Source organism: Curtobacterium sp. MCPF17_031 (genome assembly GCF_003234035.1).
GTDB lineage: Bacteria > Actinomycetota > Actinomycetes > Actinomycetales > Microbacteriaceae > Curtobacterium.
The window spans coordinates 1-55707 of the sequence record NZ_QKSG01000002.1 but is presented as its reverse complement, the minus strand read 5'-3'; the positions used below and the strand labels follow the sequence as shown (position 1 = coordinate 55707).

General features: G+C 71.1%; 56 protein-coding genes, 1 tRNA gene and 2 pseudogenes (1 of these 59 only partly in view). 31 read left to right on the top strand and 28 right to left on the bottom strand.

Annotation, left to right across the window (positions count from 1 at the left end):
• Both DEJ31_RS03320 and DEJ31_RS03315 read right to left on the bottom strand, forming a co-directional pair.
• Positions 1-771, bottom strand: partial view of an MFS transporter gene (locus DEJ31_RS03320; RefSeq protein ID WP_111121359.1) — the 5' portion only. The gene continues 435 nt to the left of window position 1, outside the view; 771 of the gene's 1206 nt are visible here — the first part of the coding sequence; it begins with the start codon at positions 769-771; the stop codon falls past the left edge of the window.
• Between the two features lie 68 nt (positions 772-839).
• Positions 840-1274, bottom strand: coding sequence for a MarR family winged helix-turn-helix transcriptional regulator (locus DEJ31_RS03315; RefSeq protein WP_110905055.1), 435 nt, complete (start codon positions 1272-1274; stop codon positions 840-842).
• 129 nt (positions 1275-1403) lie between these two features.
• Between DEJ31_RS03315 and DEJ31_RS03310 the strand changes: the two genes are divergently transcribed.
• Positions 1404-1694: a hypothetical protein gene (locus tag DEJ31_RS03310; RefSeq protein WP_110905054.1), complete on the top strand. Its 291-nt coding sequence runs from the start codon at positions 1404-1406 to the stop codon at positions 1692-1694.
• A 95-nt stretch (positions 1695-1789) separates the two neighbouring features.
• Complete coding sequence (locus DEJ31_RS03305) at positions 1790-2053, top strand: thioredoxin family protein (RefSeq protein ID WP_110905066.1); 264 nt, start codon at positions 1790-1792, stop codon at positions 2051-2053.
• Here DEJ31_RS03305 and DEJ31_RS03300 read toward each other — a convergent pair.
• From DEJ31_RS03300 to DEJ31_RS03290, 3 genes are read right to left on the bottom strand one after another with little or no spacing between them, the layout of a single operon-like run.
• Positions 1994-3424 carry a DUF6716 putative glycosyltransferase gene (locus tag DEJ31_RS03300; RefSeq protein WP_111121215.1) on the bottom strand — a complete coding sequence of 477 codons (1431 nt, stop codon included), beginning with the start codon at positions 3422-3424 and terminating at the stop codon, positions 1994-1996. The genes DEJ31_RS03305 and DEJ31_RS03300 overlap by 60 nt on opposite strands.
• Positions 3421-4299 carry an N-acetylneuraminate synthase family protein gene (locus DEJ31_RS03295; protein WP_111121214.1) on the bottom strand — a complete coding sequence of 293 codons (879 nt, stop codon included), beginning with the start codon at positions 4297-4299 and terminating at the stop codon, positions 3421-3423. The genes DEJ31_RS03300 and DEJ31_RS03295 overlap by 4 nt, the downstream gene beginning before the upstream one ends.
• Positions 4296-5261 (bottom strand): cytidylyltransferase domain-containing protein, encoded by a 966-nt coding sequence (locus DEJ31_RS03290; protein WP_258366116.1) that lies wholly within the window; start codon positions 5259-5261, stop codon positions 4296-4298. The genes DEJ31_RS03295 and DEJ31_RS03290 overlap by 4 nt, the downstream gene beginning before the upstream one ends.
• Before the next feature lie 537 nt (positions 5262-5798).
• Here DEJ31_RS03290 and DEJ31_RS03285 point away from each other — a divergent pair.
• Together DEJ31_RS03285 and DEJ31_RS03280 are read left to right on the top strand one after the other, a co-directional pair.
• A complete protein-coding gene (locus DEJ31_RS03285; RefSeq protein ID WP_110905050.1) occupies positions 5799-6359 on the top strand; it encodes an AAA family ATPase in 561 nt (186 codons plus the stop codon).
• A 14-nt stretch (positions 6360-6373) separates the two neighbouring features.
• Positions 6374-6446: transfer RNA gene (locus DEJ31_RS03280), tRNA-Arg, on the top strand.
• Positions 6447-6505: 59 nt separating this feature from the next.
• On the opposite strand, the gene DEJ31_RS03275 is transcribed toward DEJ31_RS03280, so the two are convergent.
• Positions 6506-7708: a hypothetical protein gene (locus DEJ31_RS03275; protein ID WP_111121213.1), complete on the bottom strand. Its 1203-nt coding sequence runs from the start codon at positions 7706-7708 to the stop codon at positions 6506-6508.
• Positions 7709-7800: 92 nt separating this feature from the next.
• Positions 7801-8067 carry a hypothetical protein gene (locus tag DEJ31_RS03270; protein WP_110905048.1) on the bottom strand — a complete coding sequence of 89 codons (267 nt, stop codon included), beginning with the start codon at positions 8065-8067 and terminating at the stop codon, positions 7801-7803.
• A 159-nt stretch (positions 8068-8226) separates the two neighbouring features.
• On the opposite strand from DEJ31_RS03270, the gene msrA reads away from it, so the two are divergent.
• From msrA to DEJ31_RS03245, 5 genes are all read left to right on the top strand, one after another.
• Complete coding sequence (gene msrA, locus DEJ31_RS03265; RefSeq protein WP_110905047.1) at positions 8227-8754, top strand: peptide-methionine (S)-S-oxide reductase MsrA; 528 nt, start codon at positions 8227-8229, stop codon at positions 8752-8754.
• A 38-nt stretch (positions 8755-8792) separates the two neighbouring features.
• On the top strand, positions 8793-9020 hold the full coding sequence (locus DEJ31_RS03260; protein ID WP_110905046.1) for a methyltransferase: 228 nt from the start codon (positions 8793-8795) through the stop codon (positions 9018-9020).
• 113 nt (positions 9021-9133) lie between these two features.
• On the top strand, positions 9134-9712 hold the full coding sequence (locus DEJ31_RS03255; protein WP_111045270.1) for a single-stranded DNA-binding protein: 579 nt from the start codon (positions 9134-9136) through the stop codon (positions 9710-9712).
• A gap of 53 nt (positions 9713-9765) precedes the next feature.
• Entirely contained in the window at positions 9766-11451 is a 1686-nt protein-coding gene (ettA, locus tag DEJ31_RS03250; protein ID WP_110905044.1) for an energy-dependent translational throttle protein EttA, read from the top strand.
• Positions 11452-11456: 5 nt separating this feature from the next.
• Complete coding sequence (locus DEJ31_RS03245) at positions 11457-11939, top strand: thioesterase family protein (protein WP_110905043.1); 483 nt, start codon at positions 11457-11459, stop codon at positions 11937-11939.
• Between the two features lie 159 nt (positions 11940-12098).
• On the opposite strand, the gene DEJ31_RS03240 is transcribed toward DEJ31_RS03245, so the two are convergent.
• The 3 genes from DEJ31_RS03240 to DEJ31_RS03230 form a co-directional block, all read right to left on the bottom strand.
• Entirely contained in the window at positions 12099-12956 is an 858-nt protein-coding gene (locus tag DEJ31_RS03240; protein WP_375537610.1) for an acyl-CoA thioesterase, read from the bottom strand.
• A gap of 71 nt (positions 12957-13027) precedes the next feature.
• Entirely contained in the window at positions 13028-13309 is a 282-nt protein-coding gene (locus DEJ31_RS03235) for a hypothetical protein (protein ID WP_110905041.1), read from the bottom strand.
• Positions 13310-13414: 105 nt separating this feature from the next.
• Complete coding sequence (locus DEJ31_RS03230) at positions 13415-13861, bottom strand: Hsp20/alpha crystallin family protein (protein WP_110905040.1); 447 nt, start codon at positions 13859-13861, stop codon at positions 13415-13417.
• 163 nt (positions 13862-14024) lie between these two features.
• On the opposite strand from DEJ31_RS03230, the gene DEJ31_RS03225 reads away from it, so the two are divergent.
• Positions 14025-14726: a hypothetical protein gene (locus DEJ31_RS03225; protein ID WP_110905039.1), complete on the top strand. Its 702-nt coding sequence runs from the start codon at positions 14025-14027 to the stop codon at positions 14724-14726.
• Between the two features lie 152 nt (positions 14727-14878).
• On the opposite strand, the gene DEJ31_RS03220 is transcribed toward DEJ31_RS03225, so the two are convergent.
• From DEJ31_RS03220 to pepN, 3 genes are all read right to left on the bottom strand, one after another.
• Entirely contained in the window at positions 14879-15409 is a 531-nt protein-coding gene (locus DEJ31_RS03220; RefSeq protein WP_111121212.1) for a globin, read from the bottom strand.
• Complete coding sequence (locus tag DEJ31_RS03215; RefSeq protein WP_258366114.1) at positions 15406-16476, bottom strand: mechanosensitive ion channel family protein; 1071 nt, start codon at positions 16474-16476, stop codon at positions 15406-15408. The genes DEJ31_RS03220 and DEJ31_RS03215 overlap by 4 nt, the downstream gene beginning before the upstream one ends.
• Before the next feature lie 77 nt (positions 16477-16553).
• The gene (pepN, locus tag DEJ31_RS03210; RefSeq protein WP_111045273.1) at positions 16554-19133 is read right to left on the bottom strand and encodes an aminopeptidase N; all 2580 of its coding nucleotides are present in this window, start codon (positions 19131-19133) and stop codon (positions 16554-16556) included.
• 124 nt (positions 19134-19257) lie between these two features.
• Here pepN and DEJ31_RS03205 point away from each other — a divergent pair, with 124 nt between their 5' ends.
• On the top strand, positions 19258-19908 hold the full coding sequence (locus DEJ31_RS03205) for a DsbA family protein (protein ID WP_258366113.1): 651 nt from the start codon (positions 19258-19260) through the stop codon (positions 19906-19908).
• A 255-nt stretch (positions 19909-20163) separates the two neighbouring features.
• Here the strand turns inward: DEJ31_RS03205 and DEJ31_RS03200 are convergent, their stop codons facing one another.
• Entirely contained in the window at positions 20164-20682 is a 519-nt protein-coding gene (locus DEJ31_RS03200; RefSeq protein ID WP_110905035.1) for a GNAT family N-acetyltransferase, read from the bottom strand.
• Here DEJ31_RS03200 and DEJ31_RS03195 point away from each other — a divergent pair.
• The 3 genes from DEJ31_RS03195 (at position 20681) to DEJ31_RS03185 (ending at position 23056) form a co-directional block, all read left to right on the top strand.
• A complete protein-coding gene (locus DEJ31_RS03195; RefSeq protein ID WP_110905034.1) occupies positions 20681-21430 on the top strand; it encodes an XRE family transcriptional regulator in 750 nt (249 codons plus the stop codon). The genes DEJ31_RS03200 and DEJ31_RS03195 overlap by 2 nt on opposite strands.
• Before the next feature lie 86 nt (positions 21431-21516).
• Entirely contained in the window at positions 21517-22005 is a 489-nt protein-coding gene (locus tag DEJ31_RS03190) for a ribose-5-phosphate isomerase (RefSeq protein WP_111121211.1), read from the top strand.
• Between the two features lie 19 nt (positions 22006-22024).
• Positions 22025-23056 carry an Fpg/Nei family DNA glycosylase gene (locus DEJ31_RS03185; protein WP_110905032.1) on the top strand — a complete coding sequence of 344 codons (1032 nt, stop codon included), beginning with the start codon at positions 22025-22027 and terminating at the stop codon, positions 23054-23056.
• 81 nt (positions 23057-23137) lie between these two features.
• Here DEJ31_RS03185 and DEJ31_RS03180 read toward each other — a convergent pair whose 3' ends face one another.
• Positions 23138-24616 carry an amidohydrolase gene (locus DEJ31_RS03180; protein WP_111121210.1) on the bottom strand — a complete coding sequence of 493 codons (1479 nt, stop codon included), beginning with the start codon at positions 24614-24616 and terminating at the stop codon, positions 23138-23140.
• Positions 24613-25266, bottom strand: a complete 654-nt coding sequence (locus tag DEJ31_RS03175; protein ID WP_111121209.1) for an FMN-binding negative transcriptional regulator — start codon at positions 25264-25266, stop codon at positions 24613-24615. Before DEJ31_RS03175 ends, DEJ31_RS03180 begins: the two co-directional genes overlap by 4 nt.
• A 33-nt stretch (positions 25267-25299) precedes the next feature.
• On the opposite strand from DEJ31_RS03175, the gene DEJ31_RS03170 reads away from it, so the two are divergent.
• On the top strand, positions 25300-26706 hold the full coding sequence (locus DEJ31_RS03170; RefSeq protein WP_110905030.1) for a serine hydrolase: 1407 nt from the start codon (positions 25300-25302) through the stop codon (positions 26704-26706).
• A gap of 54 nt (positions 26707-26760) precedes the next feature.
• Here DEJ31_RS03170 and DEJ31_RS03165 read toward each other — a convergent pair whose 3' ends face one another.
• A complete protein-coding gene (locus DEJ31_RS03165) occupies positions 26761-27402 on the bottom strand; it encodes a hypothetical protein (protein ID WP_111121208.1) in 642 nt (213 codons plus the stop codon).
• Positions 27403-27576: 174 nt separating this feature from the next.
• Between DEJ31_RS03165 and DEJ31_RS03160 the strand changes: the two genes are divergently transcribed.
• From DEJ31_RS03160 to DEJ31_RS03150, 3 genes are read left to right on the top strand one after another with little or no spacing between them, the layout of a single operon-like run.
• Positions 27577-29172, top strand: coding sequence for a sensor histidine kinase (locus DEJ31_RS03160; protein ID WP_111045324.1), 1596 nt, complete (start codon positions 27577-27579; stop codon positions 29170-29172).
• A 30-nt stretch (positions 29173-29202) separates the two neighbouring features.
• Positions 29203-29865 carry a response regulator transcription factor gene (locus tag DEJ31_RS03155; RefSeq protein WP_110904025.1) on the top strand — a complete coding sequence of 221 codons (663 nt, stop codon included), beginning with the start codon at positions 29203-29205 and terminating at the stop codon, positions 29863-29865.
• Positions 29862-30713, top strand: coding sequence for a DMT family transporter (locus DEJ31_RS03150; RefSeq protein WP_110904024.1), 852 nt, complete (start codon positions 29862-29864; stop codon positions 30711-30713). Before DEJ31_RS03155 ends, DEJ31_RS03150 begins: the two co-directional genes overlap by 4 nt.
• A 32-nt stretch (positions 30714-30745) precedes the next feature.
• On the opposite strand, the gene DEJ31_RS17100 is transcribed toward DEJ31_RS03150, so the two are convergent.
• The 3 genes from DEJ31_RS17100 to DEJ31_RS03140 form a co-directional block, all read right to left on the bottom strand.
• A complete protein-coding gene (locus DEJ31_RS17100; protein ID WP_181421596.1) occupies positions 30746-30898 on the bottom strand; it encodes a hypothetical protein in 153 nt (50 codons plus the stop codon).
• Between the two features lie 108 nt (positions 30899-31006).
• The gene (locus DEJ31_RS03145; protein WP_146236751.1) at positions 31007-31330 is read right to left on the bottom strand and encodes a hypothetical protein; all 324 of its coding nucleotides are present in this window, start codon (positions 31328-31330) and stop codon (positions 31007-31009) included.
• A gap of 235 nt (positions 31331-31565) precedes the next feature.
• Positions 31566-32597, bottom strand: coding sequence for a LacI family DNA-binding transcriptional regulator (locus DEJ31_RS03140; RefSeq protein WP_110904022.1), 1032 nt, complete (start codon positions 32595-32597; stop codon positions 31566-31568).
• Positions 32598-32699: 102 nt separating this feature from the next.
• On the opposite strand from DEJ31_RS03140, the gene DEJ31_RS03135 reads away from it, so the two are divergent.
• The 9 genes from DEJ31_RS03135 (at position 32700) to DEJ31_RS03095 (ending at position 46251) form a co-directional block, all read left to right on the top strand.
• On the top strand, positions 32700-33995 hold the full coding sequence (locus tag DEJ31_RS03135) for a sugar ABC transporter substrate-binding protein (protein WP_111121207.1): 1296 nt from the start codon (positions 32700-32702) through the stop codon (positions 33993-33995).
• 36 nt (positions 33996-34031) lie between these two features.
• Entirely contained in the window at positions 34032-34910 is an 879-nt protein-coding gene (locus DEJ31_RS03130) for a carbohydrate ABC transporter permease (protein ID WP_110904020.1), read from the top strand.
• Positions 34907-35917 carry a carbohydrate ABC transporter permease gene (locus tag DEJ31_RS03125; protein ID WP_220034845.1) on the top strand — a complete coding sequence of 337 codons (1011 nt, stop codon included), beginning with the start codon at positions 34907-34909 and terminating at the stop codon, positions 35915-35917. Before DEJ31_RS03130 ends, DEJ31_RS03125 begins: the two co-directional genes overlap by 4 nt.
• Positions 35917-37254, top strand: coding sequence for a cellulase family glycosylhydrolase (locus tag DEJ31_RS03120; RefSeq protein ID WP_110904019.1), 1338 nt, complete (start codon positions 35917-35919; stop codon positions 37252-37254). The genes DEJ31_RS03125 and DEJ31_RS03120 overlap by 1 nt, the downstream gene beginning before the upstream one ends.
• A 93-nt stretch (positions 37255-37347) precedes the next feature.
• Positions 37348-40383 (top strand): glycoside hydrolase family 38 C-terminal domain-containing protein, encoded by a 3036-nt coding sequence (locus DEJ31_RS03115; protein ID WP_111121206.1) that lies wholly within the window; start codon positions 37348-37350, stop codon positions 40381-40383.
• A 124-nt stretch (positions 40384-40507) separates the two neighbouring features.
• A complete protein-coding gene (locus DEJ31_RS03110; protein WP_111121205.1) occupies positions 40508-41479 on the top strand; it encodes an endo-beta-N-acetylglucosaminidase H in 972 nt (323 codons plus the stop codon).
• A 14-nt stretch (positions 41480-41493) separates the two neighbouring features.
• Complete coding sequence (locus tag DEJ31_RS03105) at positions 41494-44727, top strand: GH92 family glycosyl hydrolase (RefSeq protein ID WP_111121204.1); 3234 nt, start codon at positions 41494-41496, stop codon at positions 44725-44727.
• 65 nt (positions 44728-44792) lie between these two features.
• On the top strand, positions 44793-45653 hold the full coding sequence (locus DEJ31_RS03100) for an alpha/beta fold hydrolase (protein WP_110904015.1): 861 nt from the start codon (positions 44793-44795) through the stop codon (positions 45651-45653).
• Complete coding sequence (locus DEJ31_RS03095; RefSeq protein WP_111121358.1) at positions 45646-46251, top strand: TetR/AcrR family transcriptional regulator; 606 nt, start codon at positions 45646-45648, stop codon at positions 46249-46251. The genes DEJ31_RS03100 and DEJ31_RS03095 overlap by 8 nt, the downstream gene beginning before the upstream one ends.
• A 182-nt stretch (positions 46252-46433) precedes the next feature.
• On the opposite strand, the pseudogene DEJ31_RS03090 reads toward DEJ31_RS03095, so the two are convergent.
• A pseudogene (locus DEJ31_RS03090) lies at positions 46434-46853 on the bottom strand (SDR family NAD(P)-dependent oxidoreductase); the annotation flags it as partial.
• Between the two features lie 38 nt (positions 46854-46891).
• Between DEJ31_RS03090 and DEJ31_RS03085 the strand changes: the two are divergent.
• The 4 genes and pseudogenes from DEJ31_RS03085 to DEJ31_RS03070 all read left to right on the top strand — a co-directional run.
• Positions 46892-47170: pseudogene (locus tag DEJ31_RS03085) on the top strand (GNAT family N-acetyltransferase); the annotation flags it as partial.
• On the top strand, positions 47167-47706 hold the full coding sequence (locus DEJ31_RS03080) for a GNAT family N-acetyltransferase (protein ID WP_111121202.1): 540 nt from the start codon (positions 47167-47169) through the stop codon (positions 47704-47706). The pseudogene DEJ31_RS03085 and the gene DEJ31_RS03080, both read left to right, overlap by 4 nt.
• Positions 47707-47739: 33 nt before the next feature.
• A complete protein-coding gene (locus DEJ31_RS03075) occupies positions 47740-48234 on the top strand; it encodes a hypothetical protein (protein ID WP_111121201.1) in 495 nt (164 codons plus the stop codon).
• A gap of 32 nt (positions 48235-48266) precedes the next feature.
• On the top strand, positions 48267-48548 hold the full coding sequence (locus DEJ31_RS03070; RefSeq protein ID WP_110904038.1) for a transcriptional regulator: 282 nt from the start codon (positions 48267-48269) through the stop codon (positions 48546-48548).
• A 63-nt stretch (positions 48549-48611) separates the two neighbouring features.
• On the opposite strand, the gene DEJ31_RS03065 is transcribed toward DEJ31_RS03070, so the two are convergent.
• The 7 genes from DEJ31_RS03065 to DEJ31_RS03035 all read right to left on the bottom strand — a co-directional run bounded on the left by DEJ31_RS03065 (position 48612) and on the right by DEJ31_RS03035 (position 55502).
• Positions 48612-49319, bottom strand: a complete 708-nt coding sequence (locus tag DEJ31_RS03065; protein ID WP_258366110.1) for a hypothetical protein — start codon at positions 49317-49319, stop codon at positions 48612-48614.
• A gap of 154 nt (positions 49320-49473) precedes the next feature.
• On the bottom strand, positions 49474-49857 hold the full coding sequence (gene rbsD / locus DEJ31_RS03060) for a D-ribose pyranase (RefSeq protein ID WP_111121199.1): 384 nt from the start codon (positions 49855-49857) through the stop codon (positions 49474-49476).
• Entirely contained in the window at positions 49854-50852 is a 999-nt protein-coding gene (locus DEJ31_RS03055; protein ID WP_111121198.1) for a ribokinase, read from the bottom strand. Before DEJ31_RS03055 ends, rbsD begins: the two co-directional genes overlap by 4 nt.
• On the bottom strand, positions 50849-51799 hold the full coding sequence (locus tag DEJ31_RS03050) for a substrate-binding domain-containing protein (RefSeq protein ID WP_111121197.1): 951 nt from the start codon (positions 51797-51799) through the stop codon (positions 50849-50851). The genes DEJ31_RS03055 and DEJ31_RS03050 overlap by 4 nt, the downstream gene beginning before the upstream one ends.
• Before the next feature lie 52 nt (positions 51800-51851).
• Positions 51852-52823, bottom strand: coding sequence for an ABC transporter permease (locus tag DEJ31_RS03045; protein ID WP_110904004.1), 972 nt, complete (start codon positions 52821-52823; stop codon positions 51852-51854).
• 80 nt (positions 52824-52903) lie between these two features.
• Positions 52904-54415, bottom strand: a complete 1512-nt coding sequence (locus DEJ31_RS03040; RefSeq protein WP_111045315.1) for a sugar ABC transporter ATP-binding protein — start codon at positions 54413-54415, stop codon at positions 52904-52906.
• Position 54416: 1 nt separating this feature from the next.
• Complete coding sequence (locus tag DEJ31_RS03035; RefSeq protein ID WP_258366107.1) at positions 54417-55502, bottom strand: LacI family DNA-binding transcriptional regulator; 1086 nt, start codon at positions 55500-55502, stop codon at positions 54417-54419.
• Positions 55503-55707 lie beyond the last annotated feature (205 nt).

The window sequence follows — 55707 nt, the reverse complement described above, 5'->3', positions numbered from 1 at the left end:
CATCGGGGCGACCCACACCGAGGTGATGGCGAGTCCGACGCCCCAGCCGAAGAACGTGAACCCGATGCCGAGCGCCCCGAAGCCGAGCGGGAACGGCGTGTAGGCGAGGAGCACGAAGAAGCCGATGTTGTAGAAGAGGGCGGTCGCGGCGAGGGCGGCCAGGGCCGGTCGGCCGAGGGCACGGAACGGCGCGGAGAGCTTCGTCGGGGTGGGCTTCTCGAGTGAGCCGGACTTCAGCAACGCCAGGATCGCGATGAACGCGACGGCCATCAGCGTGGTGACGCCGAAGAACGGTCCGCGCCAGCTGACGGATCCGAGCAGGCCGCCGACGAGGGGGCCGACCGCGATGCCGAGGCCGAGCGCGGCCTCGTACAGGATGATCGCCGACGCGGTCCCGCCCGACGCTGCGCCGACGATCGTGGCCAGCGCGGTCGAGATGAAGAGCGCGTTGCCGAGACCCCAGCCGGCGCGGAAGCCGATGATCGTCCAGACGTCGTTCGACACGGCGGCGAGGACCGAGAACAGCACGATGAGGGCGAGGCCGATCATCAGGGTCTTCTTCGCGCCGATGCGGCTGGACACCCAGCTGGTGAAGAACATCGCGATGCCGGTGACGGCGAGGTAGCTGGTGAAGAGCAGCTCGGTCTGCGCGGGCGTGGCGCGGAGCGACTCGGCGATGGCGGGGAGGATCGGGTCGACGAGGCCGATGCCCATGAAGGCGACGACGCAGGCGAAAGCGATGGCCCACACCGCGGAGGACTGCTTCAGGATCGAACCGGACGAGCCGGCGGTGCCGGACTGGCCGGCGGTGCCGGACTGCCCGGCGGGTGCGTGCGCGTTCACGCGGTGGTCTCCGTTCTGGTCCTCGCTGCGATGAGGGCCGATGCTTCGTGCAGGATGTCCCAGTCGTCGTCGGTGAGGTCCTCGAAGAGGGGGCCGACGGTGCTGGTGAGTGCGGCTCGCCACGCGACGAGTCGCTCGCGGCCGGCGTCGGTGATCTCGATGAGCTGGCCGCGCGAGTCGTCGGGGTCGACGGTCCGCGAGACGAGTCCGTCGGCGGTCATGCCGGCGACCAGGCGGGTCATGGTCGGCTGGGACACCCGCGACGCCTTGGCGAGTTCGCCGAGTCGCAGGGACTCTTCGGTCTCGAGGATCCCGAGGGTCCGCCAGACGGCGGTGGACGTGGTGTGCCCGGTGGCCTGGAGCGCGGACCGGATGAGCCGGTTGACGGAGACGAGGAGGGTCTCGATGGTCTGTTCCCGCGTTCGTTCCATAGCCGGACTATATAGCACGGCTATGGATTCGGCAAGGAGGCCCGACACGCCTCCGCCGAGCTGCTCCTGTCCGCCGGGCGCTCACGATGCGCTGGACGGCGGTGCCCCCTGTCCTGGTAGAAGGGACCCATGACCGACATCACCATCCACGAGGGCGACGAGTTCACCGCCATCTTCCACGAGGGCCCCTTCGACGGGACCACGGACACCCGCACCGCCACGAGCGACGCGCTGGACGACGAGGTGACGGTGTTCGCGGACGTCGAGGGCCTCCAGACCGCCTTCACCTACAAGGCCACCGGCTCCCGTCAGGTCCTCGACCAGATCTCGGTCGACTACACCTTCGCGCCGGACGAGTCCGACCCGGTCGACGACCTGCAGGACCGCGGCGACCGCTCCGGCGAGTTCGACCGCGAGTAGCAGCCGTCGATGGTGCCCCCGGTCGTCCTGGACGGCCGGGGGCACTGTCGTCCCGATCGGGAGTGCCCGGGTCGCGGCTGACGTTGCACGACACCATGCAGGTCGATCTCTGGACGTCCGCGTTCTGCGCGCCGTGTGCCGCTGCCCGGCGCGTCGTCGGTGACGCCGCCCGACTCGTGCCGGGCCTCGTCGTCACCGAACGGGACGTCGCGAGCGACCCCGAGCGCGTCGAGGAGCTCGGGATCCGATCGACCCCGACCGTCCTGGTCAGGAAGGACGACGGGTCCGAGGTCTTCCGCTCAGCGGGCGTCCCGACCCGCGACCAGTTCCTCGTCGCGGTCGCGAAGGCGCTCGACTGACACCGTCGTGACGGGGGCCGGGACCGTCGTCGTCGCCGGACGCAGCGCCGATCGGAGCGCCCGCCACGACCGCTTCACCGCTCGGATCGGTGTCCCCATCAGCGCCGCCGCCCGGCCGGTCACCGACCGGTCGTGGTCGCCGAGTGCGTTCCGCCGCTCCCAGGCCCGCCGCAACGCGCCGCCGCGACTCCGCCGAGCTGCGGGTCGGTCGACGAGCAGTCCGGCGTCGCGGAGGCGCATCGACTCCTCGGCACGGTCCGCCCAGTCGTCGTCCGATGCCGGGTGGAAGTAGTTGTCCGTCATCCAGTCCGGGCGGACCGTCCCGAACCGGCCGTGCACCAGGTCGTCGGCCGTACCCTCGAGCCCGCTGCCGACGAAGACCTCGTTGATGAGGGAGCGGGACGTGCCGAAGTCCGTCAGCGTCAGCGCCGGCACTCCTCGGGCAGCGGCTTCGAGGACCGCGGTCGAGCTGATCGTCACGAGCGCCACCGCCCGGTCGAGGTGTGCGGACATCGGACCGGCCTCGACCACCAGGTTCGACGGGGCGTCGACGGGGACCAGGTCGGCGTAGGGGAAGGTCTCGCGGTGCGTCTGCTGCTCACCGGCCGCTGCGCGGGTCTTCACCACGACACGCCACTCCGGGTGTGCCCGAGCCGTGTCGACGAGCCATCCGATGACGCGGCGACGGTCCTCCTCCGCGACGGGCACGCTCGGCTGCGCGGCGAACACCACGGAGTCGCGGACCACCCCGGTGCGCGTCCGACCGACAGCCCGGGCGAACGGCAGCGTCGCGAGGGCGAACGACGGCTCCACCCCACCGGCGGTCGCCAGGGCCCGGTACTCCCGGACCTCGCGGTGACTGTGCAGCACGAACAGGTCGGCGCGCGCCCGGAGGAACACGCCCTTCCACTTCGCCGGGAACGAGATGCCCGGCAGGCCGCTGAGCAGCACCGGCCGCGGCGGGACCGACCCTCGGGGGAACGACCGCAGCACCTGGTCGACGATGACCTCGGCCACCGGACCGATGCACGACACCAGGACCGCGTCCGGTGGGTCGGCCCGGAGGCGCGCCACCACCTCGTCCACGCCCACCGGCCCGGGAGGAGCCAGGTCGATCGGGCCGAGACGAGCATCGACGCCCCGGAACGCCGCCCGCAGTTGCGCCGGACTCGCCGACCGGGGCGTCGCCACCGTCAGCAGCTCCAGCGACCAGTGCGCCGGCGTCGCCGAGAGCAGGTGCGCGCCCCACTTCGCGAACGAGTCCGTGTCGACCAGGCCGACCACCCGTCGGCGGTGAGGCGGTGCGGTGGAGGGGTGGCGAGCCTCCCGGTCGTCACCGGTCCCGTCGGCGTCGTGCGCCGGAGCGCTCACGCACCCACCCGACGGAGCTTGGCGAGGGGGGCCTGCTCGCCGGGGAAGATGCGCTTGACGCCGTCGCCCATCGCGGTCTCGATGATGCGGATGTCCCGGACCAGCGTGCGGAGGCCGTGCGGCTCGAGCGAAGCCGCGTGGTCCGAGCCCCACATGGTGCGGTCGAGCGTGATGTGGCGTTCGACGGCCGTCGCACCGAGCGCGACGGCCGCGAGGGAGATCTGGAGGCCCGGCTCGTGTCCCGAGTAGCCGACCGACACGCCCGCGTAGGCGTACCGGGTGGTGAGGGTCTCGATCATGCGGAGGTTCGCCTCCTCGGCAGGGAGGGGGTACGTCGACGTCGCGTGCATGAGCACCAGACGCTCGGTGCCGAGCGTCGAGACGGCGCGGTCGATCTGCTCCAGCGTCGACATGCCGGTCGACAGGATCACCGGCTTGCCGGTCGCGGCGACGACGGCGAGCATCCCGAGGTCCGTCACCGACGCCGAAGCGATCTTGTACGCGACGACGTTGAGGTCCTCGAGGAACGCCACCGAGGGCTCGTCCCACGGCGACGCGAACCAGTCGAGGCCGCGGAGTGTCGCGTGGTCGCCGATCTCGATGTACTGGTCACGGTCGAACTCCACGCGGTAGCGGTAGTCCAGGTAGGTCATGTCGCCCCACGGGGTGCTGCGCGGCATCGACTTCATGTGCTCCGGCGTCGAGATCTCCGGCGTCCTCTTCTGGAACTTCACCGCCTGCATGCCGGCGTCTGCGGCGATGTCGATGAGCTGCTTGGCGATCTCGACGTCGCCGTTGTGGTTCAGGCCGATCTCGCCGATGAGGTACGCGGGGTTGCCCGCGCCGATGGTGGAGAGGCCGATGCGGACGCTCATGGTGCTCCGTTCTCCGCGGCGGAGGCCCGCGCGGGGTGGGGGTCGGTGGGTGCGGGTGCGTGGGTTCTGTTGCGCGAGCGGGCGGGAACGTCGGGTGCGGCTGTTTCGGGGCGTGGCATCTCGCCCGCTCGCGCAGCGGCGGCGGGTGTGACCTCGGTCGCAGGCTCGGCACCGGCACCGGCACCGGCACCGGCACCGGCACCGGCATCGGCTTCGGCTCCGGCATCGGCCGCGGCTGTGACCTCTTCGGCTCCGGCATCGGCCGCGGCTGTGACCTCGAGGAGGGGAGCCAAGGCCGACGCGAGGGCCAGGTCATGCGGCTCGTCGATGTCGATCGCGGTCGAGGCCGGGACGACCACCAACTCGACGCGCCCGACGAAGCGGTGGCGGGCCTCCCGGAAGGCGACGACCCGTACGGCGTAGAACGCGCCGGTCTCGCGGTACTCCGGCGCGCGGTCCTGCCGGCGCGGGCGGGTGGCGGCGTCGTGGTTGACGGCGAGGGCCGAGCCGTCCTCGGCGACGCGCCAGAGGAACGCGTGCGAGGGAGCGGCTGCGAGGACCGAGTCGGCGGCGCGGTCGAGGACGCGAGCGACGGCCCGGTCGAGATCGGCGGGGTCGATGAAGGGCGACGTGGCCTGGAGGAAGAGGAGGACCTCCGGCGCGTCGTGCCCGGTCGCGACCGCGTCGAGGGCGTGCAGGAGCGCGGACTCCGACGAGGCCTGGTCTCCCGAGAGACCCTCCGGCCGCCGCACCACCCGCGCTCCGGCTGCGACTGCCTCGGCGGCGATCGCATCGCCGTCGGTGCTCACGATGACCTCGTCCACCGAGGTTGCGGCGAGTGCCGCCCTGACGGCGCGGGCGACGAGGGTGCGACCGGCGACCTGGCGGAGGTTTTTGCCGGGGATGCCCTTCGAGCCCGCTCTCGCCGGGATCACCGCGAGGACGCGGGGCGTGGAGCTCATGAGGGGAAACGTAGGGAGCAGCGATGACGCTGAGCGGAACGGCAGGGAGACGGCTGGCGAACCGTTCCGGAAGGGGGCCGCGCGGGCTGGCGGGGCGGCGATGCGAGCGGCGCTGGCGCGCGGGCGGGCGGAGTGGCGCGCGGGCGGGCGGAGTACCCGGGTCCGCCTGGGTGCGTCTTCCGCCCGCTCGCCTCGGCGAGGGCGAGGGCGAGGGCGAGGGCGAGGGCGAGGGCGAGGGCGACGGGCGGAAGCGCGGGCGCAGGCAATGGACGGGGCGGGGCCGGGAGGCGCGTGGCGCGTGAGCGGGCGGAGTACCCGGGTCTGCCTGGGTGCGTCCAGGGTCTTCCGCCCGCCCGCTCGCCTTGGGCGAGGGCGAGGGCGAGGGCGAGGGTGAGGGCGCGGGACGGGGCGAATGGGACGGTGCCGGGAGGTGCGTGGCGCGTGAGCGGGCGGAGTACCCGGGTCCGCCCGGATGGTCCCTGGTACTCCGCCCGCTCGCGCCGCGGGGCGGGCGGGGGCTTGTCCTATGGTCGAGAGATGCTCGACGCCGAAGACGTCCTCGATCCTCCGCCACGACGGGTCCTCGTGGCGGGGACGGCCGGCGTCGGCAAGACCACGACGGCGCGCCGGATCGCCCGGGCGATCGGCGCACCGCACACGGAGCTCGACGGGATGTACCACGGGCCCGGATGGACGGTGCTGCCGGACTTCGAAGCTCGGGTGGACGAGATGACCGCGACCCCGAGCTGGGTCTGCGAGTGGCAGTACCGAGGCGTGCGGCATCTGCTGGTCGAGCGTGCGGACACCCTGGTCTGGCTCGACCTGCCGAGGTCGGTGGCGTTCCTGCGCCTCCTCCGACGGACAGTCCGACGACGCCTGCACCGCACGGAGTTGTGGAACGGCAACGTCGAACCGCCGCTGTGGACGTTCTTCACCCGGAAGGAGCACATCCTCCGCTGGGGCATCGCGAAGCGGAACGAGATGCGGGAGCGGGTGCCTTCGCTGGCTGACGACGCTCCGCACCTGCGCATCGTGCGCCTGCGCTCGCAGCGGGAGGTCGAGCGGTTCGTCGGGCAGCTCAGCACGCGCACCGAATAAGATCGTCGGCGTCCGCCTCCGTAGCTCAGTGGATAGAGCAGGTGGTTTCTACCCACCGTGCCGCGGGTTCGATTCCTGCCGGGGGCACCGACGACGAAGGCCGCCATCCTCGGGGATGGCGGCCTTCGTCGTCAGGCGGTGTCAGTTCACTCGTCGTCGTCCACAGCGCGTCGACGCAGTTCGCTCGCGCTGACGGGATTCGAGTACGGGGACTCAGACGTCTCGTTCGCGTCAGCGGGCTCGGCGGGGGCATCGGCGATCCGCGTCGGGATCGACGTCGTGCTGGCGGTGCCGGCAGCGCCGACAGGCACGTCGGTCCTGTCGCTCCTGGCACCGCGGCCGTCGTCACGCTCGTTGTCGTCGTGTGAGAAGCCGCGCGCGGTCCACGACGCCGGGAGGTCGTTGCGACCGTTCCGTTCGTCGCGCACCACCGGTGCACGGTCCGCGGAGCCGGGGCGGAGAGAACTCACGGGGACGTCGTCCACGGCGTCCTCGTTGTCAGCGTCGGTTTGGTCGGCGTCGGCGGTGTCGTGCTCTCGGGAGGCTGACCAGCCGCGGTTGGGCGACCCGAAGGCAGGCGAGCCGAGGGTCGGACGGATCGGCGTGGTTTCCCCGTCGGAGTAGGGGCGCGTCGCGTTGTCCGAGATCGGGACCGTCGCGTCGGAGTCGTACGAGCTGTCACCGGTACCGGCGGCCGAACCGGCGCGAGCGCCGGCGTCCGGCGTGACCGGCGGCTGGGCGGGGCGGAGCGAAGTGGTGGTCGGAGTGGGTGCCGGCTCCGGCGTGCGGGCCGAGTCGACCTTGTCGGCGTTCCAGTCCTGCTGGCGCTTGATGAGGTCCGCGTCGGGGTCCGGGGAATCGAACTTCCAGCGCTCGAGGTCGCTCTTGAAGAGCTTGCGCGCGCGACCGGGCCGGGCCTGCCACTCGAGGATTCGGTCACGGAACTCTGTCAGCGACTGCTCTGCCTGGAAGCTGAAGGTCGAGGAGTTCTTCTTGATGTCCGCGATCTCGTGCTGCGCCCAGTTCGCGGCAGTCGGTGCGCCGGTGACGGGGAGCAGACGGAGTCGGATGTCGGCGTCCTCGGCGAGATGGTCCGCGTAGGCGCGCTCATCGTGCCCGAGCGAACCCCAGTTGGCGGCCTTCCGCGCTGCCGAGATGAGTCCGGCGACGGCAGCGTTCTTCGCTTCACGCTCCTGCAGCGAGACGACGCGCTTCGTCGCTCCGCGGCCGATCAGTGCCGCGACGATGCCCGCGACGACGATCGCGATGAAGGGGATGATCGCCCCCGACAACACGCGCCAGCCGTCGTCCGACGAGGTCCAGTCGTTCAGGTCGTTCCACCACTGCATGCGCGCACCCTACGTCGGGATCGGTCAGGGTCTGGGGATGACAGGCGGAGGAACCGCACATCCATCGCATCTGATTCCGATGTGGAACATCATCACCAGCGCAGGGTGTCGACGGCGTCGTCCGCGTCCCAGACGTTGGGGAGTTCGACGAACCGGCGTTCGGCCGCGATGTAGCGACGGGCGCGGTACGCGGTGTCCCCGGCGACGTCGACCCGGTCCACGTACCCGACGATCTCACCGTTCGCCCGCGTGACACGGCTCAGGTCGTCGCGTACGTCCAGGATCCGGAGATCGCCGCGGGAGCGCGCGACCGGTCGAGGCGAGTGGATGCTGAGCCGGGCGTCCGTCGTCGTCTGCATGTGGGCCTCCTGGTCGGCGGGTGTGACTCGAATGTACGTTCGGCCACCGACACCGCGGCCGGCCGCAGCCCGACCTGGGGAACACGCACGGGCCTCCGGGCGTTGTGGAGGAATGTTCCCTCAACGGCTCTCCCGAGCCTCGGAAGGCAGGTCCTGACCATGACCACGTTCGTGCTCGCAGGTGGATGTTTCTGGTGCCTCGACGCGGTGTACCGCACGCTGCAGGGCGTGCAGGACGTCGTGTCCGGCTACATCGGCGGGAGTGACCCGCACCCGACGTACGAGCAGGTGTGCACCGGCACGACCGGCCATGCCGAGGCCGTCGCCGTCACCTTCGACGAGACCGTCCTGCCGGCGCAGGTCGTCCTCGACGTGTTCTTCACCCTCCACGACCCGCGCCAGCTGAACCGTCAGGGTGCCGACGTCGGTACCCAGTACCGGTCGGCCATGTTCCCCGCGGACGGCGAGCAGCGTGCGCTGTTCGAGCAGGCGATCAGGCGGGCCTCGGACATCTGGGACGGCGGGATCGTCACCAGCATCGAGCCGCTCGGCGAGTTCCACCGCGCGGAGGAGTACCACCAGGACTTCTTCGCGAAGAACCCGGGGCAGGGCTACTGCCTCGCCGTCGCACTGCCCAAGGTCAACAAGGTCCGCAAGGCATACAGTCAGTACATCCTGGCGTCCTGAACGACGGGGCGTCGGGGCCACGAGGAGGTGGTCGCACGATGACGAACGACACGCTGCAGAACGCGGACGCGACGACGGGGACCTGGGTCGCCGTCGGACCGGCAGGAGCGGTGGGCACCATCCACCGCGATGCCGACGGGTTCCGTGTGGAGCTGTACGGGCGACGTGGCCCGGGCGGGACGTACCCGTCGCTCCAGTCCGCCAAGGGCGCGGTGCACAAGGCGATGGGTCCGCTCGCGGACCGGCCCGAGTTCCGCGCACACTGATCGGGACGGGAGGCTCCGATCACCTTCCTGCACAGGGAGCGTGATCGGCGCCTCCTCTCCACATCCTCGGCGCCACGAGCGGGCGGGGGCTCGCGCTGTCCGACGATCGAGCCATGAACGACACGATCACGGTCTGCGGCATCGTCGCCACCGAACCCCGCCACCTCGTCACCGAGACGGGCATCGCCATCACGAGCCTCCGGCTCGCCTCACCGTCCCGCCGCTGGGACCGCCAGACCTCGACCTGGGGCAACGGTCCGACCAACTGGTACACCGTCACCGCTTTCCGTTCCCTCGCCGCCAACGTCAACCGATCGCTCAGCAAGGGGGACCGGGTGGTCGTCACCGGACGCGTGCGCATCCGCAACTGGGAGCGCGACGGCCGTGGCGGGACGAGCGTGGAGATCGACGCCGAGGGGATCGGCCACGACCTCGCCTGGGGGATCAGCAACTGGATGCGACTGCCGCGCCACGTCACCGAGGCGACCGCCGCCCCCGGCTCCTCGCCACGCGTCGACCACGACACCGGCGAGGTCCACGAAGACATCCCGGACGCTGCGCACCCACCCGTCGAGGCAGTGCCGGACGACACCCACCCCGACGAGCGCCAGGGCGCCGACGACTCCCTCGCCGCGATGCTGACCCCCGCCGACGAGCCGCCGGACCACCCGGTCGGGCTCGATGCGGCCTGATCTCGGCACCCGAGCCCACGAGTGACCGGTGTCATCACTACACTTGGAGCAATATGGCTGAGTACATCTACCAGATGGTCCGCGCCCGCAAGGCGGTCGGTGACAAGCTGATCCTCGACGACGTCACGATGTCGTTCCTGCCCGGCGCCAAGATCGGCGTCGTCGGGCCGAACGGTGCGGGCAAGTCGACGATCCTGAAGATCATGGCGGGGCTCGACCAGCCCTCGAACGGCGAGGCGAAGCTGACCCCGGGCTTCACCGTCGGCATCCTCATGCAGGAGCCGGAGCTCGACGAGACCAAGACGGTCCTCGAGAACGTCCAGGAAGGCGTCGGCGAGATCCACGGGAAGCTCGCGCGCTTCAACGAGATCTCCGCGCTGATGGCGGAGCCGGATGCCGACTTCGACGCGCTCCTGGCCGAGATGGGCACCCTGCAGGAAGAGATCGACGCGGCTGACGCGTGGGACCTCGACTCGCAGCTCGAGCAGGCCATGGCCGCCCTCCAGTGCCCGCCCGGGGACGAGCTCGTCACGCACCTCTCCGGTGGTGAGAAGCGTCGCGTGGCACTGTGCAAGCTCCTGCTCCAGAAGCCGGACCTGCTGCTCCTCGACGAGCCCACCAACCACCTGGACGCCGAGAGCGTGCAGTGGCTCGAGCAGCACCTGCAGCAGTACCACGGTGCCGTCCTGGCCGTGACCCACGACCGGTACTTCCTCGACCACGTCGCCCAGTGGATCGCCGAGGTCGACCGCGGTCGCCTCTACCCGTACGAGGGCAACTACTCGACCTACCTCGAGAAGAAGCGCGCCCGCCTCGAGGTCCAGGGCAAGAAGGACGCCAAGCTCGCCAAGCGCCTGACGTCCGAGCTCGACTGGGTCCGCAGCAACACGAAGGGGCGCCAGGCCAAGTCAAAGGCGCGTCTGGCGCGCTACGAGGAGATGGTCACGGAGGCCGAGCGCACGCGCAAGCTCGACTTCGAGGAGATCGTCATCCCCGTCGGACCGCGTCTGGGCTCGCAGGTCATCGACGCCGAGAAACTGCACAAGCAGTTCGGCGAGCGCGTCATCATCGGCGACCTGTCGTTCACGCTGCCCCGCAACGGCATCGTCGGCGTCATCGGCCCGAACGGTGTCGGCAAGACCACGCTCTTCAAGACGATCGTCGGCCTCGAGCCGCTCGATGGCGGCACGCTCAAGATCGGCGACACCGTCGACATCTCGTACGTCGACCAGAGCCGTGGTGGCATCGACCCGAACAAGAACCTGTGGGAGGTCGTGTCCGACGGACTCGACTACATCCAGGTCGGCAAGACCGAGATCCCGTCTCGTGCGTACGTGTCGCAGTTCGGGTTCAAGGGCCCGGACCAGCAGAAGCGTGCCGGCATCCTGTCCGGTGGTGAGCGCAACCGTCTGAACCTGGCGCTGACGCTCAAGCAGGGCGGCAACCTGCTGCTCCTCGACGAGCCGACGAACGACCTGGACGTCGAGACGCTGGGCAGCCTCGAGAACGCGCTGCTCGAGTACCCCGGTTGCGCCGTGGTCATCACCCACGACCGGTGGTTCCTCGACCGCATCGCGACGCACATCCTCGCCTGGGAAGGCCTGAACGAGGACGGCACGCCGATCTGGTACTGGTTCGAGGGCAACTTCGAGGCGTACGAAGAGAACAAGATCGAGCGCCTCGGAGCCGACGCTGCGAAGCCCGGCCGCGCGACGTACCGCAAGCTCACCCGGGACTAGTCCCGGTGGCACGCCTGCACGCTCCGATCCGCATCCGGTGGAGTGACATCGACGCCTACGGGCACGTGAACAACTCCGCGATGCTCCGGCTGCTCGAAGAAGCACGCGTGCTGGCGTTCTGGGCGCCGGACCCCGACGAGATCGATGAGTCGGGGTCCGCGCCCGAGCCGGTGATCGACGGCCGCCCGGGTTCGGGGACGATGACGGTGATCGCGGCGCAGCGCCTCGAGTACCTCGCATCGACGCCGTACTTCCGTCGGCCGCTCGACATCCAGCTCTGGATCGGGCGGATGGGTGGGGCCAGCCTCGACATCTCGTACGAGGTGTGGTCGCCGATCGGGCACGATCCCGCCGAGCTCTACACGCGGGCCACGACCACGCTGGTGCTCGTCGACGCGGAGACGAACCGCCCACGACGCCTCACCGACGTCGAGCGGGCCGCTTGCCAGCAGTACGTCGAACCGCCGGTGACGTTCTCGCGACCCTGACGATCGTTCGATCGTGTAGCCGGCGGTAGGCTCTTCGGGCTCTCGAGTTCTCGGCCCGTCGGACACGTCAGCTCGTCAGTGCGTCGGGCCGCCGGACACGCCAGTCCGCGCGCAGGTTGACACTGCGGCACAGCGTCACAGCGTCAGCTCGACACTCCGTCAGGCGGTCGGAACGCGCATCATGCCCTCCTGGGCGACGGTGGCCAGCAGGCGGCCGTCGTGGGAGAACATCCGGCCCAGCGCGAGGCCCCGGCCACCCTGGGCGCTCGGCGACTCCTGCGCGTACAGCACCCACTCGTCGGCGCGACCGTCACGGTGCCACCACATGGCGTGGTCGAGGCTCGCCAGCTTCACGCCGGGCGTGCCCCAGGCCATGCCGTGCCGACGCATGATCGGTTCGAGGAGGGACAGGTCGCTCGCGTAGGCGAGGACGGCACGGTGCAGGGCGGGGTCGTCCGGCATGTCACGCTCGACGCGGAACCAGACCGCCTGGTGTGCGACCTGCGCGCCCTGGACGCCCACGTAGACCGGACCATCGACGTGTCGCATGTCGATCGATCGTTCCGCCCACGCCTGTGCGGTCGGGTGGTCGATGCCCGCCAGCACGGAGGCTGCGGAGGGCAGGGACTCCGGCGTGGGGACGTCGAGGGGCATCGGGTCCTGGTGTTCGGCTCCGGCGTCCGGCGTCTGGAACGACGCGATCATCGAGAAGATCGGTGTGCCGTTCTGGTACGCCTGGACCCGGCGGGTGGCGAACGATCGGCCGTCGTGGATCCGCTCCACGCCGAACGTGATCGGGACGTCGATCGCTCCCGGCCGGAGGAAGTAGCCGTGGACGGAGTGGATGTCGCGGCCCTCGATGGTGGCCTGCGCGGCGACGATGCACTGCGCCAGGACCTGCCCTCCGAAGATCCGGCCGCCCGGCGACCAGTGACTCGCTCCGGTGAGGATCGTCTCCCTGGTGCTCGCTCCGGTGTCCTCGAGACGCAGCGTGGAGAGAAAGTCGGGTTCGCGGATCACGCCATCAGTCTACGAAGACTGCATGCGCGTGCCAGAGGTGCTGTCCAGGGGTCCTGACCGGGGTGTCCTCAGTCGCTTCCGGTCGCAGTCGCGCCGAGCAGGTCGAGGACGCGCGGGGATGTCCTCAGCACGCTCCAGACGATCACGGCGACGAGCGTCCCGCTGGCGCTGGCCAGCCAGGGAGTGACGAGGTGTGACCAGGCTGTCGGCGAGATGATCCACACGAGCTGGTTGGCGATCACCGATCCCGCCAGCGAGAGCAGCAGACCGAGACCTGGGCGGAGGCTCTGGGCGGCGAACAGGCCGGCGACGACGAGGACGGACGACAGGGCGTTGAACAGATGTGGCATGGGCGTGTGGGGGATCGACAGGCGAGCGCGGGGTGAGGGGTGTCGGGGAGTCGACCGTGGGGTTGGTCCTCATGGGACCGACCCCACGGTCGACTGGCTGGTGCGTCAGCTGCTCGACGCGGCGCGTTCGACGGCGAGTGCCCCGGTGCTGTCACCCGTGCTGATGGCGATCTTGCGCGGCTTCGACGACTCCTGGACGGGGATCGTCACGCTGAGCACGCCGTTGTCGTAGTGCGCGGCGATCCGTTCGACGTCCAGGCCGTCGCCGAGCGTGAGCTGCCGGACGAACGAACCGGGCTGCCGCTCCCGCGTGAGCCACTGTGCACCGTCGGGGGCGCCGAGGGTCCGTTCAGCCCGGATGGTCAGCACGGAACCGTCGACGTCGATGTCGACCGAGCCCGGATCGACACCGGGCAGGTCCACGTCCATGACGTAGTGGTCACCGGCGCGGTAGAGGTCCATCGGCATCGAGCGTGGGCCCGCTCCTGCTCCGGCGAGGAGGGACCCGGCGAGACGGTCGAGCTCGCGGAACGGGTCGAAGTTCATGGCCATCTGACATCAACTCCTTCACTGGATGGTTGTCGGTTGAGTCGCTGTGACTCAACTGCATCCGGTTTTAGCACTCGAACCCGGAGAGTGCCAAAAGGACACCGAGAGGACGCCGAGAGGTCAACCAGCGGGTCTCCGGACGGTCGCGGCTAGGATCGGAGGCGACATGAGCAGCTCGTTCACCCTTCCCGACGCCGCCTCGCTCGGTGACCTCCGCACCTACCTCGGGCGGGCCGCTCGCATCGAGGACGGGTCGGTCCGACTCATCGCCGACTCGGGCGTCCTGGCGGTCTACACCGCCATCCTCTACCCGCTCGGTCTGCTCGACGAGCTGCCGACCGTCCTCGGCCTCCGGACCTTCGCGCTGACGCAGCCGGAGCACATCGACGTCGTCGTGCCGCTGCGGTCGTTCCAGGAACGCCTGCGGCTGCTCGCCGAGGCCCAGGACGCCGACCAGGCCGACAGCGCCGACCCGACGCGTGCCACCCCGATCGAGGTCGAGTTGCCCCTCGAGGTCCACACCGTGACGTGGGCAGCGATCTCGCCGCCCCGCGGTGGATGGGCCCCGCTGCCGGACGTCTCCGCGGAGCTCCTGCACCGCGCGGCGCGGCAGGGGATCGACGAGGTCGCGGCCGCCGTGCCGGCGAGCTCGGGGGAGTCGATCGTCCGACGCGTCCGCTCCGAAGTGTGGGGTCGGCCGATCACCGGCGTCGAGCACCTGCCTGCCGGCGCGGGATTCGCTGCCGAGAGCCTCGGGTTCCTCGGCACCGAACCGGTGCGCCTGTTCGAGACCGGTCCGTGGAGTCGGCTCACGACCTCGCGTGGGCACGTGCTCGTCAAGCGGCGCGCCTGGACGCTGAGCTCCTAGCCCGGTCTCGACCGCCGACGGCCGACCTCGACACGCGACGCCTGGCCCCGACCCCGAGCCCGGCCCGACGCCCGACGCCCGACGGTCACCCGACTGACCTGCCTGGGCGGGGGCGACCGGACGGCGGACGATGCCGAACGTCCCCCCCCGACTCAGTCGAACGCGTTCGTCATCGCGTGGGCCGCGCGGTCCAGGTACCCCCAGAGCTCGGCCTCGTCGAGCGGAGCGAGTCCGAGCGACTCCACCGCGTCGTGCATGTGCTGGAGCCAGTGCTCGCGCGCCTCGGGCGTGATGCGGAACGGGTTGTGCCGCATCCGCAGGCGGGGGTGTCCGCGCTGTTCGCTGTACATGGACGGTCCACCCCAGTACTGCTGGAGGAACTGCGACAGCCGCCAGATCGCCCCCTCGAGGTCGTCGGCCGGGTACATCGGCCAGATGACCTCGTCGTGCTGCACTCCCTCGTAGAAGCGTCGTACCAGACGGTCGAACGTCGGGGCGCCGCCGATGCGGTCGAAGAGCGAGCCGCTCGCCGCGGCGCCGCCGAGTCCGACACGGAGCGTGACGGGCTGCGCCGGAACCGCGCCGGCACCGTCGGCGTGGCCGCTGCTGTCTGCGTGGGCGCTGCTGTCGGGCCGACCAGCGGCTCCGGCCGGTGGCACGATCGGCAGGGACGGTCCGGTCATGGCGAGTCCTCGTGGTCGGTGCTGGGTTCTTCCCCGGTGCGGATGGCCCGCCCGAAGACGTTCCGTCGTGCGCTGCGGGACCGGGCGGGTGTCGGGACCGGCGCGGTCCGCACCGGGCGCAGGCCGTTCACGGAGGTGGCGTTCTCCCACCCGGCGGGCATGATCATCGCCATCGCGGGCAGGGTGACGCCGAGTTCGTCGACGCTGTGCTTGAGCCGGATGCGGAGCTCGCGGCCGACGACATCGAGCTCGGAGGCACGGGTCTTCACGACCAGGCGGAACACCATGCCGGTGTCCGTGATCGACTGCAGGCCCCAGATCTCGGGCTTCTCGACGATGCGCTGACGCCACCGGGACTCCTGCGACATGGTGACGGCAGCGTGCAGGAGGGCGTCCTGCACCGCGTCGATGTCGGTGTCGTAGGGGACGGTGATGTCCACCAGGACACGGGACCACCCCTGGGACAGGTTGCCGACGCGCAGGATCTGGCCGTTCGGCACGAACCAGAGGATCCCGTTGACATCGCGGATCTGCATGACGCGTAGGCCGACGCTCTCGACGACGCCGGTCGCCTGCCCGGTGTCGACGACGTCACCCACCCCGGCCTGGTCCTCGAGGATCATGAAGATGCCGGACAGGATGTCGCGGACGATGCTCTGGGCACCGACCGCCAGGCCGGCGGCGACCACCGAGGCGCCACCGACGATGCCGACGGCGGCGGTGGGGAACACCGTCGAGATGATGATGGCGAACGCGATGACCGCGACGACGACGGTCGCCAGGTTCTCGAGCACGCTGCCGAGGGTCCGGGTGCGCTGGACGACCCGGGCCGTCTGCAGCGGTGAGGCGACGAGCGCCTGCGTGTCCGCGGCACCCTGCCGCTTCTTCACGCCGTTGACGATGCGGTCGACGACCTGCTTGATCGTCCGGCGGAGGATGAGCCGGAGGACCACCGCCGCGAGCAGGACGATGACGATGGTGATCGGGACGTGCCAGGTGTCGACGAACTGGGTGAACGTGTTCGACGCCCACTTCGAGACGTCGGTGGTGTCTGCAGCCAAGAGCATGATCCGATCGATGCTAAGCGGCGAGGCCTCGGCCTCCCTGGAGGAACGCCGAGGCCTCGCCGCTCGTCACATCAGGGTCAAACGTCCGCTGCCTGGACCCGGAGGGCCCGCTCGGTGCCCGCGAGGTTCTCGGTGACGATGCGGCGCAGTGCCGGCGTCTCCGGGTGTGCCTCGAGCCACGCCACGGCCGCGTCGCGCAGCTCCGTCGACGCCAGCGGCGCGGGGTAGAGCCCCGTGACGACGGTGTCCGCGATGTGGTAGCTACGCTCGTCCCAGATGCGGGTGATCACGTCGAAGTACCGTGACACGAGGCCCTCGAGCACGACCGGGGAGTTGACGTGCTGGAACCCGATCGTGGTCTGACGGACGATCGCGTTCGGCGCGTCGTCGCTGTCGACGAGCGACGAGAACGCGGCGAGCTTGCCCTCGGCCGTGGGGATCGTCGCCCGGGCACGCGCGGCGGCCTGCTCACCCGAGGCCGTGCGGTCGGCGGCGAGCTCGGTGTCGATCTCGTCGTTGCCCGCAGCGCCGGCGAGCACGAGGCCCTCGAGCAGCTCCCAGCGGAGATCGGTGTCGACCTCGAGCCCCTGCAGCGTCACCGAGCCGTCACGCAGCCCCTGGAGCGTCGCCACGTGCTCGGGCGTCGAGGGGATCTGCGCGAAGAACTTCACGAACTGGAACTGCGCGTCGGAGCCGGACTCGGCCGACGACGCGAGCTGCCAGAGGGTGTCACCGACGGTACGGACGGTGCTGTCGGACTTCGCCGGCGCGACGTAGTTGCGCGCGGTGAGCAACAGCTGCGACAGCGTGGTCCGGATCGTCGTGGACTCGGTCTCGGTCGCGATGTTGCCGAGCACGAGCGACACGTAGTCGCTGGCGGGGGACTCGGCGTCGCGTGTGGCGTCCCAGACGGCACCCCAGACGATGGAACGCGCGAGGGGATTCGCGATCGCGGCGAGGTGCTCGATCGCAGTGCGACGGGACTGCTCGTCGAGACGGATCTTGGCGTAGGCCAGGTCGTCGTCGTTGAGCAACACGAGGTCGCCGCGGTGCACGCCGACGAGTTCGGGCACGTCCGTGCGGGCTCCGTCGACGTCGATCTCGACGCGGTGGGCCCGCTCGAGCTTGCCGCCGGACGACGCGGTGTCGGCGCCGAACGGTGCCGAGGCGTCGTTCGTGAAGGAGTAGACGCCGATCGCCAGTCGGTGCGGTCGCAGCGTCGGGTGGTCGGCCGGGGCTTCCTGCAGCACGGCGAACGAGGTGATCACACCGTCGGCGTCGGTCTGGATCTCCGGGCGGAGGGTGTTCACGCCAGCGGTCTCGAGCCACAGCTTCGACCACTCGGACAGGTCACGGCCGCTGGTGGACTCGAGTTCGACGAGCAGGTCCTTCAGCTCGGTGTTGGAGTGGTGGTGCTTCTTGAAGTAGGCCGAGACGCCCGCGAAGAACGCATCGATACCGACCCACGCGACGAGCTGCTTGAGGACCGAGCCACCCTTCGCGTAGGTGATGCCGTCGAAGTTGACCTGGACGTCTTCGAGGTCGTTGATCGTCGCGACGATCGGGTGCGTCGAGGGCAGCTGGTCCTGGCGGTAGGCCCAGGACTTCTCCATCGCCTGGAACGTGGTCCACGCTTCGGTCCACTCGGTGGCTTCGGCCGTGGCGATGGTCGACGCCCACTCGGCGAACGACTCGTTGAGCCACAGGTCGTTCCACCACTTCATGGTGACGAGGTCGCCGAACCACATGTGGGCGAGTTCGTGCAGGATCGTGACGACCCGGCGCTCCTTGATGGCGTCCGTGACCTTCGAGCGGAACACGTACGTCTCGGTGAAGGTGACGGCACCCGCGTTCTCCATCGCGCCGGCGTTGAACTCCGGCACGAAGAGCTGGTCGTACTTCTCGAACGGGTAGGCGACGTCGAACTTCTCCTCGAAGTACGCGAAGCCCTTGCGGGTGATGTCGAAGACGTACTCGGGGTCGAGGTACTCGGCCAGCGACTTCCGCGCGAACACCCCGAGCGGGATGGTCCGGCCGTCGCGGCTGGTGAGCTCGCTGCGGACGACCTCGTACGGGCCGGCGACGAGCGCGGTGATGTAGCTCGAGATCTTCGCCGTGGGCGGGAAGGTCCACGTGGCGTGGTCGCCGTCGACGTGCGGCTCGGGCGTGGGAGCGTTCGAGACGACCTGCCAGCGTGCCGGTGCGGTCACGGTGAAGCTGAACTCGGCCTTGAGGTCGGGCTGCTCGAACACGGCGAACATGCGCCGGCTGTCCGGGACCTCGAACTGCGAGTACAGGTAGACCTCGTCGTCGACGGGGTCCACGAAGCGGTGCAGGCCTTCCCCGGTGTTCGTGTACAGCGCGTCGGCGACGACGACGAGCTCGTTCTGCGCCTGCAGGTCGGCGAGCTGGATGCGGACGCCGTCGTTCACGGCGGCGACGTCGAGCGCCACGCCGTTCAGGGTGACCGAGTGCACGGTCTTCGTGATGGCGTCGATGAACGTGCTGGCGCCGGGCGTGGCCGTGAAGCGCACACGGGTGGTGCTGCCGAAGCTCTCGGCGCCGCGGGTCAGGTCGAGTTCGACGTCGTACGTCTGGACACTGACGATGCCGGCACGTTCCTGGGCTTCGGTTCTGGTGAGGTTCTCTCCGGGCACGGACGCTCCATCTTCGCTGCGGACGCGGACGATCGATGTCCGCGTGTCGGTGGTCCCGCTCGGCGTCGTGCGCCGGCGGGACGGCTCGTGACCAGCCTAGCGAGCGGGCGTACGCTCACGACCTGTGACTGACACCACTGTGGAGAACACCCCTGCGACCCGGACTGCTGTGGAGTTCTGGTTCGACCCGACCTGCCCCTGGGCGTGGATGACGAGCCGCTGGGTGGGTGAGGTCGAGCAGCACCGCGACCTCGACGTCACCTGGAACGTGATGAGCCTCTTCGTCCTCAACGAGCACAACGAGGGCATGCCCGCGGAGTACCGCGAGGCGATGGAGCGGAACCAGGTGTACTCGCGCCTGGTGACGGCTGCGAAGGCCCGACACGGCCAGGAGGTCGTGAAGCGCCTCTACGACGCGCTCGGCGAGCAGATCCACCACCGCCAGCAGAAGGACCCGCAGCAGGTCGTACCGGCCGTCCTCGAGCAGCTCGGCCTCGAGGCCGACCTCGCCGACGCCGCATGGACCGACGAGACCGATGTCGCGATGCGTGAGAGTCACCGAGACGGCATCGAGCGGGTCGGCCAGGACGTCGGCACGCCCGTCATCGCCGTCGACGGTGTCGCCTTCTTCGGACCGGTCATCTCGCCGGCGCCGAAGGGCCAGCAGGCACTCGACCTCTGGGACGGCGTCGTCGCCGCGGCCCGCTACCCGGGCTTCTTCGAGCTCAAGCGCTCGCGCACGACCGGTCCGGTCTTCGACACGGTCGAGGACTGACCCCGGCGCGACCACGACGGTCGTGCCGGGCCGCGTGCACCGCGCCCCGTCCTGACGGGCGCGGTGTCGGTGCGGGGGCGCAGCACATCCGATGCCGTCGCGGTCCCGCGGGCTCGCGTGGTGCGGGGCGGACGGGAGGCGTGGGTCGGCCCCGCCACGGGCCTCCCGGTCCGCGCACCGCCGCTTGCACTGCGCCCCGTTCTGACGGGCCGCGATGTCCGTGCGGGGGTGCAGCACGGCCGAGACCAGGCCAGATCAGGCCAGCGGCAACCGCATCAGCGTCAGGTCGAGCCATCGGTCGAACTTGCGGCCGACCTCCGGGACGACCGCGACCGTCGCGAACCCGAGTCGCTCGTGGAGCGCGATCGAACCCGTGTTGGTGCTGCAGATGCCGGCGATCATCACGTGCCGTCCCTCCTCGGTGGCGCGGGCGACGAGGGCGCGCATGAGCGTCGAGGCGACACCCCGCCCGCGGAACGACTCGACGACGTAGACGCTGTGCTCGACGGTGAGCCGGTAGCCCTGGTGGGGCCGCCACTGCGAGTAGGTCGCGTACCCGGCGACGACCCCGTCGACCTCGGCGACCAGGACGGGCCAGCCGTCGCCCTGCCGCTCTGCCAGCCACGTGTCGAACCAGGCGCGGGGGTGCGGGACCTCTTGCCAGATCGCCGTCGAGTGCAGGACCGCGTCGACGTGGAGTGCGTGCACGACGTCGAGGTCCGCGGGAGTGCAGTCGCGGACCCGAACCGCATCCGTCGCATATGCTGTCGCCATGTCTCACATCGTAGACGAGCCCGAGGGCACCGATGCAACCCCAGACCGGGAGCGGACGGACCACGAGCGCACAGACCACGAGCGGACAGACCAGGAGCGGACGGACCACGAGCGGAAGGTCAGCGAGCGCGGGGACAGTGAGCGCGGGGACAGCGATCACCCGGACGACGCCGACCAGCGCCGGCTGGGGGAGCGGTTGCAGCGCCTCCGCACCGAGCGCCGCTGGAGCCTCACGGAACTCGCAGAGGAGTCCGGCGTCTCCCGCGCCATGATCAACCGCGTCGAGCGGGGTGTCTCGAGCCCGACCGCGACGATCCTCGGCCGCCTCTCCGGCGCGTTCGGGCTCACCGTCTCGCAGCTCCTCGACGAGGCCCTCGAGCACGAGGTGCCCCGGACCAGCGATCCGGACGAGGCCCGCGGGGTGCAGCGTGCCGCCTCGGCCGACTCGTGGACCGACCCGGAGACCGGGTACCGCCGCCGCCCCCTGTCGAGCGCGGACTTCCCCGCCGACGTGACCGAGGTGCGCCTGCCCGCCGGTCGCGAGGTGGCCTACCCCGCCAGCGCGTACGCCTTCCTGCGGCACTGCATCTGGGTCGTCGACGGGGCCCTCGAACTGCAGGTGGGTGCGACCACGACGCGCCTCGGTGCGGGGGACCGGATCGAACTCGGCGAACCGGCCGACGTCGTCTACCGCAACGCCGGCGCCGAGCCGTGCCGGTACGTCGTCGTGGTGGTCCGCCAGCGCTGACGGGAGGCCCTCCCCGGGTCCGGCACCGCGCCTCCCGGCCGGAGCGGACGGGAGGCCCGCTGCGGGTGCAGGAATAGGATCGGTCCATGCGCATCCACCTCGGAACGGACCACGCCGGCCTCGAGTTCAACAAGACCCTCGCCACGCACCTGACCGAAGCCGGCCACGAGGTCGTGGACCACGGTCCGACCGAGTACGAGCCGCTGGACGACTACCCCTCGTTCTGCATCAACGCGGCGCACGCCGTGGTGCAGGACCAGCGCGCGGGGGTCCAGGCCCTCGGCGTCGTCTTCGGCGGTTCGGGCAACGGCGAGCAGATCGCCGCGAACAAGGTCGAGGGCATCCGGGCGGCGCTGGTGTGGAACGAGTCGACCGCGGTCCTCGCCCGCCAGCACAACGACGCCAACGTCATCTCGATCGGTGCCCGTCAGCACACCGAGGACGAAGCCATCCGTTTCGTCGACCTGTTCATCGCCGAGCCGTTCTCCGGTGAGGAGCGTCACGCCCGTCGGATCGCCCAGCTCGCCGAGTACGAGACCACGGGGCACATCGCCGGCAAGCAGATCGACCAGTAGGGCCGAGTAGACAAGAGCAATGCCCGAGGGTCACTCCGTCCACCGCATCGCCCGCCAGTTCGAGCTGCACTTCGTCGGCCAGGTCTGCGAGGTCTCGAGCCCGCAGGGGCGGTTCGCTGCCGGAGCCGCGCAGCTCGACGGCCGGAGGATGATCGCCGCACGAGCCGTGGCGAAGCAGATGTTCCTCGAGTTCGAGGGCGACCTGTTCCTCCGCGTCCACCTGGGCCTGTACGGCGCTTGGGACTTCGCGGGTGAGATCTCGACCGACGCGACGATGCGGAGCGCGAACGGGCGGATCGGCCAGACGAACCAGCGCGGCACGGTCACCGACGACACGGGTGACGCCGACGAGACCACCACGACCGGCACCGACGCCCATGTCCCGGACGATGCCGGCGAGGACTCGCTCCGGTCCATCGGTGCCCCGCGACGCTCCCGCTACCGGATGGCCGAGCAGGAGAAGGTCGAGGACCCGATCGAGGCGTTCCCGCCGGACCCGGTCGGCCAGGTGCGGGTGCGGATCCTCACCGAGACCGCCGTGGCAGACCTCCGCGGGCCGACGGCGTGCGTGGTCGAGGACCCGGCCGGCGTGCAGCGTGCGCTCGACAAGCTCGGCCCGGACCCGATGAACGACGACGGGCCCGAGGCCGAGAAGGCGTTCGTGGACAACGTCCGGAAGCGCAACGTGGCGATCGGGCAGCTGTTGATGGACCAGTCCGTGGTGAGCGGCATCGGCAACGTGTACCGGGCGGAGCTGCTGTTCCGGCAGCGGATCGACCCGTACAAGCCCGGGAAGAAGATCACCGTCAAGCAGGCGAAGGCGCTGTGGCAGGACTGGTCGAAGCTCCTGCACGACGGCGTCCGTATCGGCCAGATGATGACGATGGACGGCCTGACCGACGCGGAGTACGAGAAGGCGATGCGCTCCCGCGCCGACCGGCACTGGGTGTACCACCGCGCGGGGGAGCCGTGCCGGGTCTGCGGGACGGAGATCCGCGTCGCCGACATGGCCGGTCGGAAGCTCTACTGGTGCCCGAAGGACCAGAAGTAGCCTTCCCGCAACACGCAACGGTGGTGGCGCTCCGCAGGGATACTGCCTTCCGCGACGGCGCGACCGTTGCGTTCCGAGGCCTCACAGAGCCCGGTGGGTCCAGCGGCCGGCGACGGCGGTGGCCAGGACCGGCATGGTGCGGAGTGCGGCCGACGAGGCGGTGAGCGGGTCGGACGGCACGAGGACCAGGTCGGCCACGTCGCCGACGGCCACGCCGACGCGGCCGTCAGTGCTGCCCCGCCACGCGGCGAGTGCCGACATCCGCTGCTCCGGGTGCCACGGATCCCGTCCGTCGCGGTCCCGGCCGACGGCGGCGGCCAGCGCCACCCACGGGTCGAGTGGCGCGACGGGGGCGTCCGATCCGAGTTGCATCCGGGCTCCGGCTCGCTCGAGTGCGGCGAACGGGAAGGCGCGGTCGGTGCGGCCCGCCCAGTGGTGGTCGGCGATGTCGCGGTCGTCCATGGCGTGCTCGGGCTGGACGGAGGCGATGACGCCGAGCCGCGCGAACCGTGGGACGTCGTCGGGCTGCAGCAGTTGGGCGTGCTCGATGGTGCCGCGGGTGCCGACGGTCTCGAACGCGTCGAGTGCCAGCGTGACGGCGCGGTCGCCGATGGCGTGGACGGCGGGGACGAGTCCGGCGGCGACGGCACGGCGGAGGACCGGGACGAGGTCCTCCGGCGTCCAGGTGAGCAGCCCTTCGCCGTCCGAGGTCGCGGCGGTCCGGGTGCCGAGGGACCCGTCGGTGATCACCTTGAACGGCCCCATCGTCAGCAGTCCGCGGGTGCCCGGCACGACGTCGCCGGTGCGGAGGCCGCGGGCGAGCACGCCGTCGAGCTCGCCCGGGTAGACGCCGGACGCCACGCGGATGGCGCCCGTGCCGGCGGCGATCCGGCGCGCCCATCGGTCGAGTCCGAACACCATCTCGAGGTCGACGACGCCTGTCACCCCGCGTCGGGTGGCGGCGTCGACCGCTTCCTCGACGGCGGCGTCGAGCAGTTCGTCGGGCACCCGGGACAGCGCACCGGTGACGTCGAAGGCATCCTGTTCGCGGAGGACGCCGTCCTCGCCCGCCGGCAGGGCACGGCCGAGCGCCGCTGCGAAGTGCGCGAGGGCGCGGGTGTTGCACCAGACGGCGTGCAGGTCCGCGGCGACGACGACGACCGGGAGGCCCGGGGCGGCTCGGTCGAGCAACTCGCGTCGCGCCGGGGCCGGCCAGAGTCCGTCCCGGTAGCCGTGCCCGACCAGGACGCGGTCCGGGAGCGCAGTGCGGGCGGCCTCGGCGAGGCGGTCGGCGGTCTCCTCGGCGGAGGCGCAGTCCTGCACGTCGATGCGCTGCCGCATGAGTGCCCACTGGTCGAAGTGCACGTGGTGGTCACGGAGCCCCGGTCCGAGCCAGGCGCCGTCCGCCTCGACGACCTCGGTGGTGACCTCGGTGCCGGAGGGCACGTCGATCGTCCCCGCCGGTCCGATCGCGGCGACCCGTCCGTTGACGACCAGGACGTCGGAGGGGGCGCCGGACGTGCCCACACGGCGGACGGTGCGGAGCAGGACGGATGTCACAGCGCCTCCCGTCCGGCGTCGCCCAGGTCCTCACGACGCGCGCGCACGCGCTCCATCTCGTCCGCCAGCGCCGGCGCCGCGTAGGGCCCGTCGGCGCGGAGACCCTCGATCACCCGGTCGACGACCTCGGGTGCCTTGTTCTGACTGAGCTTCGCGCGCGCGTCGAACCGGGTGACGCGCAGCCGGATGCCGACGGTGCCACGGGCGATGCGGCGGGCGGTGTCCTGGTCGACGTCGAGCGACACCGGGGACGGCATCTCCCGTTCGAAGTGGTCGACGAGGTCCCCGAGGACGCGGAAGTTCTCGTCGTCGGACAGGATCTCCGGCGTGCCCCACAGATGCGCGGTGGTGTGGTTCCAGGTCGGGACGAACTGCTCCGGCGGGTACCAGGCGGGGGAGACGTAGCCGTGTGGGCCCTGCACGATGACCAGGACCTCGTGCTGGCCGAGCTCGTGCGCGACCTCGTCCGGACGGCCGACGTGCGACACCAGGACGAGTTCGTCGTCAGCGCTCGCTTCGAGCAGGAACGGGTAGTGCGACGCCACCAGCCCGGTGGCCGTGTGCGACACGATCGTCGCCCAGGGGTTCCCGTCGACGAGTCGTCGGACCTCGTTGACCTCGGTCATCAGGAAAGAGGGTGTGTGCCGCATCCGACGAGCGTGGCACATGCCAGGCTGGTCGGCATGGAGAAGCGCGCTGCTTACGAGTCCGTCCTGCCCTACGTCCGGGAGTGGATCGCCTACAAGGTGTGGCAGCTGCGGTTGCCCGGCGTGCAGGTCGCCGTCGGGTTCGAGGGGCAGGAACTGTTCGCGGACGCCTTCGGCTACGCGGACGTCGAGGCCGGGCGTCGCCTGACCACCTCCGACCTGTTCCGGATCGCCTCGCACTCGAAGACGTTCACCGCGACCGCGCTGCTCCAGCTCGCCGACCAGGGCGCCCTGCGCCTCGACGACACCGTCGGCACGTTCGTCCCCGCCCTGGTCGAGGCCGGGTCGCCCATCGCCGACGCCACCGTCCGCGAGCTCATGGAGATGGGTGCCGGAGTCGTCCGCGACGGCGCCGACGGCGACCACTGGGCGCTGGCACACCCGTTCCCGGACGCCGCGGAACTCGTCGCGCTCGTCGTCGCGGGCGGCGCGAAGGTGCCCGTCGGGTCGGCCTTCAACTACTCGAACCTGGGCTACGGCCTGCTCGGCCTCGTCATCGAGGCGGTCACCGGCACCCGCTACGCCGACCACGTCCGCACGGCGATCACCGAGCCGCTCGGGCTCACCGGCACCGGCGCCGAGTTCGACCCGGCGCGGGAGGACGAGTACGTCATCGGCTACACCGGCCTGCACACCGCCCGCACCCGGCAGCGCGTTCCGCACGTGACGACGGGGGCGCTCGCCGCGGCCACCGGGTTCCACGGCACCGCCTCGGACCTGGTCCGGTACTTCTCGGCACACGTGCCCGGCCGCGGCACGCTGCTCTCCGACCATGCCAAGCGGCTGGCCCAGCGGAAGGCGTGGAGCGCGCTCGACAGCGACCCCGCCGCCCGCGGTTACGGCGCCGGGTTCGTCGTCGACCGGATCAACGGCCGGGAGGTCCGTGGCCACTCCGGCGGGTTCCCCGGACAGATCACGCAGTCGGTGTTCGATCCCGCGTCCTCGTTGGTCGTGTCGGTGTTGACGAGCAGCGCCACGGGTCCCGCGACGATGCTGGCCTACGGCATCGTCCACCTGCTCGACGCTGCCGCCGACGAGCACGCCCCCGGGGCGCCGGTGCCGGCCGACGTCGACACCGACCGCTACACCGGGCGCTTCACCACCTTCGAGGGGATCACCGACATCGCCCGCGTCGGGGAGCGGCTGCTGGCGATCGACCCGACGCAGCCGGTGCCGACCGAGTCGCCCGTCCGTCTGGAGGTCGTCGACGCGGACACGCTGCGGATGGCGTCCGGCAACCGGTTCGGGTCGATCGACGAGGACATCGTGTTCACGCGCGACGACTCCGGCGCGATCGTGTCCGTCCGGGGCGACAGCGGGATGACGCAGCGTCCGTGGTCCGTGCCGGAGGAGTCACCCGAGGTCGCGGCCGCGCTCGTCTGATCACCGCGCTCGTCAGCACACGCAGCCCTGCGGCCGGGGCTCGGGCGGTCGACGTCAGCGGACGTCGGCCGTCTCCCACAACCGCCGGGCACCGTCGCCGACCGGGCGGAGGAGCGGCGGCGCGAACACCAGCTCGGCACCGACGCACGCGACGAACAGTCCGGTCAGCGGGACCGCGAACAGGGTGGTCAGCGCGTCCTGCGGCGGCATCCAGAACCCGAACAGGACCGGCTCGACGACCGTCCACGCGAGCCACACCGCGGCGCCGACCAGCACAGCCCAGGCAGCGACGCGGTGCAACGGACCGCTCGCAGCGCCGGCGGTGGTGTCTGCTGTGGTGCTGGGCCTGGTGCGCAGGACGAGCAGCACCCCGAAGACGAACAGCAGCACTCGGGCCGCGATGAACAGCACGGTTCCGACCGCCCACACGGCACTGGGCACGAGTCCGGCGAGCGCGTAGGCCAGCACGGCCAGGGCGAAGGCGAGCAGGACGTCGTCACGACTGCGGAGCGCCCGGACCGTCACCACGATCGCCGCGACGAGGCCGATGCCCATGACGGCGCGGAAGCCGACCGCGTACTGCTCCGGCCAGGCGAGGGCGAGTTGCAGCCAGCTGGCGACGACGGCGAGCGCCGGGACGAGTGCGGCGATGACCGCGGCGAGTGCCGTCAGTCGGTCGCGTGTGGTGTCGTGCATGGTTCCCCCTCGCGCTGTCCTGCATCCGTGCAGTGTCGGCACTCTACACATCACCGGCCGCGGCGGGGAAGGGTCGGGAGGACGGGGTGGGGAGGACGGGGTGGGGACAACCCCACCACGGGTCCGGGAGGCGGCAGGATGGGACCGGGCCCGCTCCTGGGCGAGGCTCGATGCATGACCGACACCGACCGGCTCGACCTGGCCCGCACCGTCCCCCTGGACGACGCGGTGACCTCGCCCGACCATGCCGAGACCGTTCCGCTGAACACCACGACACCGGAAGCGACCGCCCCGATGCCCTCCGCCCCTGCACCCGGCCCGGACGGGCCTCCCGGCGCCTGGGACGCGACCCCGCCGGTGACCACCCCGCAGCCGCCGAAGCCGACGGCGTCGACGGGCGGCGGTCGCGGTCCGGATGCCCCGATCCGCTCCGGCAGCGGTGGCAGCGGTGGGCGACCGAGCGCCGGCGCCTTCTACCGGGAGGCCTGGCGTCGGTCGCCGCGGGACTTCGGCTACATGGCCCTCACCGCGGTGCTCCTCTGCACGCTGTACTTCGCGTTCCCCGCGATCCTGGGCATCGGCGGCCTCGGGTCCCGTGACGTGTTCAACCCGTTCACGCTGCTGCTGTTCTTCGTGGCACTGTTCGTCGCCCGCTGGCTCGGACAGTTCGAGAAGCTGCGGATGAGCTGGGCCGACCCACGGCCGATCCGTCCGGTGGACTGGACGCCGAAGTGGCAGCAGAACTGGTGGACGCGCACCGGGTCGGCGGTCGCGAACCCGCACTACTGGCTGTACCTGCTGCACGCGGTCGTCGTCTACCCGCTGACCGCTGCCGTGACGGTCGGTGCCGGGCTGCTCCTGGCGGTCGGGTTCCTCTGGCCGGTCGTCGTCGTCCTGGTGTACGTCGTCGCCGGCCGGTACGTGCTCGACCCGAACGACATCGGCTCGGGTGCCGGGGTCGTCTTCCTCGGCCTCCTGTCGATGGCGGCGAGCGTGCTCCTGTTCCCGCTCTGGCTGCGCGGCTCCGTGCTCGCGCACTACTGGATCGACCACGGCCTGCTCGGTGGCTTCCGGGCCGAGGTGCTCGAGGAGCGGGTGGCGGGCCTCCAGGCCTCCCGTGCCGGCGCCGTGACCGCGGAGGGGCAGGCACTCCGCCAGATCGAACGCGACCTGCACGACGGCCCGCAGCAGCGACTGGTGCGTCTGCGGATGGACCTGGCCGCGGCCGAGCGGTCGTTCGAGAAGGACCCGGAGCGGGCCAAGCGGCTGATCGGTGAGGCGTCCGGCCACGCGCAGGACGCGCTCGACGAACTGCGGGCGCTGTCCCGCGGGTTCGCGCCGCCGATCCTGCTCGACCGTGGGCTGGTCGCGGCCCTCGAAGCGCTGTGCTCCCGTTCGCCGATCCCGGTCGGACTCGACATCCGCCTTCCCGACGGGCTCGAACTCGCGACCGAGATCCAGCGGAACGTGTACTTCACCGTCAGCGAGCTGCTGACGAACACCGCCAAGCACGCCGGCGCCTCGGCGGCCGGGGTGTACCTCGGGCTGCTGGTCGACACGGCCGGCACCTGGTTCCTCACGGTCAGCGTGACGGACGACGGCCGCGGCGGGGCGAGCCCGCGCGAAGGGCACGGCATCGAGGGGCTGATGGGCCGGATGCGCGCCCTGGACGGTGAACTGACGGTGTCCAGCCCGCTCGGCGGACCGACGGAGGCGACCGCCCGGATCCCGCTCGGTGCGCTCAACGGTGTCCCCACGCCCCGCACGTGAGCAGGTGCGCGTCGCCGCTAGGCTGAGCGCATGACCGACGGCCCGGATGCAGCACGCATCCGGGCCGTCGTCGTCGACGACGCCGTCCTGCTCCGCGAGGGCCTGGCCCGCGTGCTCGACGAGGCCGGCATCGACGTCGTCGGCCAGTTCGGCGATCCGGCGTCGTTCCTCGCCGCACTGCCCGCGCTGACCCCGGACGTCGTCGTGATGGACGTGCGGATGCCGCCGACCTTCACCGACGAGGGTGTCCGCGCAGCTGTCCAGGCGCGGCGGATCGCTCCCCGGACCGGCATCCTGCTGCTGTCCCAGTACGTCGAGGCCGCCTACGCCGAGGACGTCCTGGCCGCCGGCAGCGCCGGCATCGGCTACCTGCTGAAGGACCGCGTCACCCGGCTCGACGAGATCGACGACGCCGTCCGTCGGGTCGCATCGGGAGGCACGGTGCTGGACCCCGAGGTCGTCACGCAGCTGATGAGCCGCCGCCGCGACCCCCTGGCGGCGCTGACACCCCGGGAGCGCGAGGTCCTCGGCCTGATGGCCGAGGGTCGCACCAACGCCGCCATCGCCCGTGCACTCGTGATCGGCACCGGGGCGGTCGAGAAGCACGTGACGAGCATCTTCGGCAAGCTCGCGCTCGAGGACACCGGCGAGGACCACCGCCGCGTCCTGGCCGTCCTGGCCTACCTCGGATGAACCGCGTCCCGGCACCGCTGCTGGCACTCACCGCGATGCTGTCGGTGCAGATCGGCGCAGCGGTCGCGAAGACCCGCTTCGAGGAGGTCGGCTCGGTGGGCGCCGCCACCCTCCGGCTCGTCATCGCCGCGGTCGTCCTGGCGCTCGTCGTCCGCCCCCGGGTTCGGCACTGGACCCGAGCCCAGTGGCTCGCCGCGGTCCTGCTCGGCCTGGCGCTCGGCGGCATGAACCTGTTCATCTACGTGGCGTTCGCGACGATCCCGATCGGCGTCGCCGTGACGATCGAGTTCCTCGGCCCGCTGACGCTCTCGCTCGCGCACACCCGGCGCTGGCGGGATGCCGGCTGGGCGGCGCTGGCGCTCGTGGGCGTGGTGCTGCTCGGCGTCGGACCGTCCGCGGTCGGCGACGTCGGGGGAGTCGTGGCCGCCGTCCTCGCCGCCGGGTGCTGGGCCGCGTACATCGTGATGAACCGCCGGGTCGGTGCGGCGATCCCGGGCATCGACGGGCTGGCCGTGTCCATGCTCGTCGCGATGGTGGTGGCGCTGCCGTTCGGACTCCGGCCCGCGGTCCAGGGTGTCGTGGCCGACCCGCTGTTGCTCGTCGTGTTCGGCGTCGTGGCGCTGCTCTCGAGTGTGCTGCCGTACGCGCTCGAGATGTCCGCGCTCCGCCGGATGCCGACGCGGGTGTTCGGTGTGCTGCAGAGCCTGGGCCCGGCGATCGCGGCGCTCGCCGGTCTGGTCGTCCTCGGTGAGGCGCTGTCGGTACTCGAGGTCGTCGCCCTCGTCTGCGTCACCGCGGCGAGCGCCGGGGTCACCCTGACGTCGCGGCGGGGTGCCGCGGCGGTCTGACGACGTCCGGCTGTCCGCCGGAGGAGGGCCGACTACTCGGCGCGCAGGAAGTCGGCGTAGGTGGGCTCGGACTGGGCGCCCGACAGGAGCGAGGGGTCGTTGACGCGTCGGTCGACGTAGGCCTCGATGACCTCGGCGGGGGTGAGCACGTGGGCGACCCAGGACGGCACGTCGGTCTTCTCCACGGTGCCTCCTCTCGGTCTCCGGCGCAGATGTCTCGATCGTCGAGAATCTTCGTGAGCCGGTGTGTCACGAACGATCCTCGCCAGCGCGCGTGAAGTCAACGCAGTGCGTCATGCGGACTCCGGGGAACGCGATCTCGCCGGTCGAGGATCTGATCGGCTGCCGCTCGTCGGCGCGTTTCCGGTCCGCGGATCGACCGCGCGGAGGGTGCGGTGCTTCACGGCCGATCGCCAGATCCAGGCGTCGGCCTGCTGTCCGAACTGCGCCCACTCGACCAGGACGGCGTCGCGCGTCCAGCTCCGTGCGAAGGCCTTCACCCGGACGTGGAAGGTCGGGAACTGCACCCACGCCCAGACCGGGATCGGGGTGACCGCGTGGCACACGTCGTCACCCCGGGCCTCCTCCGACAGGGAGAAGGCGCTGGGGCGTTCCACCTCCGGGTGCTCCGGGGGCTGCCACCGGTTCTCGCGACGCCGTCCCACCCTCGTATTCGAACGTGTGTTCGAACGCCCCGTCAAGTCCGGCGCGTGCTCCGGCGTGTCCGGCACGGCCCGGACGACCCGACCCAGACGCCAAAGCGACAGATGTGCGCCGGAACTCGGCGCGCATCTGTCGCTTTCGCGTCCAGGACGGCGCGGCCGGGCCACGCCGGGCTCGCGCGGGCCGAAGTCAGGGGGCGGCGCGCGCGGTGGACTCGCGCACGCTCAGCGTCAGCTCGGGCCCCGGGCGCGACGGGAGGGGCACCTCGGACTCGATCTGCTCGCGGAGCAGCACCGCGGCCCGCTGCCCGAGCTCGACGGTGTCCCGGGTGAGCGAGGTGATCGCCGGACGCACGAGCCGGATCATCGCCGAGTCGTCGAACGACACGATCGAGACGTCCTGCGGCACCCGCACGCCCATCTCGCTCGCGACGCCGAGCCCGGCGACGGCGAGCACGTCGTTGTCGAACACGATCGCCGTCGGTCGGGTCGCCCCGGAGAGCAGGCGGCGGGTGGCTGCGGCACCGGCCTCGGCGGAGTAGTCGGTCGGCACGGACTCCATGCGGTCGTCGACATCCGTCCCGGCGAACGCCCGCACCCGGTCGATCCGCAGCGCGGTGTGTTCGAACTCGGGCGGCCCGGAGACGTGCGCGATCCGCCGGTGCCCGAGGGCCCGCAGGTAGCGCAGGACCGTCTCGGTGGCATCCGAGTCGTCGATCCAGACGCTCGGGGCGGCGCCGGCAGGGGAGGGATGTGACCCGACGACGACCGACGGCATGCCCAGGTCGGCGAGCAGGCGCAGGCGTTCGTCGTCCCTCCGCGGGTCGATGACGATCACGCCGTCGACCCGGTGTCCGCGCCACCAGTCGCGGTAGGTCTCGAGCTCTTCGTCGGCGTCGCGGGCGACGAGCAGCGTCATGCCGATGTGGGTGCCGGTCAGGCCGAGCTGGATGCCGGAGATCAGGTCGCCGAAGAAGGACTCGGTGCCCAGGGTGCGGGCGGGGCGGTTCAGCACGAAGCCGATCGACCCGGCCTTCGCGCCGCCCAGGGCCCGCGCTGCGGTGTGCGGCTGCCAGTCCAGGTCACGGGCCACCTGACGGACCCGTTCCCGCGTCGTCTCGGAGACGCCGGGGCGGCCGTTGAGTGCGAACGAGACCGCGCTGATCGACACGCCCGCCCGTGCTGCGATGTCGGCGATCGTCGTTCGGCGTCCCGTGGCCACGGGCTTGACTATAGCGCTTTAGTCAGGCATCGTCGCCGTCACGCAGGGGTTCGGCGCACAAGGCTGAACCGGTTCAGTAGCTCGACGAAGGAGTCAGCAACGATGAGAAGCACCCACCGCACCACGTCGGGCCGAGTGGCCGCGATCCTCGCAGGCGCCGCAGCGACCGCCCTCGTCCTCACCGGTTGCTCGAGCGGCGGCACCGCCAGCACCGGCGGCGGTGACGGCGAGGTCAGCGGGTCGATCACCCTGCAGACCTGGGCCCTCACGCCGACCTACACGGACTACCTCAACGGGGTGGTCAAGGCGTTCGAGAAGAAGTACCCGGATGCGAAGGTCAAGCTCGTCGACCAGCCCGGCGACGGCTACGCGGACAAGGTGCTCAGCCAGGCCTCGTCGAACTCGCTCCCGGACGTCGTCAACCTGCCGCCGGACATCGCCCTGCCCCTCGCCAAGCGCGGCTTCCTGCAGGACGTGTCGAAGGACGACAGCAAGCTCTCGAGCACCTACGTCGAGGGCGCCCTCGCGGCGTACGACTACAAGGGCGTCGACGGCACGTTCGGCTACCCCTGGTACCTCAACACCGACATCGACTACTGGAACAAGACGATGTTCGAGAAGTGCGGTCTCGACCCGGCCAGCCCGCCGAAGACGACCGACGAGCTGTTCACGCAGGCCGAGACGATGCACCAGAAGTGCCCGGACGACTACCTGATGAGCCGCAAGCCCGGTCTGTCCGACTTCTCGCTCGCCGGCGTCAAGATCCTCAACGCCGACGGCACGAAGTTCACGTTCGCGAACTCCTCGAAGGCCGCCGACCTCATCACGAAGTACGCCAATGCCTACAAGGAGGGCCTGATGCCGTCGTCGGTCCTCAACACCGACTACCTCGGCAACTCCACCCTGTTCACGCAGGGCAAGGTCGCCTGGACCACCGGTGGTGCGACCGCGATCAGTGACTTCGAGAAGAACAACCCGTCGCTCAAGGGCAACATCATCGTCTCGCCGGCGCTGGACAACCCGCCGCTCTACGTGCAGGGCCTCAGCGTCTCGGCGAAGAGCAAGCACATCGCCACGGCCGAAGCGCTCGCCGAGTTCATGACCAACGCGAAGAACCAGGAGGCGTTCGCGCACCTGGTGAACATCTTCCCGTCGACGAAGTCGTCGCAGTCCGACCCGTTCTTCTCGAAGGACGACGGCACCGTGCAGGCCAAGGCCCGTGTGCTCGCGAACGAGGCGCTGAAGACCGCGAAGAACCTCAACCCGGTCGAGGCGAACTCGGCGATGACCGACTTCCTCGACCAGCAGATCGCGCTGGCGATGAAGGGCGGCACCACCCCGGAGAAGGCGCTGCAGACCGCGCAGGACAAGATGAACACCCTGCTCGCCAACGGCTGACCCAGCTCGTCACGTCAAGGAAGAGGGAGGATCGTCATGCGTGCGAACCGCTGGTTCACGCCCTGGCTGCTGGTGCTGCCCGCACTGGTCTGGCTGCTCGCGTTCAGTCTCTGGCCGTCGATCAACACCGTGCGGCTGTCGTTCACGAACGCGAGCCCGCTCGGCGGGGTCAGCGCCTGGGTGGGGACGGCGAACTTCCGGACCCTGCTCGCGGATCCGCAGGTGTGGGAGGCGCTGCTCAACAGCGTCATCTACATGGCAGTCTGCCTGCCGCTGCTGACGGTCCTCCCGCTCCTGATGGCGGTGCTCGTCCAGCACAAGATGCCCGGCATCGCGTTCTTCCGGACCGCGTACTACACGCCGGTGATCGCGAGCGCGGTCGTCGTCGGGCTGATCTGGAACTGGATCCTCGACGACCGCGGTGTCGTCAACGAGATGGCGCAGTCGCTCGGCATCGTGCAGGGCGCGATCCCGTTCCTGACGGACCGGTGGCTCCTGCTGTTCAGCGCCATCAGCCTGACCGTGTGGAAGGGCCTCGGCTACTACATGATCATCTTCCTGGCCGCGCTCGGGAACGTCGGCAAGGACCTGCACGAAGCCGCCGCACTCGACGGTGCCGGCTCGGTCCGACGCTTCTGGTCGGTGACCATGCCCGGTGTCCGCGGCACGATGACCCTCGTCGGGATCCTCGTGTGCGTGAGTGCGCTCCGGGTGTTCAGTGAGCTCTACATCCTGACGAACGGGACGGGCGGCCCCGGCGGCCAGGACAACTCCCTCGTCATGCTCATCCAGCAGTACGCCCGCGGCTTCACCGGCAACCTCGGCTACGCGTCCGCCCTGAGCCTCCTGCTCTTCGCCGTGACGCTCATCCCGATGCTCGCCCTCGCCCGGATGAACAGCAAGGCGGACAAGTGACGAACACGACCGACACCAGCGAACCCGTCATCGGCGGCAACGCCGGCCTCGCCGCACCGACGCCCGACGTGGCCGGCGCGACGGGCGCCGGACCAGCCTCCCGAACGGACCGACGGGGCGGAACGGACGGACGGGGCGGGACGGACGGGGCCGGCAAGCGTCGCCGTCGTGCGGTCTGGGGCGTCATGTCCATCCGTGAGAAGGTGATCCGCTACGTCCTGCTCATCGTGGTGCTGTTCATCACGATCGGCCCGTTCCTCTGGCAGCTCTCCACCTCGCTCAAGGGCACCGGTGAGGACATCTACACGGCGAACCCGTCGTTCATCCCGTCGCAGCCGACGATCGGCAACTACCTGCGCGTCGCCGACGCGATCCCGGTCTTCGGCTACATCGGCAACTCGCTCATCGTCGCCGCGATCGACGTGATCGGGAACATCGTCTTCGCGACCCTCGCCGGGTTCGCCCTGGCACGGCTGCAGTGGCGCTTCCGCAAGGTCGTCCTCGGCCTGTTCCTCGCCACCCTGGTGCTGCCGGGCGAAGCGACGATCATCTCCCAGTTCGTCACCGTGAAGGACCTGGGTCTCGCCGACTCCCTGGTCGGCGTCGCCCTGCCCGGCATGATCGCCGCACTCAACGTGCTGCTCATGTTCAACGCGTTCCGGCAGGTACCCGAGGAGATCGACCAGGCCGCGGTGATGGACGGCGCGAACGCCATGCAGCGGCTCCGCTACATCTCGTTCCCGGCCGTGCAGGGGACCATCGCCGTCATCGCGATCTTCTCGTTCATCGGCGCGTGGGACGACTTCCTCTGGCCGCTCATCGTCCTGCAGTCGCCGGACAAGCTCACCCTGACGGTCGGTCTGCAGTACCTGCAGGGCACGTTCGCCACCGACCAGCGGATGATCGCGGCCGGCACGATGATCGCGTTCATCCCGATCGCGGTGATCTTCGCGCTCCTGCAGCGCTTCTTCTTCAAGGGCGTGGAAGAGGGCGGGGTGAAGGGCTGATGCGCTTCGGCGTCAACCACACGCCGTCGAACGGGTGGTTCCACTCGTGGCTCGACTTCTCGCCCTCGGACACCGCGCGGGACCTCGAGGCCATCGCGTCGCTCGGCGCCGACCACGTGCGGATCTTCCCGCTGTGGCCCGTCGTGCAGCCGAACCGGACGCTGATCCGCCCCTCGGCACTCGAGGACGTCGCCACCGTGGTCGACATCGCCGGCTCGTTCGGGCTCGACGTCAACGTCGACGCCCTGCAGGGTCACCTGTCCAGCTTCGACTTCGTGCCGTCCTGGCTGGACAGCTGGCACCGCCGGAACATGTTCACCGACCCGGACGTCGTCGCCTCGACCGCCGCGTACGTCCGGGCGCTCGCCGCCGCGGTCGCAGACCGGCCGAACCTGCTCGGCGTCACCATCGGCAACGAGGTCAACCAGTTCGCGCACGCCCCGCACCCCGCACCGTTCGCGACCACCGCCGAGCAGGGACACGCCTGGGCAGCGGCGATGGTCGACGCGGCGAGGGCCGGGCTCGGTGACGGCCGGGAGGCCCGTGGCGCGTCCGTCCCGTCGGCCCGGCGACCGCTGGTCACCTTGGCCCAGTACGACGCCGCCTGGTACGACGACGCCCAGCCGTTCGGCCCCGAGCACGCCGCCGAGCACGGTGACGCGACCGTCACGCACTCGTGGGTGTTCAACGGCGCAGCGCGCCTGCACGGTGCCCTCGGTGCCGGCTCGGTCCGGCACGGGGAGTACCTGCTCCAACTCGCCGCCGCCTGGAACGGTCGCGCAGACCGGCCGAACTGGTTGCAGGAGGTCGGCGCACCGACGAACGTGGTGGACGTGGCCGACGCCCCGACCTTCACCGAGCAGACCATCCGGCACGCCCTCGACGTGCAGGAGCTGTCCGGGATCACGTGGTGGTGCTCGCACGACGTCTCCCGCTCGCTCGCCGACTTCCCGGAGCTCGAGTACGACCTCGGCCTGCTGACGAACGACGGCCGCGTGAAGCCGACGGGGGAGCGGTTCCGCGAGATGGCGCTGACCTTCGGTGACGGCCGCTACGACGCACCCACCCCGCCGGCCACCGCGCTCGTCCTCGACGACGTCGCTCCCGACGGGGCGCCGCTGCACGGCACCCGCGCCGACTCGGCCCCCGGCGGCCGGTTCGCCGTCGCCTGGCTCGCGATCGCCGAGCAGGACGGACGCGGGCCCCAGGTGGTGCTGCGCTCCCGGCTCGCCGACACCGCGCTGCTCGCAGCCCGCGGCATCCGTACCTGCGTCGACGTGCCCGCGGGCACCACGGCGACCGCGCTCTCGGTCGCGCACCCGGCGACCATGCCCTGACCGACCGCACGACCGACCGCACGACCGACCGCCTGACCGACTGCACGACGAACACCACCGACCCGACGACCACCGCCGTCCCCGGAAGGACCCATGCACGACGACATCCCGCTCACCATCGGCCGCGCACGCCGCGTGCTCGACGAGCGCATCCTGCCCGAGGTGCACGCCACCGCCGTCCCGCTCGACACCGCCTGGCACGAACTGCCCGGCGAGCCGATCGCCCCCGCCGAGGGACTCGCGCTCACCTTCGAGCCGTACGAGGTCGGCACCCCCTGGGGAGCAGCCTGGGGCACCACCTGGTTCCGCCTCTCCGGGACCGTCCCCGCCGGGTGGGCCGGGCAGCGCGTCGAGGCGCTCATCGACCTCGGGTTCGACAAGAACATGCCGGGCTTCCAGTGCGAGGGACTCGTCTACCTGTCCGACGGAACACCGGTGAAGTCGATCAACCCGCGCAACCAGTGGGTCCTCATCGCCGAGCAGGCCGTCGGTGGCGAGACCGTCGAGTTCTTCGTCGAGGCGGCGTCGAACCCGGTGCTGCTCGACTACCACCCCTTCCTGGTCACGCAGGAGGGCGACGTCCGGACCTCGTCCCCGAAGCGGCTGTACACGTCGCGCCGGATGGACCTCGCCGTGTTCGCGGCCGAGGTGCACGAGCTTGCACTCGACATCGACGTCCTGCTCGAACTGCAGGAGGAGCTGCCGCAGGGCCCGCGCCGGATGCGGATCCTGCAGGCGCTCGACGACGCCCTCGACGCGCTCGACCTGCAGCACATCCCAGGGACCGCCCCCGCCGCCCGTGCGGCGCTCGCCGAGGTGCTCGCCGCACCCGCCGAGGCCTCCGCGCACCGGATCTCCGCCGTCGGCCACGCCCACATCGACTCCGCCTGGCTCTGGCCGGTGCGCGAGACGATCCGGAAGGTCGCCCGCACCACGTCGAGCATGACCGAGCTGATCGGGCAGACGGACGACTTCCTCTACGGCATGTCCAGCGCCCAGCAGTACGCCTGGATCAAGGAGCACCGCCCCGAGGTCTACGCGAAGGTCAAGGACGCCGTCGCCGCCGGCCGGTTCCTGCCCCTCGGCGGCATGTGGGTCGAGTCCGACACCGTGATGCCGACGGGGGAGTCGATCGTCCGGCAGTTCTCGCAGGGACAGCGGTTCTTCGAGCGCGAGTTCGGCATCCGACCGAAGGGCGTGTGGCTGCCGGACAGCTTCGGCTACTCGCCGGCGCTGCCGCAGCTGATGCGTCGCGCCGGGTTCGAGTGGTTCTTCACGCAGAAGATCTCCTGGAACCAGGTAAACAAGTTCCCGCACCACACGTTCCTGTGGGAGGGCATCGACGGGTCGCGGGTCTTCTCGCACTTCCCGTCGATGGACACGTACAACTCGCGGCTCTCCGGGTCCGAAGTGGCGAAGGCCGCCCGGCAGTTCCGCGAGAACCGTCTGGCCACCGGCTCGATCGCCCCGGTCGGCTGGGGCGACGGCGGCGGCGGCACGACCCGTGAGATGACCGGCACGGCCGCACGCCTGGCCGACCTGGAGGGCAGCGCCCGCGTCACGTGGGAGCACCCCGACGCGTTCTTCGACCGGGCCAAGAGCGAGCTGGAGAACCCGCCCGTGTGGGTCGGCGAGCTCTACCTCGAGCTGCACCGCGCCACACTGACGAGCCAGCACCAGACCAAGCAGGGCAACCGCCGCAGCGAGCACCTGCTCGTCGAGGCCGAGCTGTGGTGCGCCACGGCCGCCGCCCGCACCGACTTCGCGTACCCGTACGACGAGCTCGACGCGCTCTGGCAGCAGGTCCTGCTCCAGCAGTTCCACGACATCCTGCCGGGTACCTCGATCGCGTGGGTGCACCGCGAGGCCGTCGAGCGGTACGCCGAGGTCGCCGACCGCCTGGAGGCCCTCATCGCCTCCGCCCTGTCGGCCCTCGCCGGTTCCGGGGACCGGACGATCGTCGTCAACCCGGCCCCGAGCCTCCAGAGCGGTGCCCTGGCGCAGAGCGCGATCCTGACCACCGACGTGGAGGCGACGACCGCCGTCACCCTCACCGAGGCCGACGGCGGGATCGTGCTCACCAACGAACTGGTCCGGGTCGTCGTCGACGGCCGCGGCCTCGTCACCAGTGCGGTCGACCTGACCACCGGACGCGACGCGATCGCCCCCGGCCAGGTCGCGAACCTGCTGCAGCTGCACCAGGACTTCCCGAACATGTGGGACGCGTGGGACGTGGACCGGTACTACCGGAACCGCGTCGAGGACCTGGTCGACGTGACCGGCCTCCGTGCCTCGGTCGACGCCGACGGGACCGCCCGGGTGACGGTGTCGCGGGCGTTCAGCGAGTCCACCGTGACGCAGGAGATCACGCTCGCACCGGGCGCACGCACCCTGGAGTTCGCCCAGGTCACCGACTGGCACGAGACCGAGAAGTTCCTCAAGGTGGCGTTCCCGCTCGACGTCCGCGCCGAGCACACCATCGCCGAGACGCAGTTCGGCGCGCAGAAGCGGGTGACGCACACGAACACCTCGTGGGAGGCCGCGAAGTTCGAGACGTCCATGCACCGCTACGTTCTCGTCGAGGAGCCCGGATTCGGCGTCGCGCTCGTGAACGACTCGATCCACGGGTTCGACGTCACACGCGACTCGGTCGACGGCCACGTCACCACGACGCTCCGGCTCTCGCTGCTGCGGGCACCGCGGTTCCCGGACCCGGAGACCGACCAGGGCGTGCAGACGCACCGGTACGGGATCGTCATCGGGACGGACATCGTCGGCGCGACCGCGGCCGGCACGGCGATGAACACCGCCGTCCGGACGGTCACCGGTGCGCACGGCTTCGACTCGCTCGTGCAGGCCTCCGGCGACGTGGTGGTCTCGGCCGTCAAGCTCGCCGACGACCGCTCCGGCGACCTGGTCGTCCGGGTCTACGAGCCGGGTGGACGCCGCGGGACGGGCGGCCTGGCGGTCGACGGACCCTTCGACGAGCCGGTCGAGGTCACGTTGCTCGAGGAGATCGACCCGGCACTGCCGGGCGTCGCCGCGATCACCGACGGGGTGGCGGCCTTCCCGGTCGACGCGTTCGAGGTCCGCACGTTCCGCTTCCCGCGACGGGGTGCAGCGCACTGACCGTGGCCGGATGAGACCCCCGCCGCCGGGACTTCGGGTGTCCCGGCGGCGGGTCCCACGGCCGATCGGTCGTGGACCCGCGGCGGCACCTCGTCGCCGCGGACACCACTCGAAGAGGAGTGACATGCAGAAGTCCATGAAGATCGGGATCGTGGCGGCGCTGGTCGCCATGGTGGCGGCGCCGATGGTGCCCGCCGCCGCATCAGCCGCACCGGGCGGGCCGGCAGCCGCGTCGCACGGCCAGGGGCACGGAAACGGCCACGGCCACGGCCACGGGCGGCCGGGACACTCCGCCCCGACGAAGTCCGGGCCGACGAACATCGCGTACGTCGAGGTGAACAACGACGAACTCCGGAACGTCGGTCGGTACACGCTCGAGAACGGTGCGAACGCCTTCGACGTGGCGATCATCTTCGCCGCGAACATCAACCGCGACGCGGACGGCGACGCGGTCCTGTACGCCAACGAGAACGTGCAGCGAACGCTGGACCAGGCTGCGACGCAGATCCGGCCCCTGCAGGCCAAAGGCATCAAGGTGACGCTCTCCGTGCTCGGCAACCACCAGGGCACCGGGCTCGCGAACTTCACCTCCAAGGCCGACGCCCGCGACTTCGCGGCGCAGGTGTCCGCGACGGTCAAGCAGTACGGCCTGGACGGCGTGGACCTGGACGACGAGTACTCGGACTACGGCGTGGACGGCACACCGCAGCCGAACGACCAGTCGATCGGCTGGCTCGTCTCGGCACTCCGCGCGGACATGCCCGGCAAGATCATCTCCTTCTACGACATCGGCCCGTCGTCGACGTCGCTACAGCAGGAGAAGCCGTCGATCGGCAAGAAGCTCGACTACGCGTGGAACCCCTACTACGGCACCTACACGGCGCCGCAGATCCCGGGTGTGCCGAAGTCGAAGCTCTCGGCCGCCGCGGTCGACATCCAGAACACCCCGGTGGCCACGGCCGTCTCGTTCGCCGAGCGGACCAAGGCCGACGGGTACGGCGTCTACATGACGTACAACCTGCCGGACGGTGACGTCAGCCCCTACGTGTCGCAGTTCACGAAGGTGCTGTACGGCCAGTCGGCCGTCTACCGGTGAGGGACGACTGATCGATGAGTGACGTGCGCCGTGGTGGCCCGACCGCAGTCGGACCGACAGCCGGACCGACGACCGCGGTCGCGGCCCGGAACGGGGTCGGGTACGTCTCGCAGGAGGCGACCCTGATCGAACAGACCGACCCGGGGGCGACCGTGGTGGTCGTCCCCGGGCCGGCAGGTCAGGAGGTCGGACCCACCGACGTCCTGACCTGGGTCTGGTTCCCGGAACGGTCACTGCCCGACGGGCAGACCGAACCGGCCGAGGCGGACCTCGACGGGTTCTGGGCCGCCACGGCGTTCGCACTCGACATCGTCTTCACCGACGGCACCCGGCTCAGTGCCGGGTCCGGCACCGACTCCGCCCGCGACCAGTACGGGGACGCCGTCACCCCGGAGGCGCAGGACGACGCCCGCAAGCAGTGGGTCGACCAGTGGAACCGGCGGACCGTCGACCTGTCGGCGCACGCCGGCCGGGTGGTGGACCGCCTGGAGGCGCGGCTCGGCCGGACGGACCAACCAGCGTCCGGCTCTGCTTCCGTCGGAGTCCCCGACGGCGTGGTCCGCACCGTCCGTGGCTGGCTCGACGACGTCCGGATCGAGCCAGCAGGGCCCGCCACCGGTGCCGTGCCCGCCGACGCCCGCCCGCTCGACCACGTCCGCACCACCCGCGGCACGCACTCGTCCGGCACGTTCTCCCGCGGCAACAACGCACCGCTCGTGGGGCTGCCGCACGGCGGGGTCTTCGGCCTGCCGATGACGAACGCCGCCGACAGCCGGTGGCCGTACGCCTACCAGGAGCACAACCGGCCGAGCGACAACCGGCCCGCGATCCAGGCGTTCGCCACCAGCCACCTGCCCTCACCGTGGATGGCCGACCGCGGGGTGTTCCAGGTCATGCCGTCCCCGCTCGCCGACCCCGAGGTCGACCGGACCGCCCGTGCGCTCGGCTTCGACCACGTCGACGAGCTCGACGGCCCGCACCGCTACCGGGTCGCGCTCGACGAGGGCGTCACCGCCGAGATGACCGCCGGCGAGTTCGCCCTGGCGTGGCGGTTCACCGGTGCCCGGAGCATCGTCCTCGACCACCACGGCGTGCTCCGTTCGTGCGAGGTCCGGATCGAGGACGGCGCGGCGGTCGTCGACGCTCTGCTCGACGACCGCGCCGAGACGCCACCGCACCACGTGCACCTGCGGATCGGGAACGCCGTCGCCTCGCACACGACGGTCGTCGACGGGCTGCTGCGCGGCTCGGTCGAGGTCGCCGGCGACAGTGACGTCCTGCTCGGCATCTCGACGGTGTCCGCCGAGGACGCCCGGGCGAACCTGGCGGCGGCGGGCGACTTCGACGCGATGCGCCGGCACGCCGAGGACCGGTGGGTCGCCGAGCTCGACACCCTGCAGGTCGAGGGCGCGACCGAGGACCGACTCGTGTCGATCTACTCCGGCCTGTACCGGGCGTTCCTCTACCCCACCCGCGCCGGCGAGACCGCCCTTGTCCACCAGGACGACCCGGCCGGCAGCCCGCGTCACCGGTCCCCGTACGGCGAGGTCCTGTCCGAGCCGATCCGCGACCAGCCCGGTCCGGAGGTCGTCGACGGACCGCTCACCACCACGAACGGGTTCTGGGACACCTACCGGACCGCCTGGCCGCTGCTGGCACTCCTCACCCCGGACACCGCGGCCGACCTGGCCGAGGGCGTCGTCGGCCACTTCACCGACGGTGGTTGGACCCCGCGCTGGAGTGCTCCCGGCGCCGAGGACGTGATGACCGGCACCACGAGCGACACCGTCTTCGCCGACCTCGTCGCGAAGGGCGTCGACGGGTTCGACCTCGAGCAGGCGTACCGGTCCGCGCTGCGGAACGCGACCGTCCCGGCGGGGGACCGGCGGGTCGGGCGGAAGGGGAGCCTCCCGGGCCTGTTCCGCGGGTACGTCGACACGGCGACTGGCGAGGGCATGTCGTGGACCCTGGACGCGGCCATCAACGACTGGGGTGTCGCCGTGCTGGCGGATGCCCTGGCCAACCGCGCGGTCGCGGCCGGTGACGACGTCGGCGCTGCCCGGTACCGCGCCGAGCACGAGTGGTTCGCGCGCCGTTCCCTGCAGTACCGGAACGTCTTCGACCGCGAGCGCGGGTTCTTCATCGGGCGGACGCCCGACGGCGCGTGGCGCGACGACTTCGACCCCGACGTGTGGGGCAGCGACTACACCGAGACCAACGCGTGGGGCACGATGTTCACCGCGCCGCACGACGGCGCCGGCGTCGTCGAGCTGCACGGCGGTCCGGCTGGCTTCGACGAGGCGTTCGCGCGGTTCTGGGCGCGACGGGAGACCGGTGGGACCGACCGTTCCGGCTCGTACGGGTTCGCGATCCACGAGATGACCGAGGCCCGCGACATCCGGATGGGCATGCTCGGACTGTCGAACCAGCCCGCGCACCACATCCCGTTCTTCCCCATGTTCGCCGGCCGGCACGACGACGCGCACCGCATCGTCCGGGAGTGCCTCGACCGGCTGTTCGTCGGCTCCGACCTCGGGCAGGGGTACCCCGGCGACGAGGACAACGGCGAGATGAGCGCCTGGTACGTCTTCGCGACCATCGGGCTGTACCCGCTGGCGCCGTCGACCGGGACCTACGTGATCGTGCCGCCGTCGGTCCGCCGGACCGTGCTGAACCGGGCGGGAGGGTCGCCCACCGTCATCGAGACCACCGGCAGCGGGGCGTTCATCGCCTCCGTGACCGTCGACGGCGAGCCGTGGGAGTCGGTGAGCATCCCGCACGCTGTCGTGGTCGGTGCCTCGCGCATCGAGGTCGCGCTCACCGACACACCCCGGGGGTGGGCGGCGGACAGCCGGCCGGCATCGGCCTCCGTGCTGCACGGGTACCGGGACACCCCCGACGACGTGCTGCCGGTCGGCGCGTCACCGCTCACCGACGACGCGGGAGCGACCGTCGTGGCGCTCGCGGCGGGGGAGTCCGTCGCGGTGCCGGTGACGGTCGAGGCCGTGTCGCTCGTCACGGTGACGGTCGCGGCCGCCGGTACCGCGTCGTGGCGGATCGTGCTGCGGGACGTCGACGGTACAGCGGTGCACGTGCTCGAGGGGCGGGACGAGGTGTTCGACTGGGCCGGGCAGACCCGGGTGTTCCCGTTCGTCGGCGGGGTCCACGGCGGGACCCTGACGTTCCACGCCCTGAGGCCGATCACGCTGTCGCAGCTGCAGCTCATCGTCGCGGACGGCACTTCCTGACCGGCTGTTGACGTTCTTGGCTATGGGTGTTAGCTTTGGCTAACACTCGTAGCCAGGAGGCACACATGCTCGAACACATCGAACGTGACGGCGGCACCATCGCCATCGACGTCAGCGGTACCGGACCCCTCGTCGTCCTCGCCCACGGCATGGGCGACAGCCGGCACTCGTACCGGTTCCTCGTCCCCGAACTGGTCGCCGCCGGGTACCGGGTCGCGAACGTCGACATCCGCGGCTGCGGCGACTCGAGCACCGGTTGGGCCGGGTACTCCCGCGCCGACATCGCCGGGGACCTCGTCGCCGTCGTCCGGCACCTCGGTGGCCCGGCGGTCGTCGTCGGTCAGTCGATCAGTGGCGGTGCCGCGACGATCGCCGCCGCGGACGCCCCGGAGCTCATCACCGGCGTCGTGGAACTCGCCCCCTTCACCCGGGCGCAGTCGTTCGACCTCGGCGGGTTCCTCCGCAACCGGAACCACCACCGATCCGGCACCGTCCAGCTCCTCCGGGTCATGACGGCCGGCAGCCTGCCGGGCTGGCTCGCCTACCTGGACCTGGCCGTCGCCACCAAGCCCGCCGACTGGGCCACCGAACGCGGGCACATCGAGGACACCCTGCGGCAGCCCGAGCGGATGGCCGTCCTCAAGGCGATGACGAAGACCAACCCGGCCGACGCCGGCGCTCGACTTGCCGACGTCCGTTGCCCGGTGCTCGTCGTCCAGGGCGGTGCCGACCCGGACTGGGCCGACCCCGCAGCCGAGGGTCGCCGCATCCTCGGCGACCTGCCGACCGGCCTCGGCGAACTCGCCGTCATCGAGGGAGCCGGGCACTACCCGCACCGCGAGACCCCGGCCGAGGTCATGGACCTCCTGCTCCCGTTCCTCGGGCGGACGCTCACGGCGACCACCACGGGTGGCGACCGTGCCTAGAGCCGGACTCGACCCCGCGGTCGTCACCGAGGCCGCCGCGGTCCTCGCCGACGAGAACGGCCTGGCGCAGCTGAGCATGAGCACCGTCGCGGACCGGCTCGGCGTGAAGCCGCCGTCGCTCTACAAGCACGTGGCGGGCCTCCCGGACCTGACCCGGCGGATCGCAGCCCTCGCTGCCGCCGAGCTGACCGAGGCACTGACGGAGGCGACCCGGGGGAGCACCGGACGGGAGGCCCTGGCCGCCGCCGCGCGCACCGTCCGTCGGTACGTGCAGGAGCACCCGGGCCGCTACGCCGCTACCACCGGCAGCCGACCGGCGGACGCCGACGACCCGCTCGCCACGGCCCTCGATCGGTCGCTGTCGTCGTTCGTCACGGTCCTGCGGGACTACGGGCTCGACCCGGCCGACGAGGTGCACGCGCTCCGGATGCTCCGCAGCATGCTGCACGGCTTCGCCACCCTCGAGGTGTCCGGCGGGTTCCAGCTCGGCGCCGACGTGGACGAGAGCTTCACCTGGATGATCGACTTCCTCGACCAGGGGCTGCGGGCCCGGGCTGCGGGTGGGGACGGGCGTTCGGTCGTGCCCGATGGTCGTTAGGCGGCTCGAGGGGGACCAGGAGCGACACGACCAACACCTGGGGCGGCAGCGCGACCGCCGAGAGCACGAAGCTGCGCTTCACCGCGCGCCGGCCTGGTCGACGCCTGGTTCGCCGCGCGGTGCCCGGAGGAGTGGGCGGAGTTCGTCCGACCCCGAGCCTGATCCGTCGGGGCTGACGGCCGTCACCGCCCACGCGCTGCCGACCACTCCGCGAACTCCGTCGCGACGATCCGTTCGTCGTGCAGGTCGGCCGCGTCGGCGGACGCCAACCACCGGATCGGTGCCCGCATGACGTCGGCGGGAAGCACCGCGAGGCTGCCGGGCCTCGCGGTGCCGTCGAGCATCCCGGTCGCCGTCGCACCGCCTGGCAGCAGGATGTTCGCCCGCACGGACGTGTCCGCGAGGTCCGCCGCCATGATCCGGGCGAGCGCCTCTGCTCCGGCTCGGGACGGGCCGTACGGGACGAACCCGCGTCGGTTCATCGCGCTGTGGTTCATGCTGACCGTGACGACGCGACCACCCCCGGCCTGGAGCATGCGCGGAACCACCGCCCGCGCGACGAGGAAGTAACCGGTCAGGTTCGTGTCGACCACGTCACGGAAGCCCGAGCGCGCAGAGCTGGGACGGCGACGGGACGGACCCTGTCCTCACCGGCGTCTTCGTCTCGCCGGACTTCCGAGGCCGGGGGAACGGGGTGGCCGATGCGTTGCTGGACGGCATCGTCCGGTGGGTGCACGAGCGAGGCGCTGGACGTCTCCGTTCGGACGTCCACGAGCACGCCGAGCCCGCGCGCCGCTTCTCCGCGCGTCATGGTTTCGTCCCCACCGGGCGGACACGTCCCGTCGGCTTCACCGCGGGGAACACGCTCGAACTCGCGCTGGCGCTCGACCGACCCGTGCTCGACGGACGCGCACGATGACCACGATCCGCCTGATCGAACCCGGCGACGGCCGCGCACTCTCCGACCTGCTCGTCCGCAACCGGGCGTTCCTCGCGCCGTGGAGCCCCATCCGCGCCGACGGGTACGAGACCGTCCCCGGTCAGCGGACGGACATCGACCTCGTGCTGGAGCAACACCGTCGCGGCGGGACCGTCCCGTTCGTGGTCCTCGACGATGACGGCCAGGTGGCAGGTCGTCTGACCCTCAGCGGCATCGTGCGCGGCTCGTTCCGGTCCTGCGCGATGGGGTACTGGTTGTCGGAGGACCGGACCGGCCGAGGCCTCGCGACCCGCGCAGCCGCCGCGGCGCTCGGGCATGCGTTCGACGAGCTCGGCCTGCATCGCGTCCAGGCCGAGACCCTCGTCCACAACACCGCCTCGCAGCGGGTGCTGGCCCGCAACGGTCCCGTCCAGTGCGGCCTCGCCCCGCGGTACCTCGAGATCGCGGGCCGGTGGCAGGACCACAGCATGTTCCAGCGGCTGCGTGACGATCCTCCGGTCCCGGTCGACCGTTGACTTTCCATGGCGGCAAATGATTGACTTGCCGACATGGAAAACGACCCGAGGAACAGCGCACCCAACGGCTCGGACCCGACCGACGCCCGACAGGCGCTCGCCGCGGTCGACGCGACCAGGGCCTCCGTCGCCGACCGTCTGGTGACCCCGTGGTGGTACCACCTGGCCCTGGGCCTGCTCGCCGGCGCCTACCTGGTCGGCTACGCGTTGGGCGACACCGTCGTCCGAGCGGCCGTGCTCGTCGTCTTCTTCGCCGGGATCCTCGCGCTCGTCTCGGCCTACCGCCGACTCACCGGTGTGTGGGTCTCCGGCCACCGAGCCGGAGCCGCGACCCGGTGGGCAGTGGCGATGGGCGTGTTCGATGTGGTCGCGGTCGTCGCCGCGATCTTCGTGCACGAGGCCACGGGCCTCCTCTGGCCGGTGTGGGTGCTGGCGGTGATGGTCGTCGTGGCGATGGTCGTGCTCGGACGTCGGTTCGACCGCCGGCTGCGGTCGGAGCTGCGGCAGGGCCGCGTGCAGGCCTCGTGACCGCCGCGCCGTCGACGGGTCGGGGGAGCGGCGTGAGCGGGAGGTTCGACGAGGTGGTGCACGCACCGAACCGTCTGCAGATCTGCGCGTTCCTCGATCCGCTCGACCAGGCCGAGTTCTCGGTGGTGCGCGACGTGCTCGGCGCGAGCGACTCGGTGACGAGCAAGCACGTCAAGGTGCTGCAGGACGCGGGGTACCTGACGGTGCGCAAGCCGACCGGCAAGGGGCGGGTCAAGACGTGGCTCGCACTCACCCCGGAGGGTCGCAGCGCCTACCACGGACATGTCGCCGCCTTGCGCGCACTGTTGGGCTGACGCCGGAGCGCTCGAGGGACCGCGGACGTGAGCCGATGCGGTCGTGCAGATCGGGACGGACGCTCAGGCGTGGGCGGCCAGGTGTGCGCCCCACACCGCGTAGGTGTCGCGGTACCGGTGTTCCTCCGCCTCCGGACGCCACACCGATCGCGTCAGCTCCTCCGGGAAGCCGACGACGCTGACGCGCGGGTGGTCCTCCGCCACCGCGCGAGACCGGAGGTTGAGCGCCTTCCCGTGCACGCCGGCAGCGGCCCGCGCGGGACGGGAGAGGCTGCCGGCGTTGTCGAGGGGCGGGATCTCACCGACGAGGACCCGGGCGGTGGGCGGGAGCACCTCGAGGAGTGCGGTGACGGTGTCCCGGAGGTGCTCCTCCCACATCCTCGGAGGCATGACCCGCAGGGCGTCCGTGATGCCCACCATGACGACGACGAGCTCGCACTCCTGCAGGTGTTCGCGGTGCGCGTGGACGATCGGGGGCAGCTGTCGGACGCTCGACGACGGTGCGCTCGCGATCGACCACGAGGTCCCTCGACCACATCGGCCTGCGCGCTTCCGGGCGAAGAACGCCGGGAGGGACAGCTCGTGGGTACGGACGCCGAGCGACAGTTCACCGCGCTCGCCGACGAACCAGACCCGGTCGACCGCTGACCCCGGGACGGTGCCGGCCGGGTCGTCGTCGGGGAACACGTCCCAGGCGGCGTCGGAACGGCGGAAGACGAACTCGCTCACGCGTCCGACGCGCGCCGGGATCATGAGGGCTGAACGGATCATCGCGCGGGCTCGTGACATGGGGCACCACCGCCGAACTCCCGCGTCAGCGTGTCCGCCGCGGTATCGACGTCTTTCCGTGTCCCGCCAAGCTAGTCCTCCACCATGGGGACCATCGGGGTACAGACGATCGGGGACGAGCCGGACGGCCCGGACCTCAGAAGGGGACGCCGCAGACGAGCACCGCATTGGCGAACGGCGTCGCCTCGCCGGTGCGCACGAACAGCCGCGCTCCGCCGGACATCGCCTTGAGCTGCTCGTGCGACACCGCCCGGCGCTCTGGGAACCGTTCGGCCAACCACGTCTCGGCCTCGGTCCCGGCGACCTCCGTCGCCACGACGCAGTCCTGGAAGACCGCGTCCCCGAGCAGTGCGTCGAGGACGTCGACGAAGCGCGGGACTCCGTGCACGAGGGCGAGGTCCACGACCGGGACTCCCGGCGGGATCGGGAGCCCGCAGTCCGCGACCACGACGAGGTCACCGTGGCCGAGCCGACTCAGCCCCGCGTTCAACTCCGCGTTGAGGATGCCGGTCTTCTTCATGCGTCGACTCCCTGCGCTCCGTCCGTCCCGTCCTCGGGCGCGGACTCGAGTTCGGACTCGGACTCGGGCGCGACCTCGGGCAGCACGTCGTCGAGCGTCGGGTAGGACGGCTGGGTCCCGACCCCCTGCACGGCGAACGCCCCGACCCGGACGGCCTGGCGAGCCGACTCGAGCAAGGAGCGTCCCGCGGCGAGCCCGGCGGCGAGCGCCCCGACGAACGCGTCGCCCGCGCCGGAGGTGTCGACCGCCACCACGCGCGGTGACGGCACGGCGACCACCGCTGCCGGGTCCTCGTCGTCGGAGACCAGGGCACCGCGTGCTCCGAGCGTGACGACCACGGACCGGATGCCGAGCGAGCGGAGCGTCGCGACGAGCGCGCCTTCGTCCGCCGGCACCTCGGCACCCGGGACGAGCTGCGCGAGGACGAGCGCTGCCTCGTGCTCGTTGACGACGAGCGGGTCGGCGGCGAGGACGACCTCCCGTCCGACCGGCACGACGGGCGCCAGGTTGAGCAGCACCCGCCCGGTCGCCGCCGTGGCGGCGGCGCCGACTCCGTCCGCGGGGACCTCGCCCTGCAGGACGACCACCGCGGCCGACGCGACGGTGTCCGCGGCCGCGAGCACAGCCTCCGTCCCGGTCGACGCGTTGGCCCCGGGGACCACGACGATCGTGTTCTCGCCGCTGCGGTCGACCGTGATGGTCGCGAGCCCGGTGGGGGCGTCGACCGCGCGGACGTGGGTGACGTCGACGCCGCTGTCGGCCAGGAGGCTCGTGGCCACCTTCGCCGCACCGTCGCGTCCGACGCTCCCCACCATCACGGTCGGCGCGCCTCGACGGGCGGCCGCGACGGCCTGGTTCGCACCCTTGCCACCCGGGAGCAGGGCGAAGGAGGTCGCGATGAGCGTCTCACCCGGTGCGGGGTGGCGATCGACGGTCACGACCTGGTCGACGTTGAGCGAACCCACGACGACCACGGTTCCGGTGGGACGGCTCACTTGGTGAAGTCTCCGACGTTGCTCTTGGTCACCGAGACGACGGGCACCTGGACGGTCTTGTCGGCCTTGCCGGAGACGGCCTTCACGGCCTGGTCGACCGCCAGCGCGCCGAGCTTGGCCGGCTGCTGGGCGACCGAGCTGCTCAGCGTGCCGTCCTGGATCGCCTTCAGACCGTCGGCCTCGCCGTCGAAGCCGGCGACCTTGACGCTCGTGCCGGCCTTCGCGCCCAGGGCCTTGATCGCGCCGAGTGCCATCTCGTCGTTCTCGGCGAAGACGCCGACGACGTCGGGGTGGGCCTGCAGCAGGTTGGTGGTGACGTCGAGCGCGGTGGCGCGGTCGAAGTTCGCGGTCTGCTTGCCGACGACCTTGATCCCCGGGTAGGCCTTGATGCCCTCGGCGAAGCCCTGGCCGCGGTCACGGCTGGCGGAGGTGCCCGCCTGACCCTGCAGGACGAGGATCTCGCCCTTCTCGCCGATCGCCTTCGCCAGGTCGTCGGCGGCCTGCTTGCCACCGGCGACGTTGTCGCTCGCGATGAACGAGTCGACCGAGGCGTCGTTGACGGTGCGGTCGACGGCGATGACCGGGATCTCCGCCTTGTTCAGCGCGGTGACGCTCGGGCCGGCGGCGTCGGAGTCGACCGGGTTGACGATGACGGCCTTGGTGCTGCCGCTCGAGGCGGTCTGCAGCTGGTTCGCCTGCTGGGCGGAGTCGTTCTGGGCGTCGACGACGTCGAGGGTGACGCCCTGCTTCTTCGCCTCGGCCTTCGCGCCGTCGCGGACCTCGACGAAGAACGGGTTGTTGAGCGTGGAGAGGGCGAGCGTGATCTTCATGTCGCCGCCGCCCGACGCGCCGGTGCTGCTCGTGCGGTTGCACCCGGCGGTGCCGAGGACGACCAGGCCGGCGACGACGCCGACGGTGGCGACCTTCTGGAAGGAGGAGAACTTCATCGTTGGTTCCTTTGTGGAGAGGGTGGGGAAGGAGGAAGAGGAGAGGAGCGCGTCAGCTGCTGCGCGTCTTGCGGCGGAGCACGTCGAACCCGACGGCGACCGCGATGACCAGGCCGATGACGACCTGCTGCCAGAACGAGCTGACGTTGAGCAGGTTCAGGCCGTTGCGGATCACGACGAGGACGAGCGCGCCGATGAAGGTGCCGGAGATCCGGCCGACACCGCCCGCGAGCGAGGCGCCGCCGATGACGACCGACGCGATGGCGTCGAGCTCGTAGCCGCTGGCGGCCTGCGGCTGCGCCGAGTCGAGTCGACCCGCCAGCAGCAGGCCGGCGAGTGCGGCGAACAGCCCGGACAGCCCGAACACGATGACGACGATCCGCTTGACCGGGAGGCCCGACAACCGTGCTGCCTCGGCGTTGCCCCCGACGGCGTACATGCTCCGACCGATCACGGTGCGGTTGAGGATGAAGGACGCGATCAGCGCGGCCACCACGAGGACGATGATCGGCACCGGCACGGGTCCGATGTCCCCACCGAGGAACGACACCTGGGGCGAGGTCGGCACCGGCTTGCCGTCGGAGAGCACGAGGGTCAGACCGCGGGCGACGCTGAGCATCGCCAGGGTCGCGATGAACGACGGCAGCTTGCCGTAGGCGCTGGCCAGGCCGTTCACGACGCCGGTGGCGAGTCCGGCGACGAGTCCGCCGACCAGGGCCAGCCAGCCGGGCAGCCCCGCGGTGGCGAAGAACCACGCGGAGACCATCGCCGACAGCGCGGCGACCGAGCCGACGGACAGGTCGATGCCGCCCGCGACGATCACGAAGGTCACGCCGAACGCGAGCACGGCCACGGTCGACACCTGGATGCCGATGTTGAGGATGTTGCGGCCGGTGAGGAAGTCAGGCGTCGCGATGAAGAGCGCGATGCAGAGCACGACGAGGCCGACGAGGGCGCCGTTGTTCGCCAGGAACTTCGTGAACGAGAAGGACCGGTTCGGGGCCTTCGCAGTGGTCGATGACATGCGGCATGTGCTTTCTGGTGGGTACTGCGCTGTACGCGGGGATGTGCGCGCGGGTGACCGCGCGGGAGGGGGCGCCGTCGTCAGGCGGCGTCGGCGTCCGGGACGTCGCGGGCGGCGAGGGTCATCACGGCGTCCTCGGTGGCGTCGGCACCGTCGAGTTCACCGGCGATCCGACCGTCTCGCATGACGAGGATCCGGTCACTCATGCCGAGCACCTCGGGCAGCTCGCTCGACACCATCACGACGGCACCCCCACCGGCGGTGATGGCGTTGACGAGCTCGTAGATCTCGACCTTCGCGCCGACGTCCACGCCACGGGTGGGCTCGTCGAGCAGCAGCACACTCGAGCCCGCGAGGATCCAGCGACCGAACACGGCCTTCTGCTGGTTGCCGCCGGAGAGCGACCCGATCGGCTGGTCGATGTCGTGCATCCGGATGCGGAGCCGGGCAGCGACCTGCTCGGCACGCTGCTTCTGCCCGGCGAAGTCGACGAGTCCGCCCCGGGCGCTCGACGCGAGCGTGGCGTACCCGAGGTTGTCGTTGACCGAGGCGCCGAGCACCAGGCCCTGGCCCTTGCGGTCCTCGGGCACGTGCCCGATGCCGGCGCGGATCGCCCCGGCGACGCTGCCCTTGCCGAGCTGCCGGCCGCGGACGGTGACCGTGCCGCTGTCGTACCCGTCGGCGCCCGCGATGGCCCGGACCAGTTCGGTCCGTCCGGCACCGACGAGTCCGGAGATGCCGACGATCTCCCCGGCGTGCACGTCGAAGGACACGTCCTGGAACCGGCCGGCCGCGGTGAGGTGCTCGACCCGCAGGACGGCGTCCGCGCGGTCCACCACGGCGCTGCCGGTCGGGTACTGCTCCTCGATGCTCCGGCCGACCATGAGGCGGACGAGTTCGTCCTCGGGCGTGGAGGCGGGGACCTCGGCGACGAAGTGGCCGTCGCGGAGCACGGCGACCGTGTCGCCGATCTCGGCGATCTCGTCGAGGTGGTGACTGATGAACAGCATGCCGACGCCCCGGGCCCGGAGGTCCGCGACCACGCGGAACAGGGCCTCGGTCTCGTGGCGGGTGAGGGCGGCGGTGGGCTCGTCGAGGATCAGGATCCGCGCCTCCACACTGAGCGCCTTCGCGATCTCGACCAGCTGCTGCCGTGCGATGCCGAGCTCGCCGACGGGGGTGTCGACGTCCACGTCCAGCCCGATCACCGCGAGGGCGGCCTCGGCTTGACGGCGGAGCGTCTTCCGGTCGACCAGCCCGAAGCGGGTCGGGATCCGGCCCATCATCACGTTCTCGGCGACGCTGAGCGAGCCGACCAGGTTGAGTTCCTGGTGGATCGTCGCGATGCCGAGCCGCTCCGCGGCGGAGACGGTCGGGAGGCTCACCTCGACCCCGTCGACCAGGATCCGTCCGCCGTCGGGCTGGTGGATCCCGGACATCATCTTGATGAGGGTCGACTTGCCAGCACCGTTCTCGCCCAGGAGGACCTGGACCTTCCCGGCGTGCACGTCGACGGTGACGTCGGTGATCACCTGGACGGGACCGAACGACTTGCTCACCCGGTCGAGGGTGAGGAGGGGGGTCTGCGCCATGTCAGTTCTCCGGGTGCTGCTGGGCGGCGGGGCGCGACGATGCGGCCTGCCGGACGGGTCGGATGGGGGTGGCCGAGGACGCGCGGACGATCAGTTCGCTCGGCAGACGGACGGACTCGGGGCTGCCGCCGTCGATGACGTCGCGGAGCAGGCCCACGGCGACGCGGCCCATGTCCTCGACGCTGTGGGCGACGACGGAGAGCGCGGGCTCCAACAACGAGAACCACTCGATGTCGTCGAAGGCGACGAGCGCGATGTCCTGACCGACCCGGAGGCCGAGTCGGTTGAGGATCGCGATCGCACCGACGGCCATCAGGCTGTCCGCAGCGAAGATCGCCGTGGGCGGGTCGTCGAGCTCGAGCAACGTGGTGACGCCGGCGGAACCGGACGCGGCCTGGAAGTCACCGAAGACGACGAGCTCGGGGTCCTCGCTCAGCCCGGCTGCGACGACGGCGTCCTGGTAGGCGGTGAACCGCTCGCGGCCGGTGGAGACGCTCTGTGGACCGGCGATGTACCCGATGCGGGTGTGGCCGAGGGCGGCGAGGTGTTCGACGGTCTGGCGGATGCCGGTGCTGCTGTCCGTCGTCACGCTCGGGACGTCGATGCCCGGGATCACGCGGTCGACGAACACGGTCGGGACCTCGCGGTCGACGAGCTGCTGCACGGTGCCGGTGTCGTTGCCCTGCGGAGCGACGATCACGCCGTCGACCCGGCGGGCGATGAGCGTGTCGAGGTACCGGTTCTGCTGGTCGGCTCGTTCGTTCGCGTTGCCGAGCAGCGTGACGTAGCCCTCGGCCAGCGCGGCCTGCTCGATGGTGTGGGCGAGGTCGGCGAAGAACGGGTTGCGGACGTCGGAGACCAGCAGACCGATCGTGTCCGACCGGGTGGAGCGGAGCGCGCGGGCCTGCAGGTTCGGGCGGAAGTCAAGGTCCTTCGCCGCCTGCTCGACCGCTCGGCGGGAGTCCTGACTGGTGGCCGCGTTGCCGGAGAGCACGCGGGACGCCGTCGCTGCGGAGACGCCGGCGCGGGCGGCGACGTCCTTGATGGTGACGGTGTTCATCGGTGAGCACTCCGTTGGGCGAGTCATGGAATCGATTCCATGGAATCGATTCCATGACCATAGGGACCGCCCCCGGCCTCTGTCAAGCGGCGCGGTCCCGAGCCGCGCCTGCCGAGCCGTCCGCGAAAGCGACAGTCCTGCGCCGGAGATGCGCGACGATCGGTCGCTTTCGCGGAGGAGTCGGGCGCGCCGAGACAGCGCCGGTCAGACGGCGCCGGAGCGGGGGGGGGGG

Bases quoted from the DNA above. Each gene is read 5' to 3' on its own strand.
- DEJ31_RS03270 (WP_110905048.1), bottom strand. From the start codon at position 8,067: ATGCAGACGACGACGGACGCCCGGCTCAGCATCCACTCGCCTCGACCG.
- DEJ31_RS03130 (WP_110904020.1), top strand. From the start codon at position 34,032: ATGCGTGCGAACCGCTGGTTCACGCCCTGGCTGCTGGTGCTGCCCGCA.
- DEJ31_RS03220 (WP_111121212.1), bottom strand. From the start codon at position 15,409: ATGACCGGACCGTCCCTGCCGATCGTGCCACCGGCCGGAGCCGCTGGT.
- DEJ31_RS03225 (WP_110905039.1), top strand. From the start codon at position 14,025: ATGAGCAGCTCGTTCACCCTTCCCGACGCCGCCTCGCTCGGTGACCTC.
- msrA (WP_110905047.1), top strand. From the start codon at position 8,227: ATGACCACGTTCGTGCTCGCAGGTGGATGTTTCTGGTGCCTCGACGCG.
- DEJ31_RS03290 (WP_258366116.1), bottom strand. From the start codon at position 5,261: ATGAGCTCCACGCCCCGCGTCCTCGCGGTGATCCCGGCGAGAGCGGGC.
- DEJ31_RS03185 (WP_110905032.1), top strand. From the start codon at position 22,025: ATGCCCGAGGGTCACTCCGTCCACCGCATCGCCCGCCAGTTCGAGCTG.
- DEJ31_RS03310 (WP_110905054.1), top strand. From the start codon at position 1,404: ATGACCGACATCACCATCCACGAGGGCGACGAGTTCACCGCCATCTTC.
- DEJ31_RS03150 (WP_110904024.1), top strand. From the start codon at position 29,862: ATGAACCGCGTCCCGGCACCGCTGCTGGCACTCACCGCGATGCTGTCG.
- DEJ31_RS03080 (WP_111121202.1), top strand. From the start codon at position 47,167: ATGACCACGATCCGCCTGATCGAACCCGGCGACGGCCGCGCACTCTCC.
- DEJ31_RS03260 (WP_110905046.1), top strand. From the start codon at position 8,793: ATGACGAACGACACGCTGCAGAACGCGGACGCGACGACGGGGACCTGG.
- DEJ31_RS03045 (WP_110904004.1), bottom strand. From the start codon at position 52,823: ATGTCATCGACCACTGCGAAGGCCCCGAACCGGTCCTTCTCGTTCACG.
- DEJ31_RS03200 (WP_110905035.1), bottom strand. From the start codon at position 20,682: ATGGCGACAGCATATGCGACGGATGCGGTTCGGGTCCGCGACTGCACT.
- DEJ31_RS03160 (WP_111045324.1), top strand. From the start codon at position 27,577: ATGACCGACACCGACCGGCTCGACCTGGCCCGCACCGTCCCCCTGGAC.
- DEJ31_RS03295 (WP_111121214.1), bottom strand. From the start codon at position 4,299: ATGAGCGTCCGCATCGGCCTCTCCACCATCGGCGCGGGCAACCCCGCG.
- DEJ31_RS03110 (WP_111121205.1), top strand. From the start codon at position 40,508: ATGCAGAAGTCCATGAAGATCGGGATCGTGGCGGCGCTGGTCGCCATG.
- DEJ31_RS03215 (WP_258366114.1), bottom strand. From the start codon at position 16,476: ATGCTCTTGGCTGCAGACACCACCGACGTCTCGAAGTGGGCGTCGAAC.
- DEJ31_RS03315 (WP_110905055.1), bottom strand. From the start codon at position 1,274: ATGGAACGAACGCGGGAACAGACCATCGAGACCCTCCTCGTCTCCGTC.
- rbsD (WP_111121199.1), bottom strand. From the start codon at position 49,857: ATGAAGAAGACCGGCATCCTCAACGCGGAGTTGAACGCGGGGCTGAGT.
- DEJ31_RS03305 (WP_110905066.1), top strand. From the start codon at position 1,790: ATGCAGGTCGATCTCTGGACGTCCGCGTTCTGCGCGCCGTGTGCCGCT.
- DEJ31_RS03105 (WP_111121204.1), top strand. From the start codon at position 41,494: ATGAGTGACGTGCGCCGTGGTGGCCCGACCGCAGTCGGACCGACAGCC.
- ettA (WP_110905044.1), top strand. From the start codon at position 9,766: ATGGCTGAGTACATCTACCAGATGGTCCGCGCCCGCAAGGCGGTCGGT.
- DEJ31_RS03065 (WP_258366110.1), bottom strand. From the start codon at position 49,319: ATGATCCGTTCAGCCCTCATGATCCCGGCGCGCGTCGGACGCGTGAGC.
- DEJ31_RS03175 (WP_111121209.1), bottom strand. From the start codon at position 25,266: ATGCGGCACACACCCTCTTTCCTGATGACCGAGGTCAACGAGGTCCGA.
- DEJ31_RS03285 (WP_110905050.1), top strand. From the start codon at position 5,799: ATGCTCGACGCCGAAGACGTCCTCGATCCTCCGCCACGACGGGTCCTC.
- DEJ31_RS03165 (WP_111121208.1), bottom strand. From the start codon at position 27,402: ATGCACGACACCACACGCGACCGACTGACGGCACTCGCCGCGGTCATC.
- DEJ31_RS03100 (WP_110904015.1), top strand. From the start codon at position 44,793: ATGCTCGAACACATCGAACGTGACGGCGGCACCATCGCCATCGACGTC.
- DEJ31_RS03050 (WP_111121197.1), bottom strand. From the start codon at position 51,799: ATGAAGTTCTCCTCCTTCCAGAAGGTCGCCACCGTCGGCGTCGTCGCC.
- DEJ31_RS03155 (WP_110904025.1), top strand. From the start codon at position 29,203: ATGACCGACGGCCCGGATGCAGCACGCATCCGGGCCGTCGTCGTCGAC.
- DEJ31_RS03230 (WP_110905040.1), bottom strand. From the start codon at position 13,861: ATGGCCATGAACTTCGACCCGTTCCGCGAGCTCGACCGTCTCGCCGGG.
- DEJ31_RS03235 (WP_110905041.1), bottom strand. From the start codon at position 13,309: ATGCCACATCTGTTCAACGCCCTGTCGTCCGTCCTCGTCGTCGCCGGC.
- DEJ31_RS03255 (WP_111045270.1), top strand. From the start codon at position 9,134: ATGAACGACACGATCACGGTCTGCGGCATCGTCGCCACCGAACCCCGC.
- DEJ31_RS03075 (WP_111121201.1), top strand. From the start codon at position 47,740: ATGGAAAACGACCCGAGGAACAGCGCACCCAACGGCTCGGACCCGACC.
- DEJ31_RS03170 (WP_110905030.1), top strand. From the start codon at position 25,300: ATGGAGAAGCGCGCTGCTTACGAGTCCGTCCTGCCCTACGTCCGGGAG.
- DEJ31_RS03195 (WP_110905034.1), top strand. From the start codon at position 20,681: ATGTCTCACATCGTAGACGAGCCCGAGGGCACCGATGCAACCCCAGAC.
- DEJ31_RS03115 (WP_111121206.1), top strand. From the start codon at position 37,348: ATGCACGACGACATCCCGCTCACCATCGGCCGCGCACGCCGCGTGCTC.
- DEJ31_RS03275 (WP_111121213.1), bottom strand. From the start codon at position 7,708: ATGCAGTGGTGGAACGACCTGAACGACTGGACCTCGTCGGACGACGGC.
- DEJ31_RS03035 (WP_258366107.1), bottom strand. From the start codon at position 55,502: ATGACTCGCCCAACGGAGTGCTCACCGATGAACACCGTCACCATCAAG.
- DEJ31_RS03040 (WP_111045315.1), bottom strand. From the start codon at position 54,415: ATGGCGCAGACCCCCCTCCTCACCCTCGACCGGGTGAGCAAGTCGTTC.
- DEJ31_RS03135 (WP_111121207.1), top strand. From the start codon at position 32,700: ATGAGAAGCACCCACCGCACCACGTCGGGCCGAGTGGCCGCGATCCTC.
- DEJ31_RS03120 (WP_110904019.1), top strand. From the start codon at position 35,917: ATGCGCTTCGGCGTCAACCACACGCCGTCGAACGGGTGGTTCCACTCG.
- DEJ31_RS03190 (WP_111121211.1), top strand. From the start codon at position 21,517: ATGCGCATCCACCTCGGAACGGACCACGCCGGCCTCGAGTTCAACAAG.